Annotated in this window: 46 protein-coding genes; 14 read left to right on the top strand and 32 right to left on the bottom strand. The window is 73.4% G+C overall.

Annotated features, from left to right (window positions below; genetic code table 11):
* Positions 1–22 precede the first annotated feature (22 nt).
* Positions 23–532, top strand: a complete 510-nt coding sequence (locus ACIRQF_RS27420) for an HAD domain-containing protein (protein ID WP_404095842.1) — start codon at positions 23–25, stop codon at positions 530–532.
* Positions 533–541: 9 nt separating this feature from the next.
* Here ACIRQF_RS27420 and argH read toward each other — a convergent pair whose 3' ends face one another.
* Both argH and ACIRQF_RS27410 read right to left on the bottom strand, forming a co-directional pair.
* Complete coding sequence (argH, locus tag ACIRQF_RS27415) at positions 542–1,969, bottom strand: argininosuccinate lyase (protein WP_404095840.1); 1,428 nt, start codon at positions 1,967–1,969, stop codon at positions 542–544.
* Between the two features lie 98 nt (positions 1,970–2,067).
* Positions 2,068–3,261 carry an argininosuccinate synthase gene (locus ACIRQF_RS27410; RefSeq protein WP_389759185.1) on the bottom strand — a complete coding sequence of 398 codons (1,194 nt, stop codon included), beginning with the start codon at positions 3,259–3,261 and terminating at the stop codon, positions 2,068–2,070.
* Between the two features lie 140 nt (positions 3,262–3,401).
* Between ACIRQF_RS27410 and ACIRQF_RS27405 the strand changes: the two genes are divergently transcribed.
* Together ACIRQF_RS27405 and ACIRQF_RS27400 are read left to right on the top strand one after the other, a co-directional pair.
* Positions 3,402–4,769, top strand: coding sequence for a hypothetical protein (locus ACIRQF_RS27405; RefSeq protein ID WP_404095837.1), 1,368 nt, complete (start codon positions 3,402–3,404; stop codon positions 4,767–4,769).
* 83 nt (positions 4,770–4,852) lie between these two features.
* Positions 4,853–5,458 carry a pyridoxamine 5'-phosphate oxidase family protein gene (locus ACIRQF_RS27400; RefSeq protein WP_404095834.1) on the top strand — a complete coding sequence of 202 codons (606 nt, stop codon included), beginning with the start codon at positions 4,853–4,855 and terminating at the stop codon, positions 5,456–5,458.
* A 177-nt stretch (positions 5,459–5,635) separates the two neighbouring features.
* On the opposite strand, the gene ACIRQF_RS27395 is transcribed toward ACIRQF_RS27400, so the two are convergent.
* Genes ACIRQF_RS27395 through argC form a run of 5 tightly spaced genes read right to left on the bottom strand, consistent with a single transcriptional unit; the run spans position 5,636 to position 10,496 of the window.
* A complete protein-coding gene (locus tag ACIRQF_RS27395; protein WP_376637762.1) occupies positions 5,636–6,196 on the bottom strand; it encodes an arginine repressor in 561 nt (186 codons plus the stop codon).
* 7 nt (positions 6,197–6,203) lie between these two features.
* Positions 6,204–7,403: an acetylornithine transaminase gene (locus ACIRQF_RS27390; protein WP_376637761.1), complete on the bottom strand. Its 1,200-nt coding sequence runs from the start codon at positions 7,401–7,403 to the stop codon at positions 6,204–6,206.
* Positions 7,400–8,323, bottom strand: a complete 924-nt coding sequence (gene argB, locus ACIRQF_RS27385) for an acetylglutamate kinase (protein ID WP_376637760.1) — start codon at positions 8,321–8,323, stop codon at positions 7,400–7,402. The genes ACIRQF_RS27390 and argB overlap by 4 nt, the downstream gene beginning before the upstream one ends.
* Positions 8,320–9,471: a bifunctional glutamate N-acetyltransferase/amino-acid acetyltransferase ArgJ gene (gene argJ / locus ACIRQF_RS27380; protein ID WP_404095829.1), complete on the bottom strand. Its 1,152-nt coding sequence runs from the start codon at positions 9,469–9,471 to the stop codon at positions 8,320–8,322. The genes argB and argJ overlap by 4 nt, the downstream gene beginning before the upstream one ends.
* Complete coding sequence (gene argC / locus ACIRQF_RS27375) at positions 9,468–10,496, bottom strand: N-acetyl-gamma-glutamyl-phosphate reductase (protein ID WP_404095826.1); 1,029 nt, start codon at positions 10,494–10,496, stop codon at positions 9,468–9,470. The genes argJ and argC overlap by 4 nt, the downstream gene beginning before the upstream one ends.
* A gap of 273 nt (positions 10,497–10,769) precedes the next feature.
* Between argC and ACIRQF_RS27370 the strand changes: the two genes are divergently transcribed.
* Positions 10,770–12,398, top strand: a complete 1,629-nt coding sequence (locus tag ACIRQF_RS27370; RefSeq protein ID WP_404095823.1) for an ABC-F family ATP-binding cassette domain-containing protein — start codon at positions 10,770–10,772, stop codon at positions 12,396–12,398.
* Here ACIRQF_RS27370 and ACIRQF_RS27365 read toward each other — a convergent pair.
* The 4 genes from ACIRQF_RS27365 to ACIRQF_RS27350 form a co-directional block, all read right to left on the bottom strand.
* Positions 12,385–13,545: a methyltransferase gene (locus ACIRQF_RS27365; protein ID WP_404095820.1), complete on the bottom strand. Its 1,161-nt coding sequence runs from the start codon at positions 13,543–13,545 to the stop codon at positions 12,385–12,387. The two genes, ACIRQF_RS27370 and ACIRQF_RS27365, sit on opposite strands and share 14 nt — an antisense overlap.
* Before the next feature lie 421 nt (positions 13,546–13,966).
* Positions 13,967–14,542, bottom strand: coding sequence for a histidine phosphatase family protein (locus ACIRQF_RS27360; RefSeq protein ID WP_376637755.1), 576 nt, complete (start codon positions 14,540–14,542; stop codon positions 13,967–13,969).
* A gap of 69 nt (positions 14,543–14,611) precedes the next feature.
* Complete coding sequence (locus tag ACIRQF_RS27355) at positions 14,612–15,064, bottom strand: GNAT family N-acetyltransferase (protein WP_404095817.1); 453 nt, start codon at positions 15,062–15,064, stop codon at positions 14,612–14,614.
* 114 nt (positions 15,065–15,178) lie between these two features.
* Positions 15,179–16,615, bottom strand: coding sequence for a PLP-dependent aminotransferase family protein (locus ACIRQF_RS27350; protein ID WP_404095814.1), 1,437 nt, complete (start codon positions 16,613–16,615; stop codon positions 15,179–15,181).
* On the opposite strand from ACIRQF_RS27350, the gene ACIRQF_RS27345 reads away from it, so the two are divergent.
* Positions 16,614–17,612, top strand: coding sequence for a DMT family transporter (locus ACIRQF_RS27345; RefSeq protein WP_404095812.1), 999 nt, complete (start codon positions 16,614–16,616; stop codon positions 17,610–17,612). The genes ACIRQF_RS27350 and ACIRQF_RS27345 overlap by 2 nt on opposite strands.
* A 93-nt stretch (positions 17,613–17,705) precedes the next feature.
* The gene (locus tag ACIRQF_RS27340; protein WP_376637751.1) at positions 17,706–17,909 is read left to right on the top strand and encodes a DUF1918 domain-containing protein; all 204 of its coding nucleotides are present in this window, start codon (positions 17,706–17,708) and stop codon (positions 17,907–17,909) included.
* A gap of 81 nt (positions 17,910–17,990) precedes the next feature.
* Here ACIRQF_RS27340 and ACIRQF_RS27335 read toward each other — a convergent pair whose 3' ends face one another.
* Positions 17,991–19,289, bottom strand: coding sequence for a glycoside hydrolase family 10 protein (locus tag ACIRQF_RS27335; RefSeq protein ID WP_404095809.1), 1,299 nt, complete (start codon positions 19,287–19,289; stop codon positions 17,991–17,993).
* 170 nt (positions 19,290–19,459) lie between these two features.
* Between ACIRQF_RS27335 and ACIRQF_RS27330 the strand changes: the two genes are divergently transcribed.
* Complete coding sequence (locus tag ACIRQF_RS27330) at positions 19,460–20,320, top strand: 3-hydroxybutyryl-CoA dehydrogenase (RefSeq protein WP_404095807.1); 861 nt, start codon at positions 19,460–19,462, stop codon at positions 20,318–20,320.
* A 67-nt stretch (positions 20,321–20,387) separates the two neighbouring features.
* On the opposite strand, the gene ACIRQF_RS27325 is transcribed toward ACIRQF_RS27330, so the two are convergent.
* The 11 genes from ACIRQF_RS27325 to infC form a co-directional block, all read right to left on the bottom strand.
* Positions 20,388–20,918 carry an NUDIX hydrolase gene (locus ACIRQF_RS27325; RefSeq protein ID WP_376637748.1) on the bottom strand — a complete coding sequence of 177 codons (531 nt, stop codon included), beginning with the start codon at positions 20,916–20,918 and terminating at the stop codon, positions 20,388–20,390.
* A 113-nt stretch (positions 20,919–21,031) separates the two neighbouring features.
* Entirely contained in the window at positions 21,032–22,372 is a 1,341-nt protein-coding gene (locus ACIRQF_RS27320; protein WP_404095805.1) for a transcriptional regulator, read from the bottom strand.
* A 265-nt stretch (positions 22,373–22,637) separates the two neighbouring features.
* Complete coding sequence (locus tag ACIRQF_RS27315; RefSeq protein WP_404095803.1) at positions 22,638–22,805, bottom strand: hypothetical protein; 168 nt, start codon at positions 22,803–22,805, stop codon at positions 22,638–22,640.
* Between the two features lie 135 nt (positions 22,806–22,940).
* Complete coding sequence (locus ACIRQF_RS27310; RefSeq protein WP_404095800.1) at positions 22,941–31,415, bottom strand: hypothetical protein; 8,475 nt, start codon at positions 31,413–31,415, stop codon at positions 22,941–22,943.
* Between the two features lie 205 nt (positions 31,416–31,620).
* Positions 31,621–34,152 carry a phenylalanine--tRNA ligase subunit beta gene (gene pheT / locus ACIRQF_RS27305; RefSeq protein ID WP_404095798.1) on the bottom strand — a complete coding sequence of 844 codons (2,532 nt, stop codon included), beginning with the start codon at positions 34,150–34,152 and terminating at the stop codon, positions 31,621–31,623.
* Positions 34,152–35,279, bottom strand: coding sequence for a phenylalanine--tRNA ligase subunit alpha (pheS, locus tag ACIRQF_RS27300; RefSeq protein ID WP_376637744.1), 1,128 nt, complete (start codon positions 35,277–35,279; stop codon positions 34,152–34,154). Before pheS ends, pheT begins: the two co-directional genes overlap by 1 nt.
* Before the next feature lie 179 nt (positions 35,280–35,458).
* On the bottom strand, positions 35,459–36,757 hold the full coding sequence (locus tag ACIRQF_RS27295) for an ATP-binding protein (protein WP_404095796.1): 1,299 nt from the start codon (positions 36,755–36,757) through the stop codon (positions 35,459–35,461).
* A gap of 81 nt (positions 36,758–36,838) precedes the next feature.
* Complete coding sequence (locus ACIRQF_RS27290) at positions 36,839–37,678, bottom strand: TrmH family RNA methyltransferase (RefSeq protein ID WP_382482954.1); 840 nt, start codon at positions 37,676–37,678, stop codon at positions 36,839–36,841.
* A 116-nt stretch (positions 37,679–37,794) separates the two neighbouring features.
* Positions 37,795–38,181 carry a 50S ribosomal protein L20 gene (gene rplT / locus ACIRQF_RS27285; protein WP_225799578.1) on the bottom strand — a complete coding sequence of 129 codons (387 nt, stop codon included), beginning with the start codon at positions 38,179–38,181 and terminating at the stop codon, positions 37,795–37,797.
* A 106-nt stretch (positions 38,182–38,287) separates the two neighbouring features.
* Entirely contained in the window at positions 38,288–38,482 is a 195-nt protein-coding gene (gene rpmI, locus ACIRQF_RS27280; protein WP_041128339.1) for a 50S ribosomal protein L35, read from the bottom strand.
* Positions 38,483–38,606: 124 nt separating this feature from the next.
* Positions 38,607–39,323 (bottom strand): translation initiation factor IF-3, encoded by a 717-nt coding sequence (gene infC, locus ACIRQF_RS27275; protein ID WP_376637741.1) that lies wholly within the window; start codon positions 39,321–39,323, stop codon positions 38,607–38,609.
* Between the two features lie 307 nt (positions 39,324–39,630).
* On the opposite strand from infC, the gene ACIRQF_RS27270 reads away from it, so the two are divergent.
* Entirely contained in the window at positions 39,631–40,008 is a 378-nt protein-coding gene (locus tag ACIRQF_RS27270) for a DUF1844 domain-containing protein (RefSeq protein WP_376637740.1), read from the top strand.
* A gap of 99 nt (positions 40,009–40,107) precedes the next feature.
* On the opposite strand, the gene ACIRQF_RS27265 is transcribed toward ACIRQF_RS27270, so the two are convergent.
* From ACIRQF_RS27265 to ACIRQF_RS27255, 3 genes are read right to left on the bottom strand one after another with little or no spacing between them, the layout of a single operon-like run.
* Positions 40,108–40,842, bottom strand: coding sequence for an SseB family protein (locus ACIRQF_RS27265; RefSeq protein WP_376637739.1), 735 nt, complete (start codon positions 40,840–40,842; stop codon positions 40,108–40,110).
* Between the two features lie 24 nt (positions 40,843–40,866).
* Positions 40,867–42,030, bottom strand: a complete 1,164-nt coding sequence (gene mycP, locus ACIRQF_RS27260; RefSeq protein WP_404095791.1) for a type VII secretion-associated serine protease mycosin — start codon at positions 42,028–42,030, stop codon at positions 40,867–40,869.
* Positions 42,027–43,292: a hypothetical protein gene (locus tag ACIRQF_RS27255; RefSeq protein ID WP_404095788.1), complete on the bottom strand. Its 1,266-nt coding sequence runs from the start codon at positions 43,290–43,292 to the stop codon at positions 42,027–42,029. The genes mycP and ACIRQF_RS27255 overlap by 4 nt, the downstream gene beginning before the upstream one ends.
* 115 nt (positions 43,293–43,407) lie before the next feature.
* On the opposite strand from ACIRQF_RS27255, the gene ACIRQF_RS27250 reads away from it, so the two are divergent.
* Positions 43,408–44,610 carry an amino acid deaminase/aldolase gene (locus ACIRQF_RS27250; RefSeq protein ID WP_404095785.1) on the top strand — a complete coding sequence of 401 codons (1,203 nt, stop codon included), beginning with the start codon at positions 43,408–43,410 and terminating at the stop codon, positions 44,608–44,610.
* Positions 44,611–44,713: 103 nt separating this feature from the next.
* On the opposite strand, the gene ACIRQF_RS27245 is transcribed toward ACIRQF_RS27250, so the two are convergent.
* The 5 genes from ACIRQF_RS27245 to ACIRQF_RS27225 all read right to left on the bottom strand — a co-directional run bounded on the left by ACIRQF_RS27245 (position 44,714) and on the right by ACIRQF_RS27225 (position 49,797).
* Positions 44,714–44,857, bottom strand: coding sequence for a hypothetical protein (locus ACIRQF_RS27245; protein WP_389758882.1), 144 nt, complete (start codon positions 44,855–44,857; stop codon positions 44,714–44,716).
* Positions 44,858–44,871: 14 nt separating this feature from the next.
* Entirely contained in the window at positions 44,872–46,167 is a 1,296-nt protein-coding gene (locus ACIRQF_RS27240; RefSeq protein ID WP_389758884.1) for an HAD family hydrolase, read from the bottom strand.
* Between the two features lie 102 nt (positions 46,168–46,269).
* A complete protein-coding gene (locus tag ACIRQF_RS27235) occupies positions 46,270–47,055 on the bottom strand; it encodes a 3-oxoacyl-ACP reductase (RefSeq protein ID WP_389758887.1) in 786 nt (261 codons plus the stop codon).
* Positions 47,056–47,059: 4 nt separating this feature from the next.
* Positions 47,060–48,424 carry an aldehyde dehydrogenase family protein gene (locus ACIRQF_RS27230; RefSeq protein ID WP_376637732.1) on the bottom strand — a complete coding sequence of 455 codons (1,365 nt, stop codon included), beginning with the start codon at positions 48,422–48,424 and terminating at the stop codon, positions 47,060–47,062.
* Between the two features lie 8 nt (positions 48,425–48,432).
* Positions 48,433–49,797 (bottom strand): glutamine synthetase family protein, encoded by a 1,365-nt coding sequence (locus ACIRQF_RS27225; RefSeq protein WP_376637731.1) that lies wholly within the window; start codon positions 49,795–49,797, stop codon positions 48,433–48,435.
* 78 nt (positions 49,798–49,875) lie between these two features.
* Between ACIRQF_RS27225 and ACIRQF_RS27220 the strand changes: the two genes are divergently transcribed.
* The 3 genes from ACIRQF_RS27220 (at position 49,876) to ACIRQF_RS27210 (ending at position 52,894) form a co-directional block, all read left to right on the top strand.
* Positions 49,876–50,604 carry a FadR/GntR family transcriptional regulator gene (locus ACIRQF_RS27220; protein ID WP_376637730.1) on the top strand — a complete coding sequence of 243 codons (729 nt, stop codon included), beginning with the start codon at positions 49,876–49,878 and terminating at the stop codon, positions 50,602–50,604.
* A gap of 125 nt (positions 50,605–50,729) precedes the next feature.
* Positions 50,730–52,178 carry an ethanolamine permease gene (gene eat, locus ACIRQF_RS27215; RefSeq protein WP_376637729.1) on the top strand — a complete coding sequence of 483 codons (1,449 nt, stop codon included), beginning with the start codon at positions 50,730–50,732 and terminating at the stop codon, positions 52,176–52,178.
* Positions 52,179–52,210: 32 nt separating this feature from the next.
* Entirely contained in the window at positions 52,211–52,894 is a 684-nt protein-coding gene (locus ACIRQF_RS27210; RefSeq protein WP_404095780.1) for a gamma-glutamyl-gamma-aminobutyrate hydrolase family protein, read from the top strand.
* On the opposite strand, the gene ACIRQF_RS27205 is transcribed toward ACIRQF_RS27210, so the two are convergent.
* Complete coding sequence (locus ACIRQF_RS27205; RefSeq protein WP_404095778.1) at positions 52,891–54,306, bottom strand: purine-cytosine permease family protein; 1,416 nt, start codon at positions 54,304–54,306, stop codon at positions 52,891–52,893. The genes ACIRQF_RS27210 and ACIRQF_RS27205 overlap by 4 nt on opposite strands.
* 74 nt (positions 54,307–54,380) lie before the next feature.
* Between ACIRQF_RS27205 and ACIRQF_RS27200 the strand changes: the two genes are divergently transcribed.
* Complete coding sequence (locus ACIRQF_RS27200; RefSeq protein ID WP_404095776.1) at positions 54,381–55,124, top strand: TetR/AcrR family transcriptional regulator; 744 nt, start codon at positions 54,381–54,383, stop codon at positions 55,122–55,124.
* 39 nt (positions 55,125–55,163) lie between these two features.
* Positions 55,164–56,783, top strand: coding sequence for an amidohydrolase (locus tag ACIRQF_RS27195; RefSeq protein ID WP_404095773.1), 1,620 nt, complete (start codon positions 55,164–55,166; stop codon positions 56,781–56,783).
* Positions 56,784–57,076: the final 293 nt, after the last annotated feature.

Raw genomic sequence — 57,076 nt, 5'->3', positions numbered from 1 at the left:
GGCGTGGAGGAATGCTGTGGACATGACCAAGCCGCTGCTGCTGATCGACGTGGACGGACCGCTGAACCCCTATGCGGCGCAAGCTGAGCGCCGCCCCGAGGGCTACACGACCCACCGCATGCGCCCGAGCGGCTGGACGGACACGAAGCCACTGCGGGTGTGGCTGAACCCCGGACACGGGGACGAGCTGCGCGCGCTGGCCGGCGCGTACGAGCTGGTCTGGGCGACGACGTGGAAGGACGAGGCCAACGACTGGATCGGACCGCACCTCGGGCTGCCCGAGCTGCCGTTCATCGACTGGCCCCAGATGCACGGAAAGGCCCCTCGCGGGACCTTCTGGAAGACGCAGTACATCCTGGAGTACGCGCAGGGGCGGCCGTTCGCCTGGGTCGACGACGACATCACGTCGTACGACCACGAGTACGTGGAGCAGAACCACCGCGCCGCCGCCCTGCTGCTGCGCGTCGACGAACGGATCGGGCTGACCCGGCCGGACTTCGACGCGCTCGCGGACTGGGCGGCGGCGCGGTAGGAGCGGGATTCAGTTCTTGGCGGTGGCCCAGGCGTGCTGGATCACCAGGTCCGCCTTGACCTCGACCAGCTGGACGGCGACCGCCGAGGGGGCGGTGCCGCCGCGGCCGTCGCGGGAGGCGAGGGCCCCGGGCACGTTGAGGACCGTGCGGACCTCGGGGGTGAGGTGCTCGGAGATCTTCGCGAACTGCTCGTCCGTCAGGTCGTCGAGCTCCTTGCCCTCCGCCTCGGCGACCTTGACGCACTCGCCGGCGACCTCGTGCGCCACCCGGAACGGCACGCCCTGCTTGACCAGCCACTCGGCGATGTCGGTCGCGAGGGAGAAGCCGGCCGGAGCGAGCTCCTCCATCCGCTCCCGGTTGACCGTGAGGGTCGCCATCATGCCGGTGAAGGCGGGGAGCAGGACCTCCAGCTGGTCGCAGGAGTCGAAGACCGGCTCCTTGTCCTCCTGGAGGTCCCGGTTGTAGGCGAGCGGCAGTGCCTTCAGCGTCGCCATGAGACCGGACAGGTTGCCGATGAGGCGGCCGGACTTGCCCCGGGCCAGCTCGGCGATGTCCGGGTTCTTCTTCTGCGGCATGATCGACGAGCCGGTGGAGAAGGCGTCGTGCAGGGTCACGAAGGAGAACTCCTTCGTGTTCCAGATGATGATCTCCTCCGCGATCCGGGACAGGTTCACCCCGATCATCGCCGTGATGAACGCGAACTCGGCGACGAAGTCGCGCGAGGCCGTGCCGTCGATCGAGTTGCCGGCCGAACCCCGCTCGAAGCCCAGGTCCTTGGCCACCGCCTCCGGGTCGAGCCCGAGCGAGGAGCCCGCGAGGGCGCCGGAACCGTACGGGGAGACGGCGGTCCGGGTGTCCCACTGCCGCAGCCGCTCGGCGTCCCGGGAGAGGGCCTGCGCGTGGGCGAGCACATGGTGGGCGAAGAGCACCGGCTGGGCGTGCTGGAGGTGCGTGCGGCCGGGCATGGCGACGTCCGGGTGCGCCTCGGCCAGACCGACCAGGGCGTCCTGGAGGTCGGCGATCAGCCCGCCGATGATCCGGGCGTGGTCCCGCAGGTACATCCGGAAGAGCGTGGCGACCTGGTCGTTACGGGACCGGCCGGCCCGCAGCTTGCCGCCGAGCTCGGCGCCGAGCCGCTCCAGGAGACCCCGCTCCAGGGCGGTGTGGACGTCCTCGTCGGCGATGGTGCCGACGAAGGAGCCGTCGGCGACGTCCGACTCCAGCTGGTCGAGGCCGGCCAGCATGCGGGTCAGCTCGTCCTCGGTGAGGAGCCCGGCCTTGTGCAGCACGCGCGCGTGGGCACGGGAGCCGGCGATGTCGTACGGCGCCAGGCGCCAGTCGAAGTGGACCGACGCGGACAGCTTCGCCAGGGCCTCGGCGGGGCCGTCGGCGAACCGGCCGCCCCAGAGCCGGACGTCACCGTTGTTGCTGCTCACTGCTGTGCTCCTCAGGACAGTGTCTGGATGTGCGGCCGCCTCCCTGCGTACCTCGACGGTGCGCGGAACAGGGAGGCGGCTTGTTCAACGTGCGGGGGTCAGCCCAGGTCGCGCTTCGCGGCGATCTTCGCCGAAAGGGCGAAGATGTCGATGAAGCCCTGCGCCTTCGACTGGTCGAACGTGTCGCCGGTGTCGTAGGTGGCGAGGTTGAAGTCGTACAGCGCCTCGGCGGACTTCCGGCCGGTGACGACGGCGCGGCCGCCGTGCAGGGTCATCCGGATGTCGCCGGTGACGTGCTGGTTGGCCTCGTCGATGAAGCCGTCCAGGGCGCGCTTGAGCGGGGAGAACCACATGCCGTCGTAGACGAGCTCGCCCCAGCGCTGCTCGACCTGGCGCTTGTAGCGGGCCAGCTCGCGCTCGACGGTGACGTTCTCCAGCTCCTGGTGGGCGGTGATCAGGGCGATCGCGCCGGGAGCCTCGTACACCTCGCGGGACTTGATGCCGACCAGACGGTCCTCGACCATGTCGATCCGGCCGATGCCCTGGGCGCCGGCCCGCTCGTTGAGCTGCTGGATCGCCTGGAGGACGGTGACGGGCTTGCCGTCGATGGCGACCGGGACGCCCTCCTTGAAGGAGATGACGACCTCGTCGGCCTCGCGGGCGACCGCCGGGTTCTCGGTGTACTCGTAGATGTCCTCGATCGGGGCGTTCCAGATGTCCTCGAGGAAGCCGGTCTCGATGGCCCGGCCGAAGACGTTCTGGTCGATGGAGTACGGGGACTTCTTGGTGGTCGCGATCGGCAGGTTCGCCTTCTCGGCGAAGGCGATGGCCTTGTCGCGGGTCATCGCGTAGTCACGGACCGGGGCGATGCACTTCAGGTCCGGGCCGAGGGCCTGGATACCGGCCTCGAAACGCACCTGGTCGTTGCCCTTGCCGGTGCAGCCGTGGGCCACGATCGAGGCGCCGTGCTTCTTCGCGGCGGCCACGAGGTGCTTCACGATGGCCGGCCGGGAGAGGGCCGAGACCAGCGGGTAGCGGTCCATGTAGAGGGCGTTCGCCTTGATCGCCGGGAGGCAGTACTCGTCGGCGAACTCGTCCCTGGCGTCCGCGACCTCGGCCTCGACCGCACCGCAGGCGAGCGCGCGCTTGCGGATGACGTCCAGGTCCTCGCCGCCCTGGCCGACATCCACGGCGACGGCGATGACCTCGGCACCCGTCTCCTCGGCGATCCAGCCGATGGCGACGGAGGTGTCCAGGCCGCCCGAGTAGGCGAGTACGACGCGCTCGGTCACGGGGTTCTCCTTACCTTGCAACCACTGATGGGTATAACTATGCAGTACTCCGTATGTTTTGTCAACGCGGCTCCGGACGGGCTCCTCCGCAGAGGGAAAACCGCAGGCGGGAGCCGGTGCACGGGCCCTAGGCTCCGTGCATGACGAGCGTGGAGACGCCGCTGGACGCGGCGATACGGGGACTCGCGCGCGGGCGCGCGCTCGCGCGGGTGCTGGACGTCTGGCGGCCGGAGGCGTGGCTGGAGCTGGACGCCCGCATCCGCTCCGGCCCTGTCCCGCGGGGCACGGCGCACCGGGCGCACCAGTGGCTCACGAGGGACGTGCGCCCGGCCGCCCCGCGGATCCTTGGGGGCACCCCGAGGCCGGGCGAGGCCGAGCTCGCCCTCGCCCTGTGCGACGCCGACGGCCGGATCCGCGCGGCCGCCCTCCCCCACGCCGCCGGACGTGCCGCCGTCCTCCCCCTGGTCGCGATCCGCACCGCCGACTGGGCGGCCCCGGTCCGCGAGGCGGCCCACGCCGTCCTCGCCGGCGCCCTGCCCCGCGCCGACACCGTCACCCTCGCCGTCACCGCTCCGGTCGCCCTCCGGCTGGAGGCCCGGCTGCGCGGTGGCACGGCCGCCGCACTCCTGCGGGACGCGCTGCGCGCCGCACCGCCGGCCACCCTCACCACCCTGCTCCTCAACCGGGACCGGCCCACCCGGCGCCTCGCCCTCGACCTCGCGATCGAGCGGGGGCTGCTGAGGCCGGCGGAGCTGGCCCACCTCGCCGCGTACGACGGCGACGTCGGCGTACGGGACAAGGCAGCCACCGCGGCCCTCGCCGCGGGCGTCCCCGACGAGACGCTGCCCCTGCTGCTCGCCGCCCGCTGCGGCAGCGTGCGTTCTGCCGGGGTCACCGCCCTGCGCAAGGCCGGCCGGGCCGCCCAGGCCGAGCCGTTCCTCCACGACCGCTCGGGCCTCGTCCGGGCCTGCGCCCGCTGGGCGCTGCGGCAGGACGGCCGGGATCCGGTGGCCGTCTACCGGGCGGCCTGCGCCGATCCGGCGAGCGTGCCGGACCGCGCTCCGCTCGGGCTGGCGGAGTGCGGCGAGCCGACGGCGGACCTGCCGGTCCTGTGGGAGCTGGCCGGGCACGATCGCCCGCTGGTGCGCTCGTCGGCCGTCGCGGGTCTGCGCGTCCTCGGCGCCGTGGACCTCGGCCGGCTGCTCGCACTGCTCGACGACCCGGCCCCCGGCGTCGTACGGGAGGCGGCCCGCGCCCTGCTGCCGTGGGCCGAGCGCCTGCCAGACCGGGAGCTGGTGCGCCGCACGTCCGCCGATCGTCCGGCGCACGTACGGATCCGGGCCCTGCGGCTGCTGCGCGAGCGCGGCGGAGAACCGTACACCGAGAGCGCCCGGCGGCTCCTGGAGGACCCCGATCCGGTACTGCGTGCCCAGGTCCGCCGGGCCCTGGGCACGGGGGATCCCCGGCCCCGCCCGCCGGGCGCACCGGCACGCTTCCTGATCCGGTGACCGGGGCGTCCCGGGAGCCGGACCCCGGTCCGGAATCCGGAACGCCCCGTCAGCCGCCGTGGCCCGCACACAGAATGGGCGGCATGGGAAAAACGTATGAACGCATCGACGGACGACTCCGCGCCTTCATCGAGGCCCAGCCGCTCTTCTTCACCGCCACCGCCCCGCTCGACGGCGACGGGCATGTGAACCTCTCCCCCAAAGGACGCCGCGGCACGCTGCTCGTCCTCGACGAACTCACCCTCGCGTACGTGGACTTCGGCGGCAGCGGCGCCGAGACCCTGGCGCATCTGCGCGAGCCCGGCAACGGGCGGATCACGCTGATGTGGACGGCGTTCTCCGGGCCGCCGACCGTGGTGCGGGTGCACGGCCGCGGCGAGGTGGTGCTGCGCGACGATCCCCGGTTCCCCGACCTCTTCGCCCGCTTCCCGGCGGAGGCGGTCGACGGCCAGGGCGGAGTGCGGGCGATCGTCCTCGTGCACGCCCGGCGGGTCAGCGACGCCTGCGGCTACGCCGTGCCCCTGATGGGCTACCAGGAGGAACGGCAGCTGCACGCGGACTACTTCAACCGCAAGTCGGAGGAGGAGTTCGACGCGTACTGCGCGCGCAAGGAGCACATCGCCACCAGCCTCGACGGTCTGCCCGCGCTGCCGCTCCCGCTGCCGCCGCTCCCCCGGACGGGCCGTTAGCCCGGCGCGCCCCGCGTGCGGCGCCCAGGCCGGGTGAATGGGCGCGGGACGACGGCCGGCTGTGTGTCCGTGCCGGAGGCGTGCGCCGGCTGCCGGCCTGGGCGGATCCGGCCCGCCGGCCGCGCCTCGCCGTCGGCACGCGGGGCGGGCCGACGGCGATCACGCGCTACTGACGCCTCAGCGTTCCTTCTGCGCGAGCCGCAGCAGGTGGTCGGCGAGGGCCTGGCCCCCGGCCGGGTCGCGGGAGATGAGCAGCAGGGTGTCGTCGCCCGCGATCGTGCCGAGGATCGCGTGGAGTTCGGCCTGGTCGATGGCCGACGCGAGGAACTGGGCGGCACCCGGCGGGGTGCGGAGCACCACCAGGTTGGCCGAGGCCTCGGCGGAGATCAGCAGTTCGCCGGAGAGGCGCCGCATGCGCTCCTCCTTGGCGGACTCGCCGAGCGGGGCCTGCGGGGTGCGGAAGCCGCCCTCGCTGGGCACGGCGTAGATCAGCTCGCCGCCGGTGTTGCGGATCTTCACCGCGCCGAGCTCGTCGAGGTCCCGGGAGAGCGTCGCCTGGGTGACGCTCAGCCCGTCGTCGGCGAGCAGCTTGGCCAGCTGGCTCTGCGAGCGGACCGGCTGCCGGTTGAGGATGTCGACGATCCTGCGGTGGCGTGCGGTGCGGGTCTGCGGAACGGACGGTCCCCCGGACTCCGGCTGGGCGGCTCCCCAGCTCTCGGTTCCCTGCGCGTCGGTCATCGTCGCTTCATTCTCCGCTTCGTCCTTCCCCGTTCGCCACCTCGAGGACGCCGGGCAGGGCCCGGAGGAAGGCGTCCACCTCCGCGTCTCCGATGATCAGCGGCGGCATGAGCCGTACGACATCGGGGGCGGGCGCGTTCACCAGGAGTCCGGCGTCCTGAGCCGCCTGCTGCACCTGCGGCGCGAGGGACTCGGTGAGCACGATACCCAGCAGGAGGCCCGAGCCACGGACATGGGAGACCAACGGGTGGCCCAGACCCTCGATTCCGTCGCGCAGCTTCTCGCCGAGCCGCTTGACCTCGTCGAGGACGGCGTCGGCGCCGAGGGTGTCGAGGACGGCGAGTCCGGCGGCGCAGGCGACCGGGTTCCCGCCGAAGGTGGTGCCGTGGTGGCCCGGCGTGAAGAGCTCCGCGGCCGGGCCGAAGGCGACGGTCGCGCCGAGCGGGAGGCCGCCGCCGAGGCCCTTGGCGAGCGTCACGATGTCGGGGTCGACGCCGTCGTGGGCCTGGTGCTCGAACCAGGTGCCGCACCGGCCGATGCCGGTCTGCACCTCGTCGAGGACCAGGAGGGTGCCGGTGGCACGGGTGATCTCCCGGGCGGCCTGGAGGTAGCCGGCGGGCGGGACGACGACGCCGTTCTCACCCTGCAGGGGCTCGATGATGACGAAGGCCGTCTCCTCGGTGACGGCGGCGCGCAGGGCCTCGACGTCGCCGTACGGCACGTGGGTGACATCGCCGGGCAGCGGCAGGAACGGCGTCTGCTTGCCCGGCTGGCCGGTCAGCGCGAGGGAGCCCATCGTCCGCCCGTGGAAGCCGCCCTCGGTGGCGACCATGTGGCGGCGGCCGGTGAGCCGGCCGAGTTTGAAGGCGCCCTCGTTGGCCTCGGCGCCGGAGTTGCAGAAGAAGACCTTGCCGGGCCGGCCGAAGAGCTGCAGCAGCCGCTCGGCGAGGGCGACGGGCGGTTCGGCGACGAAGAGGTTGGAGACGTGGCCGAGGGACGCGATCTGCGTCGCCACGGCCTCGACGATCGCCGGGTGGGCGTGGCCGAGGGCGTTGACCGCGATGCCGCCGACGAAGTCCAGGTACTCCGTGCCGTCGGCGTCCCAGACCCTGGCGCCCTCGCCGCGGACGAGCGGCAGCCGGGGGGTGCCGTAGTTGTCCATGAGCGAGCCCTGCCACCGCTGGGTCAGGTCCTGGTTGGCGGTCACTTCTCCCCCTGCGCGTTGCTGTCGTCGGGCACGACCATGGTGCCGATGCCCTCGTCGGTGAAGATCTCCAGCAGGATCGAGTGCTGGACCCGGCCGTCGATCACACGGGCCGTGGTGACCCCGTTGCGGACGGCGTGCAGGCAGCCCTCCATCTTGGGGACCATGCCGCTGGAGAGCTCGGGCAGCAGCTTCTCCAGCTGGCTCGCGGTGAGCCGGCTGATGACCTCGTCGCTGTGCGGCCAGTCCTCGTAGAGCCCCTCGACGTCGGTCAGGACCATCAGGGTCTCGGCGCCCAGCGCAGCAGCGAGTGCCGCAGCCGCCGTATCAGCATTGACGTTGTAGACATGCGCGTCGTCCTGGGAGCGGGCGATGGAGGAGACGACGGGGATCCGACCGTCGTCGAGGAGTGCCTGGATGGCGCCGGTCTCGATGGCGGTGATCTCGCCGACGCGGCCGATGTCGATCTGCTCGCCGGCGATGACCGGCTGGTGCTTGGTCGCGGTGATGGTGTGGGCGTCCTCGCCGGTGAGGCCGACGGCGAGCGGGCCGTGCTGGTTGAGCAGCCCGACGAGCTCGCGCTGGACCTGTCCGGCGAGGACCATCCGTACGACGTCCATGGCCTCGGGGGTGGTGACCCGCAGGCCCGCCTTGAACTCGCTGACCAGGCCGGCCTGGTCCAGGGCGGCACTGATCTGCGGGCCGCCGCCGTGCACGACGACCGGCTTGAGGCCGGCGTGGCGCAGGAAGACGACGTCCTGGGCGAAGGCGGCCTTGAGGTCGTCGTCGATCATGGCGTTGCCGCCGAACTTGATGACGACGGTCTTGCCGTGGTGGCGGGTGAGCCAGGGCAGCGCCTCGATGAGGGTCTGCGCCTTGGGCAGCGCGGTGTGCTTCCGGGTGGGGCTCGTCGAGTCGCTCATGAGGAGTACGCGCTGTTCTCGTGGACGTAGTCGGCGGTGAGGTCGTTGGCCCAGATGACGGCGGACTCGGAGCCGGCGGCGAGGTCGGCGGTGACGACGACCTCCCGGTAGCGCATGTCGACGAGTTCGCGGTCCTCGCCGACGGAGCCGTTCTTGCAGACCCATACGCCGTTGATGGCGACGTTGAGCCGGTCGGGCTCGAAGGCGGCCTGCGTGGTGCCGATGGCGGAGAGCACCCTGCCCCAGTTGGGGTCCTCGCCGTGGATGGCGCACTTGAGGAGGTTGTTGCGGGCGATGGACCGGCCGACCTCGACGGCGTCGTCCTCGGTCGCCGCGTTGATCACCTCGATCCGGATGTCCTTGCTGGCGCCCTCGGCGTCGCCGATGAGCTGGCGGGCGAGGTCGGCGCACACGTTCTGGACGGCCTGGGTGAACTCGTCCTGGGCCGGGGTGACGCCGGAGGCGCCGGAGGCGAGCAGCAGCACGGTGTCGTTGGTGGACATGCAGCCGTCGGAGTCGACCCGGTCGAAGGTGACCCGGGTGCTCTGCCGGAGGGCGGCGTCGAGGCCCTTGGCGTCGACGTCGGCGTCGGTGGTGAGGACGACGAGCATGGTGGCGAGGCCGGGGGCGAGCATGCCCGCGCCCTTGGCCATGCCGCCGACCGTCCAGCCCTCTCCGCCGGCGACGGCGGTCTTGTGCACGGTGTCGGTGGTCTTGATGGCGATGGCGGCCTTCTCGCCGCCGTGCTCGGAGAGCTCGCCCGCGGCCTTGTCGACGCCGGGCAGCAGTTTGTCCATGGGCAGCAGGACGCCGATGAGGCCGGTGGAGGCGACGGCGACCTCGCCGGCGCCGATGCCCAGGACCTCGGCGACCTTCTCGGCGGTGGCGTGGGTGTCCTGGAAGCCCTGGGGGCCGGTGCAGGCGTTGGCGCCGCCCGAGTTGAGGACGACGGCGGTCAGTTCGCCGTCCGCGAGGACCTGCTGGGACCACAGGACGGGGGCGGCCTTGACGCGGTTGGAGGTGAAGACTCCCGCGGCGGCGCGGCGCGGCCCGGTGTTGACCACGAGGGCCAGGTCCGGGTTGCCGTTCTCCTTGATCCCGGCCGCGATGCCCGCGGCCGTGAATCCCTTCGCTGCGGTGACGCTCATGGAGCGACTCCAATCGTGGAAAGTCCGGTCTCCTCGGGGAGCCCGAGGGCGATGTTCATGCTCTGCACCGCTGCGCCGGCGGTGCCCTTGGTGAGGTTGTCGATGGCGCTGATCGCGATGATCCGGTTCGCGACGGGGTCGTGGGCGACCTGGATCGCGACGGCGTTGGAACCGTGGACGGCGGCAGTGGCCGGCCACTGGCTCTCGGGGAGCAGATGGACGAAGGGTTCGTCCGCGAAGGCCTTCTCGTACGCGGCGCGCAGGGTCTCGCCGGTCACGCCCGGCCGGGCGGTGGCCGAGCAGGTGGCGAGGATGCCGCGGGGCATCGGCGCGAGGGTGGGCGTGAAGGAGACGGTGACCCGCTCGCCCGCCGCCGCGCTGAGGTTCTGGATCATCTCGGGGGTGTGCCGGTGCCCGCCGCCGACGCCGTACGGGGACATGTTGCCCATGACCTCGCTGCCGAGCAGATGCGGCTTGGCGGCCTTGCCGGCGCCGGAGGTGCCGGAGGCGGCGACGATGACGGCCTCGGCCTCGGCGAGCCCGTTCGCGTACGCGGGGAACAGCGCGAGCGAGACGGCGGTGGGGTAGCAACCGGGCACCGCGATGCGCTTGGACCCCTCCAGCGCGGCGCGGGCACCCGGCAGTTCGGGGAGTCCGTACGGCCAGGTGCCGGCGTGCGGGGAGCCGTAGAAGGCCTCCCAGTCGGCCGCGTCCTGGAGCCGGAAGTCGGCGCCCATGTCGACGACGAGGATGTCCGGGCCGAGCTGCTCGGCGACGGCGGCGGACTGCCCGTGCGGAAGGGCGAGGAAGACGACGTCGTGGCCCGCGAGGGCCTCGGCGGTGGTCTCCACCAGGACGCGGTCGGCCAGCGGCAGCAGGTGCGGCTGGAGGCCACCGAGTCGCTGCCCGGCGTTGGAGTGGCCGGTCAGGGCGCCGATCTCGACGTCGGGATGGGTCAGGAGGAGGCGCAGGAGCTCTCCGCCCGCGTATCCGCTCGCGCCCGCGACTGCTGCTCGTACCGTCATGGAAACCCTCCTCATGGATGGCATGACTATACGTGCGTCCGCAGGTTTATGCAAAGCCCTTGTCGCGACGAGCCCGTGGCGGCCCCTTGTCACATCCGCCCCGGCCGGGCGTCCACGCGGCGACGGGGGACGCCGGCGAGGCGGCGGAAATCCGGATGCGCCACCCCCGCGGCCTCCGTACCCTCGGGGGCATGTCCACGCCCCGAATTTCCTAGCTGAGGACCCGCTTCCACGCCACCCGTGTGTCCTTCAGCCTGTTCGGAGCGTCATCCCATGATCACCACCCGTGGTGTCGACGTGCGCGTCGGCGCCCGTCTCCTGTTGTCCGAGGTCTCCTTCCACATCGCGCCCGGCGACCGCGTCGGCCTGGTCGGCCGCAACGGCGCCGGGAAGACCACCCTTCTCCACACCCTGGCCGGACTGCGCGCCCCGGCCGCCGGCAGCGTCCGGCGCACCGGTCCGGTCGCGCACCTGGCGCAGGACTCGCGCGCCGCCGACCCGTCGGTGTCCGTCACCGACCGGATCCTGTCCGCGCGCGGCATGGACGTGGCCGTGCGCCGGCTGCGCGAGGCCGCCGACCGTCTCGCCGAGCGGGCCGACACCAGGGCCCTGGACGCGTACGCGCGCGCCGAGGCCGCCTTCGAGGCGTGCGGCGGGTACGCGGCCGAGGCCGAGGCGGCCCGGGTCGCGGCCGGTCTCGGGCTGCCCGCCGAGGTGACGCGACGGCCCGTCGGCACCCTGTCCGGCGGGCAGAAGCGGCGCGTCGAGCTGGCCCGCATCCTCTTCGCCGGCCACGGCCGCGAGGGCACCCTGCTGCTCGACGAGCCGACCAACCACCTCGACGCGGACTCGGTCGGCTGGCTGCGCGGTCACCTCGCCGGGCACCAGGGCGGCCTGGTCCTCGTCAGCCACGACCTCGACCTGGTCGCCGCGATCGTCAACCGGGTCTTCCACCTCGATCCGCAGCGCGCGACGATCGACGTCCACAACACCGGCTGGGCCACGTACCTCACCCGGCGGGAGGCCGACGAGCGCCGCCGCACCCGCGAGCGCGCCGTCGCCGAGCGCAAGGCGGCGGCGCTGCACGCCCAGGCGGACAGGATGAAGGCCCGCTCGGCCACCTCGGTCACGGCCCGCAGCATGGCGCGCCGCGCCGACCGCCTCCTGGAGGGCCTGGAGGCCGTCCGCACCACGGAGCAGGTGGCCCGGATCCGGCTCCCGGAGCCCGCCCCGTGCGGCCGTACGCCGCTGGGCGCGATCTCCCTGACCAAGTCGTACGGCAGCGGGCGGGCGGCCACCTCGGGCGAAGTCCGCCGGAGGGTCCTGGACGGGGTCGACCTCGCGGTGGACCGGGGCAGCCGGCTGGTCGTGCTCGGGCTGAACGGCACGGGCAAGACGACCCTGCTGCGCCTCCTCGCCGGCCAGGAGACCCCGGACTCCGGCCGGGTCGTGCACGGGCACGGGCTGCGCCTGGGCTACTTCGCCCAGGAGCACGAGACGCTCGATCCCGCCCGCACGGTCCGGGAGAACCTGGCCGCCGCCGCCCCCCACCTGACGGACGGCGAGGTGCGGCGGGTCCTGGGCGCGTTCCTGTTCCGGGGCGACGACGCCGACAAGCCGGCCGGGGTCCTCTCCGGCGGCGAGAAGACCCGGCTCGCGCTGGCGGGCCTGGTCCACTCGGGCGCGAACGTGCTGCTGCTCGACGAGCCCACGAACAACCTGGACCCGGCCTCGCGCGACGAGGTGCTCGCCGCCGTGGGCACGTACCCGGGCGCGATCGTCATGGTCACGCACGACGTGGGCGCGATCGACGCGCTGCGCCCGGAGCGGGTGCTGATCCTGCCGGAGGCCGAGGAGGACCTGTGGAACGAGGGCTACCGGGAGCTGGTCACCCTCGCTTGACGGCCCTCAGGACCACGAACTTCGGGTCGCTCGCGACGAGTTCGCAGCCGCCGAAGATCCGGCGCAGGGTGGCGTGGTAGCCGAGGTGCCGGTTGCCGACGACCCGAAGTTCCCCGCCGGGCCGCAGGGCCCGGCGGGCGTCGGCGAACATCCGGCGGGCGGTGCGGTCGGTCGTGGCCTGGTGACTGTGGAACGGCGGGTTGCTGAGCACGAGATCCACCGAGCCGGGCGCGAGGTCCGCGAGCCCGTCACCGACGAGGAAGTCGGCCTTGCGCCCGCCGTTCCCGGCGTGCGCGGCGAAGTTCTCCTCGGCGGAGGCGACGGCCTGGTAGGACTCGTCGGTGAACAGCAGCTCCGCCTCCGGCTCGGCGAGCGCGACGGCCAGTCCCACGACGCCGTTCCCACAGCCCAGGTCCACCACGCGGGACCGGCCGAGCCCGCGCGGCAGGTTCCGCAGGAAGAAGCGCGTGCCGATGTCCAGCCGGTCGGCGCAGAACACCCCGGCCTGGTTGACGACCGTCCGCCCGGCGAGCCCGGCGGGGGCGTCGGCGGGCAGGTCGTAGCGGTACGGCCAGGGGTTGGGACCCGCTTCGCGCACCTCGGGGGTGGTGTGGACGAGCCGGGCCTTCTTCACCGCCAGCGAGGTCCGCGTGGTGCCGAGGATCCGCTCGAACAGCGCGAGCGTCGAGGTGTGGATCTCCTTCACCATGCCGGCGCCGACGACCACGGTGTTCTCGTGGACCGCGGGCGCGAGGCGGTGGAGCTGGTCCTCCAGCAGCGCCAGGCTCTTGGGCACCCGGACGAGCAGCACGTCGACGCGCTCGGGCGGCGGGTCCTGCGTGGTCAGCAGCCGCACCTCGGCGGTGTCGGCCCCCGAGCGCGCCAGGTTCTCGGCGGTGGCGGACCTGCCGAGATACGAGTCGGAGATCTGGACGAGCTCGCCGGGCCCCGCGGCCGCGAGTGCGGTGACGAGGGCGCCCCAGCGGTCGCCGACGACGGCGACGGTGCCGGACAGGTCGGTGCCGGTCTCGGCCAGGTGGTTCAGCAGGTACTCGTCGGCCGCGTCCCAGGCGCGCAGCTGGTCGCGCGGGTCCTCGGGGAAGCGGGTGAGCGGAAAGGTGCCCCATGACGTGGTCAAACGGTTCATCGTGCCCCCAGGCTAGCCGGTCGCGGGGCCCGGCCTCCGCCGCCCGGCCACGACGGCGGGGAGTCGGCCGGGAGTCGGCGGGGATGGAAGCGGGCGGGCGGTGTACGGCCGCCGGGCCGGACGCGGGCGGGCGGCCACGACGGCGGGGACTCGGCGGGGACGGAAGCGGGCGGGCGGTGTACGGCCGCCGGGCCGGACGCGGGCGGGCGGCATACGGCCGCCGGTCCGGGGCCGGACGCGGCGGCCGGCGGGCGGCAGGCAGCGGGCGGAGGCGGCAGACGGCAGACGGCAGACGGATCCGGCAGACGCCGGCGGCCTGCGGCTCCGACAGAGGCCGGCGGCAGCCGGCAGGCGGATCCGGCAGACGCCGGCGGCAAGGCGGATCCGCAGAGGCAGCCGGCCGGCGGGCGCGGCCGCCGCGTCAGCTCACCGCTGCTGCCAGCTGGAGGTGCCACAGCCCGGGCCGTCCCGCGAGGGTGACCGTCGACAGAGGCCGGACGTCGACGTTCCAGTACGTGGCGGGCGGCACCTTCAGGGCGTACACGAGCGCGGCGCGTACGACCGCGGGTTCGGCGACGGCCACGATCTCGCCGTCCTCGGCCGGCCGCGTGTCCAGCCAGCCCCCGACCCGGGTGATGAACGAAAGAAGCGTTTCTCCACCGTGCGGAGCGCTCCACGGGTCGGAGAGCCACGCGTCGACGGCGGCCGGCTCGAGCGCGGCGACCTCGGCGAGCGTGAGCCCGCGCCAGCGCCCCATGTCGCAGTCGCGCAGGGCCGGCTGGGCGAGCGGGGCGTAGCCGAGCGCGGTGCCCGTGGCCCGGCTGCGGGGCGTCGGGGAGCAGTAGCGGAGCTCCGCCGCGCCGAGGGCGATCAGCCGGGGCGCGGCGAGCTGCACCTCGTACCAGCCGGCCTCGTCGAGCGGCCGGTCGTCGTCGAAGCGTTCGGCGAGCAGGGAGGAGCTGCGTGCCGCCGCGACCAGCGTGACCCGAAGACCCATGGCCGCGATCGTGAGGCCGACAGCCCCGCTGGTCAAGAGGTCATTGCCCAGGTCAGGGGGCGGACTTCGTCACTGCTGTCCGAGAGCCATCCACTTGTCCGGATTCTGCAGTGGCGTGAATCCGACCTTTTCGTACACGCCGTGCGCGTCGGCGGTGGCGAGCATGACGCGACGCAGCCCGTACGGCTCCAGATGATCGCGGACGGCGGCGACGAGTGCGGTGCCGAGGCCGGTGCCACGGGCCGGGCGGTCGACGTAGACGTCGCACAGCCAGGCGAAGGTGGCGTAGTCGGTGACGATCCGCGCGTAGGCGGCCATCTCGCCGCTCTCGGCCTCGAAGGCGCCGAAGTTGAGCGAGCCGGCGATGGCCCGGTCCTGCTTCGCCCGAGGTCGGCCCATGGCCCAGTACGCGTCCGTGGAGAGCCAGTGGTGGACGCGGGCGGCGTCGATCCGCGCGGGATCGGCTGAGATCTCGTACGCCCCGTGCATGACGGTGCCGTCCGTGGTGCTGGTGTCGGTCATGTCCGCAGGGTGCCAGGGCCGCCGTCCCATGTCAGGCGAATGTGCCCGGGGCGCGGACCGGGCGGAGCGCCGGGCGGGTCCTGCCGGTCACCCGGTCCCCGGCGCCCCGCGGGCTCAGCGGGTGATCTCGTCGACGGCGGAACGCAGCCTCCGCACCCCTTCGGCGATCTCCGCCGCTCCCGCGACACCCGCGAAACTCAGCCGGATGTGCCCGGCGGGCGGCTCGGCGCAGAAGTAGGGCCGGCCGGGGGCGGCGGCGACGCCGGCCCGCAGGGCGGCGGGGAGCAGATCGGCCTCGGAGAGGGTGTCGGGGAGCCGGAGCCAGAGGTGGTAGCCGCCCGACGGGACGTGCGGGACGGCGAACTCGGGCAGCCGCAGCGCGACGGCGCCGGCCATGGCGTCCCGCCGGTTCTTCAACTCCTGGGAGACAGCGCGCAGATGACGCTTCCAGGCCGGCGCGCCGACGAGTTCGAGCGCGGTCTCCTGCAGCGGCCGGGGGACGAAGAAGCTGTCGACGACCTGGATGGCGCGGAGCCGTTCGAGGACGGGTCCGCGCGCGGCGAGGGCGCCGACCCGGAGGCTCGCCGAGGTGACCTTGGTGAGCGAGCAGACATGGACGACGACGCCGTCGGGGTCGTCGGCCGCGAGGGTGGGGGGCAGCGGGCCGGCGTCCTCGTGGACGAGCCGGCGGGCGAAGTCGTCCTCGACGACGAAGGCGCCCGCGACGCGGGCGATCCGCACGACGGCCGCGCGCCGCTCGACGGAGAGGACGGCGCCGGAGGGGTTCTGGAAGAGCGGCTGGCAGACCACGACCCGTGCCCCGGTGGCACGGAAGGCGGCTTCGAGGAGGTCCGGGCGGATGCCGTCGGCGTCGGTGGGGACGGGCACGGGACGCAGTCCGGCCGCGCGCGCCACGGCGAGCATGCCGGGATAGGTGGGCGACTCGACGAGGACGGGGGTGCCGGGGGCGGCGAGCGCGCGCAGCGCGGTGGTGATGGCGGACTGGCCACCGGCGGTGATGAGGACCTCGGCGGCGGTCACGGTGCCGCCGATCTCGCGGGCGAACCACTCGCGCAGTTCGGGGAGTCCGTCGGCGGGCGGCCGCCCCCAGGCGCCGGGGCGGCGGCCGGCCCGGGCGAGGGCGGCGGCGAGGGCGCGTTCGGGCTGGAGTGCCGGGTGGAGGTAGCCGCCGTTGAACTCGACGACGCCGGGCGGGGGCGCGGAGAGGGTGACGAGGACGCCGGAGGCGTCGACCGCCCGGGGCACGAGCTCGCCGGCGGCGTCGGCGCTGAGCGTGAGTTCCTGCCAGGAGGTGTCGCCGGCGGCGGGAGCGGCGGGCCGGGGTTCGGCCCGGTAGGCACCGGCGCCGGGGCGGGTGACGACGAGGCCCTCGGCGGCGAGCTGGGCGAGGGCGCGGCTGACGGTGACCGGGGAGACCCGGTGGCGGTCGACGAGGGCCCGACTCGACGGCAGCTTCTCACCGGGTGAGTAGCGGTTGAGCTCCGCCTTCAGGGATTTCACCAATTCGGCCACACTGCTACGCTCGTGCATGAGAGCACAGAATAGCGCTACTACTCCGAGCACGATAGCGGTCAGCACCACCCCGGCCGCCGGAACCGCGGGAGCGGACCGGGTGGAGACCGCCGGAGCGGGTGCCGCCGGCGGCGCCACGGTCACCGCCTCCCGGCGCACGCCGAGCAGCGGCACCCTGCTCGCCGCGCTCGGAGTGGTCTCCTTCTCGCTCACGTTCCCCTCCACCGTGTGGGGCCTGGAGAGCTTCGGCCCCTGGTCCCTGGTCGCCGTCCGCTCGGTCCTCGCCGCGCTCGTCGCGGGCGCCTTCCTGCTGGCGGGCCGGGTGGCGCTGCCGGGCCGGCGCCACTGGGCGGGGCTCGCGGTCGTCGCGGGTGGCGTGGTGGTCGGCTTCCCGCTCCTGACCACCCTGGCCCTGCAGACCTCCACGACCTCGCACGCCGCCGTGGTGGTGGGCCTGCTGCCGCTGACCACGGCGACGTTCGCCGCGATCCGCACCGGCCGGCGCCCGTCCCGTGCCTTCTGGGCCGCGGCCGTCGCCGGAGCCGTCGTCGTGCTCGCCTTCACGCTCCAGCAGAGCGGCGGGGCCCTGTCGACCGGCGACCTCTACCTCTTCGGCGCCCTGTTGGTCTGCGCCGCGGGCTACACCGAGGGCGGCCGGCTCGCGCGGCTGATGCCGGGCTGGCAGGTGATCGGCTGGGCGCTGGTGCTGTGCCTGCCGCTGATGGGCGTGGGCGCGGCCGTGGCCCTCGCGTACGAGCCGGTGCACGTCACCGCCCACGGGATCGTCGGCCTGGTCTGGGTGGCCGCCGGGTCCACGTTCTTCGGCCTCTACGTCTGGTACCGGGGCATGGCGGCCATCGGCATCCCGCGCGCGAGCCAGCTGCAGCTCGCCCAGCCGCTGCTGACGCTCCTCTGGTCGGTGACGGTGCTCGGCGAGGAACTCGCGCCGGCCGCGCCGCTGGCGGCCGGGGCGGTGCTCGTCTGCATCGCGGTGACGCAGCGCGCGAAGAGCTGACGCGGGCCTTCGGCGCGACGCCCGGGACGACCCACGTCACAATGGCAGACGTAGACCCCGAGTAGGGCAAGCCCAGCCGCGAGGAGGTCACCGATGCGTGCGTCCGAGGGCGACCAGCTGGTCGTGCACGGTCGGACGGTCGGCCACCACGACCGTACGGCCAAGGTCCTGAAGGTGCTGGGGGACGACGGCAACCCCCCGTTCCGCGTGAAGTTCGACGACGACGGTCATGAGGCCGTCGTGTCGCCGGGCCCCGACACCGTCGTCCGCCATCACATGGAGACCGGGGGCGCGTGAGCCCCCGGACGCCGGGGGTCCGCCCCCGGCGGCTCCTCCTGCCCCGGCGACGATCCGCGGGCCTGCCCGGCGGAACAGGCCCTATCCCTCCGCGAGGGCCGCCGTGAGGGCGCCGAGCGGATCCTTCGCGACCTCTCTGGCCGCGAAGTAGCAGTGCCCGCCCACGGCGGGATACGTCCGGGCCAGCGCGACGTGGCGGGCCAGCTCCCGCGGGTCCTGCCACGCCCCGGGCTGGGCGGGGTCGCCGACCTTGTAGAGCGCCTCACCGAGGTACAGCCCTACGCCGGTGTCGCGGACGGTCTCCGCCCACCAGGGCACGAGCCTGGCGTAGTCGGCGGCGCGGAAGCCGATGTTCCAGTAGAGCTGCGGGACCACGTAGTCGATCCACCGCTCCCGGACCCAGCGGCGGGTGTCGGCGTACAGGTGGTCGTACGTGCCCAGGCCCCCGTGCGTGTCCGAGCCGGCGGGGTCGGCGGCGGCGTCCCGCCAGACGCCGAAGGGACTGATCCCGAAGGCGACCCCCGGCTTGACCTCCCTGATCCGCGCCGCCGTCTCGGACACGAGCAGGTCGGTGTTGTGGCGGCGCCAGGCGGCCCGGTCCGCGAACCCGCCGCCGTACGTCCGGAACGCCGCGTCGTCGTCGAGCACCTGCCCGGCGACCGGGTAGGGGTAGAAGTAGTCGTCCCAGTGCAGGGCGTCGATGTCGTAGCGGCGTACGGCGTCGAGCATCGCGTCCTGGACGTGGCGCCGGACCTCGGGCAGGCCGGGGTTGTAGAGCAGCGTGCCTCCGTAGGTGAGGGCCCACTCGGGGTGCCGCCGCACGGGATGGCCGGGCGCGAGGCGGCCGGGGTCGGCGTGGGAGGCGACGCGGTACGGGTTGCACCAGGCGTGCAGTTCCAGGCCGCGGGCGTGCGCCTCGCTCACGGCGGTGCCGAGCGGGTCCCAGCCGGGATCCCGGCCCTGGACGCCGGTGAGGCACGCGGCCCAGGGCTCGTACGGCGAGGGCCACAGGGCGTCGGCGGAGGGCCGGATCTGCAGGACGACGGCGGTCATCCGGCGCCGGACCGCGAGATCGAGCAGCGCCACGAGCTCGGCGCGCTGCTCGGCGGCTGCGAGGCCGGACCGGGACGGGAAGTCGCGGTTGCTCACGGTGGCGATCCACATGCCGCGGAAGGCGGGGGCGTCCCGCCCGCCCGGCGGGTGCGCGGGCGCTCCGGGTGCCGGCCGTGCCGTTCCCGTCGCCCCGCTCCTCGGTCCCGTCCTCCTCGTCCCCGCCCCTCCCGGCTCCGTCCCGCGCGCCTCCGCCTCGGCTCGTCCTCCGACGCCGAGCGTCGCAAGAGTCACCCCCGCCACGAACCCTCTTCTACCGATCGGCGGCATTTGTCACCCCTCGCTATCGGATACGTCACAGCTCCTGGCAGAGCATGCCCCGCTCAGAACGATCGATCATCCGCCCCGTCGGGAGTAACGTCGTGGGGTCGAGGCGGACGCACCGGAATCACACGGGCCCGCCGCCAGGAAACAGCGAAAGGCACGAGGTGACGGACTCCATGGCCGACATTGAGCGCATCGGAGTGGTGGGCTGCGGCCAGATGGGCGCGGGCATCGCGGAGGTGTGTGCCCGCAGCGGTCTCGAGGTGAAGGTCGCCGAGACCACCGGCGAGGCGCTGGAGATCGGCCGCACGCGGCTCTTCAACTCGCTCTCCAAGGCCGCCGAACGCGGCAAGATCAGCGAGGAGGAGCGGGACTCGACGCTGGCGCGGCTCAGCTTCACCACCGACCTGGGCGAGTTCGCCGACCGCGACCTCGTGATCGAGGCGGTCGTGGAGAACGAGCAGGTCAAGACCGAGATCTTCCAGGTACTCGACCAGGTGATGACGCGCCCGGACGCCATCCTGGCCTCCAACACCTCCTCCATCCCGCTGGTGAAGCTGGCCGTGGCGACCTCCCGCCCCGACAACGTCATCGGCATCCACTTCTTCAACCCGGCGCCGGTGCAGAAGCTCGTCGAGCTGATCCCCGCCCTCACCACCTCCGAGGGCACGATCAGCCGGGCGCAGCTCTTCGCGGAGAAGACCCTCGGCAAGCACGCGATCCGTGCGCAGGACCGTTCGGGCTTCGTGGTGAACGCGCTGCTGGTGCCGTACCTGCTCTCCGCGATCCGGATGTTCGAGTCGGGCATCGCCAGCCGCGAGGACATCGACAACGGCATGGAGTTCGGCTGCGCCCACCCGATGGGGCCGCTGAAGCTGTCGGACCTGATCGGCCTGGACACGATCGCCTCGATCGCCGACTCGATGTACGCCGAGTACAAGGAGCCGCTGTACGCCGCTCCCCCGCTGCTGCAGCGGATGGTGGACGCGGGCCGGCTGGGCCGCAAGACGGGCTCGGGCTTCTACCCGTACTCCTGAAGCCCTTTCTCCCCTGCCGCCGGACGGCCCTTACACCGCACAGGTACGGGCCGTCCGGCCTTTTCCGTCACCCGAGCCGCAGGTGGCGCAGCATCAACAGCCCCGCGGCCATGTTGGCGGCGGGGACCTCGCCCCGGGCGATCATGTCGGGGACGAGCTTGAGCGGCACCCATTCCACACGTGAGGACTCGAAGGCGTCCTGGGGCGGTCCGGTCCACGTGGCCTGTTCGCTCCAGTAGAGGTGGTGACGGGCGTCGGTCAGGCCGTTGGACGGCTCGACGGTGAGGAGCGGGCGCAGCGGGCCCGGGCGCCAGCCGGTCTCCTCCTCCATCTCGCGCGCGGCCGCGGCCTCGATGTCCTCGCCGTCCTCCACGACGCCGGCGGCCAGCTCCCAGCCCCAGCTGTCGGTGATGAAGCGATGGCGCCAGAGCAGCAGGACCTCGTCGGCGTCGTTGACGGCGGTCGCGGCGGCGACGGGGCGGAGGCGGATCAGGTAGTGGTCGAGATGACGGCCGTCGGGGAGCTCGACGTCCGCCAGGTTGACCCGGAACCAGCGGTTCTCATAGACGGGGTGTTCACTTAATTTCGTCCACTGCACGTTTTTGCCACCTTCCGACTGGTCGGTGATTACTTGGTGGCAATATCGCAGCTGCCCCACGGTCGCAAGGAAAAGCTCACGGGGGCACGCACAGCGCACTGTCGGGGGAGACCTCACAACGGCACGCGCAGCGCGCCGCCGATGAGCTCCGCGGCCGCCCGGGCCTCCCCTCCCCCGCTCGCCAGCAACTGCTCCCGGACCAGCCGCAGTCGGTCCCGCAGCCGGCGAGACTCCATCCCGCGCGCCCGCTCCGTCATCTCCACGGCCGTCAGGGCGGCCCGGTCCGGCTCGCCCTGGCGCAGCTCGATCTGGCACAGCATCGCGAGCCGGTGCACCCGTCCCCGGTCGTGGGCCGGCGTCCCGACCGCCGCCGCCGCGTGCTCGTGGGCGGCCGCGAGTTCACCCAGACTGAGCAGGGCCTCGGCGACCTGCACGTTGACGAGACCCGGCTGGACGTAGCCGGTCTCGGCCGGCTCGCTGCCGGGACTGATCCGCTCCGCCTCCGTCTCGGCCCGGCGGATGCACGCCAACGCCGAGGCGCCATCGCCCAGATGGGCGTACGCCTTCGCCTGCATGGCCGTCAGGTCGGCGGCGAGCGCAGGGGTGATCTCGCGCCCCGCCGAGCGCAGCGCCGCCTCGGCGAAGGCCACCGCCTGCCGGTACTCCCCCATGAAGAGCGACTGGTTGACCAGCAGGGCGACCACATAGGCGCCCAGTCCGCGGTCGCCGCTGGCCTTGGCGAGCCGGAGCGCCTGGTGGAAGTAGCGCTGGGCGAGCCCCTGGGCGTCGGAGTCGTACGCGCAGATGCCGGCCACCGCCACCAGGCCGCCGACCGCCCGGTGCAGTCGCCGGCCGAGCGCGTCCCCGTAGGCGCCGCGCAGCAACGGCGCGGACTCGGCGTTGAGGAAGCCGACGATCCGGGCCCGCGTGGCCAGACCGCCGGCCCTGCGGTACATCTGCTCGTAGTGCGCGCGGGCCGCGCTCAGCATCACGACGTCGGCGGCCGAGACACGGGTGCGGCCTTCGCGGGAGACGTCGACGTCCTCCGGCGGGTTCTCCCACTCCCATACCGGCATCACCGCGGGGGTCCCCGTCACCGCCTGGGCGCCGCGGATGTGGGGGCGCTGCTGCTCGTCGGAGCGCCAGAGGGCGGTGGCCCGCTCGACGAAGCCGGAGAGCGGGGTGCCGGGGGCGGGCAGGCCGGCGCCGGGCACGCCGAGGCCGATGTCGTCCAGCGTGACGGCGCGGCGCAGGCGCCCGGTGAGCACCTCGCAGATCAGGTCGGGGACCTGGCCGCGGGGTCGCTGCCCCTTCAGCCAGCGGGCGACGGCGGTGTGTTCGTAGCGCAGGGCGAGGCCCCGGGCCCGGCCCGCCTGGTTCACCCGTGAGGCGAGACCGGCGTGCGAGATGCCCGCTTCGTCGAGCAGGGCGTCGAGCAGGGTGTTGGGCTGCATGGGACCGCTCCGGTACTGAGGGGGGACTCAGACTACTGATGGGAGGGTTTCGCACGGGGTGTGAACGAAGTACTTGTTGTTCCCTTCCGCGCACGGTGTCGAAGTCGCCCCGGTACGGGTTGACTTGGCTCCCTCGCCGAAGGGCGAGGACCGGGCCGCCGGCTCCCCCTCGTACAGTGCGGTCGCCCGGTCGGCGCGCCGCCCGCGCTGTTGATCTGCCCGACACTCCGTGGCAGCGCGGGCGGCGCCGGCCAGTCCCTGTCCACTAGTGAGGGGAGGGCGCGGGCCGGGTACGGCGCAGCCCGGGTTCGGCGGGCTGCGCCGGTACCCGTAGCCGGTCGTTGCGGACGACGAGCAGGGCCACGTCGTCGGTCAGCCGCCCGCCGGTGCGACGGAGCAGGGCGCTCGGAGGCAGCGGCTCGCCGGCCGGCACGGGCTCGACCCGCCGCCCACCGATCCGGTACGGGCCGGGGTCCCGCAGTCTCGCGCGCAGCCCGGCCCGGGAGGACCCGCCGCCCGAAGTCTCACCCGAAGGAGTGAGACCCGGGCCCGGGTGTCGGGTAGGCCGTCAGGACCCGAACTGCCCGCTGATGGCTTCGGTGACGGCGATGGCCGACGCCGCCCCGCCGATGCCCCGGAGGATGCCCCCGACCCATCCGGCGAGCCGGCCGACGCGCCGGGGGTCCGGCTGCTCGCTCTCGGCCTCGGTCGCAAGGGAGGAGACGTGCACGTCCAGATCCTGGGCGTCACCCGCACCCAACTGCGAGCGAAGGCCGTCCAGTTCCGCCTGGAGTCGGGTCACGAGGTCGGCGAGGCTCGCCTCGGGACCGGCCGGGGCTCCCTGAGCGTTGGTGTTGCCGGTGTTCGTGATGTTGTTGCCGACCGCCGAGTTGGTGAACGTGCCGCTGACTTCGAACTTGTCGCCCATGTCTACCTTCGCCTCCGAGTTGCTGGTCGTCTGTGTGGATGAAGCGCTGTTGGCGGAAAGATTGAGGACGATACCTTGCGGTTCCCGCCTGTCCGAGGGCTCGTGCGGCAGGACGGCGTTGATCGCGGCGGCAAGCTGGGCGGGCGAACGGAAGCGCCGCGCCGGATCCCCGAAGGCAACGATGAGGATCAGCCTCAACGCCTCGGGCATATGGTCGAATCGCAGGTGGTCGTGTCTCTGCCCGTCGTCGGACGCGGGCCCCTCCCACGGCAGTTCCTCCTTGCCGCTGAGCATGCTGTACAGAACGCCGGCCAGCGCGTAGGTGTCGTCCTCCGGTGTGGGAACACGTCCCTCCCGGGCAGCCCAGGGGTAGTAGCCGGAAGAGGCGCTCGGCAGCAGCTGCTCCAACGCCTTGCCTCCCCCGGGCCCGCCGCCGTGCCCCCATCCGACCACGTACAACGGCGGCCCGTCCGTGTGCTCGGGGACGATGAGGTTGCCCGGGCGGATGTCGCCGTGTGTCGTCTTCCGCTCCTCCCAGACCTGGCCCACCGCGTAGCACGCGTACATGACCATGCGAGCCGCCTCGAAGGGCTTCATGGCTCGGCCGTGGCGAAGGGATGCGGCCAGGGACCGCCCCGGCACCTTCCGGTAAAGAAGCCAACTGCCGTTGCGCTTCCAGCCGTCGGGCAAGCCCTCCACCGTCATCCCCGACGGGCCGTCGAAGAGCTCCTCGATCCGCTGCAGCGTCGTCTGCGGAGCCTCCGGATACCGCTTGGCGATGTACGTGACGTCTCGCCCCGGGAGAGGCTGCACCTCGCAGGTGTTCGTCCGCGAGTCCTCGTAGCGATACGTGACCACGTAGTGCGGACGCAGGTCCTTCTCGTGCTCGAAGGAGGCGGTCGTGCCGTCGTCCCAGGAAGGTGTCTGGCCGCGCAGCCACGTCTCGACGACGCTGTTGATCCAGGTCAGCTCGTTGCCGTTGCGGAGGAGCAGACCGTATTCGAGGTAGTCGTCCAGCTTGCTGCGATGGGTCTCCTCGGCCAGAGCGGCGCGCACCGCCTCCTCGTCGGGGTCCGTGAGGAGCTCTTGGGCGACCCGGAGGAGCACGTCCAGCGTGTCCTCCGCGGGATCGTACGCGTCAAGGAGCCCGAGTACGGCCTCGTCCTGCCCCGCCACCTCGGCGAAGGCCGCGTCCACCAGGTCGTCGTCGACGACGGTGCGCCTCTTGGCCTCAAGGAGCTCACACAGGGCTCTCCCCATCATGTGGACGTGCTGGGGGTGCCCCGAGGTGTACCGGAAGACCAGCTCGGCAGCGGTGGGCCGCACGTCCACGCCGGTGCCGGAGAAGCCCTGGTGGAGCACTTGGAGGGTGGCCTGCCGGTCGAGCGGGCCGAGCGAGAGTGGCCGCAGGAAGTCCTGGCGGGAGAGGGTGCCTGCCAGCCGCCCGCCGAGTTGGGCGGCCGTGCCGGAGCTGGTGACCAGCAGCGCGAGGGTGCCGTCCTGGCGCAGCCGCCGGAGGTCACCGAGTGCACGGGACAGGTCCTCCGCGTCCTCGTATCGGCGCAGAAGATCCTGCGACTCGTCGACCGCGAGGAGCAGTCCCACCTTCCGGTCCGGCCAGACCGCCCGCCGCACGCCCCGCCACCAGCGCCGGAAGTCGACCGCGTGCGGTGCTTCGGGGAGGGTGAGGACGGCGGGGTCGGGGTCGTAGTGCTCCTCGAGCTGGTCGCGCACTTCCTTGGCGATCCAGGTGAGGAGCGGGGCCGAGCGCGGATCCACCGCCTGGCCGTCGAGCAGGACGGGGAACACGTGGGGGATGCGCCAGCGCTCGGGCGGAAGGAGGGATTCCGGTGTACCGCCCCAGAGCCGGGTCAGCTGACGCACCAGGGACGTCTTGCCGGCCCTGCGCGATCCGGTCATGCACACCGGCGGAACGGATTCGCTCGGGGCGTCGACGAAGGCGGCCCGCAGCCGCTCCATTTCCGCTGCCCGGCCCGCGAACATCGTGGTGTTCACGGGATCACCGGGGCGGAAGCGGGCGGAGAGTCCGTCGCGGCGGATGAGCGGTTCGATCGTCGCCCCGAACTTCTTGGCCTGGCCCACACTGTCGTCCGGCAGGATGCCGTCGGCGTCGATGACCAGTTGGCTGCCGGTCCAGGGGATGACGAGGAAGACGGAGGACACGGCTTCCGGCTCCATCCGGCCGAGCTCGTGGACGATGTCCGTCCCCCGCACCCGGACGGTCACCTGGCCGAGCGGTTCGGAACCGGCCCTGAGCTTGAGCCGGAGTTCCACCGGTCCGCCTTCGAGCCGTGTGGCCTTGTTCTCCCGCCAGCTGAGGGGGGCCTGGGTGCCCGCTTCGGCTCGCAGCCTCTCGTGGCCGGAGGTCTCCCAGACCTGCTTGAGCACGCCATGGACCTGGAGGGCGGCGTCCCGCAGGGAGGCGGAAGAGAGGGCGTGCGCCCGTGCCGTGGCCTCCCTGAACGTCACGTCCACGTCGGGGCGCTCGGCGTTGATCGGCGGCAGCGGTGTCTCGCCGCGCGCGTTGACGTCCGCGATCATCTCGACCAGACGCCGCCACCGCTCCCCCAGGCGCCGGCACAGCACGGCGTCCGGGCCGACCGCGCCTTCGGCGAAGGCGCGAGCGACCTGTTCCACCTGTGCGACCAGCTCCGGTCCGGGGCGCCCGGGCCGCTCCGCCAGCCGGGCCACCAGGGCGGCGGCTCCCGGCGGGACCTCCGTATCGGCCCAGATGTCGGTCACCGCGCCGCCCGCGAGCAGCGCGAGCGCCGCCTCGGACGGATCCGCCGCGCCCCACTCCGCACACCGCTCCGTCAGCTCACGCCGGATCGCTTCCCTGTCATCGCCCAGCTCCAGCGCCTTCCGGTACGCCTCAAGCGCCCGTTCGACCATGCCGTCCTCGGCGTAGATCCCCCCGAGGATGCGGTTGCTGACCTGCTGTTCCTCACCGTAGACGCGGCTGGTCCGGCGGTTCGTGGGGGACAGGAAGCGCACGGCGCGTTCCCGGTCCGGCCCCAGGTAGGCGACGATCGCGCGCAGCTGGTCGCCACCGAGGGGGCGGCCGATCCCGTGCAGCGCCTCGGGCACATGCGCGGCGAGCGCGCTGTCCACCAGAGCCTGCGTGGTAGGCAGCTCGTCGCGTCGGAGGAGTTCGATCGCCTCGTCGACGAGCTCGTTGCGGCCGGCTCGGTGCGCCAGGAGCGCCGCGAGCCCTGCCAGGTTCTCGCTGCGGGGCTTCAGCCGGGCGTGCACCAGGAGGAGACGCGCCGCCTCGGCCGGGCTGTCGCCCATATCGGGCTGGGCGAGTACGCCCACGTGCGCGAGAAGTTGCATCCGGTCGTTGTGCCATACCTCGACGCCGGACATCAGCCTCCCGGCCTCGGCGTGATCCCCCTGCGCGCAGGCGAGCCGGACGAGGATGTCCCGGCTGTCGGCCTCCGAGGCCGGCAGCCCCGCCACCGTACGGACCTCGTCGTGACGCGCCGCCTCGATCAGACAGTAGGCGGTGGCCTTGATCAGACCGATCGCCCGGGGGGCCTCGTCGAGCAGCCTTCGCGCGCGGTTCGAGGCAAGTTCCCAGTCGTCCTCCGCGGCGGCGAGAAGGTCCGCGGCCGGTTCCCGCAGCGGCCCGGTGAGCAGCTTCTTCAGGGTGTTCCGGCTGATCTCCGGGCGGAAGTACGACAGTGCCTGCACGCGGAGCGCGGCGAGTGCGTCACCGTACTCGCCTTCCAGCATCTCCACGGCTTGCCGGCGCGGTGCCTCGGCGAGCCGCTGGCGCAGTCCGACCGCCTGCTGGTGGTCGTGGCGCGGCAGCCTGCCGCCTCCGTACCGCTGCAGAAGATTGGCCGCCTCCGCGCAGTTCGGGTTGAGCCGCAGCGCCTGCTCGGCGTGGTGGACGACGTCGTCCTTGCGGTGCAGGGTCTGAGCCAGTTTGGCCAGGCTGAGGTGCAGCTCGAAGCCGCTGTCGGGGGTGACGTGAGGCTGCAGGAACTCGTAGAGCTGCTCCACCCGACCGAGTATCGGTGCGACGCGGACGGCGGAGGCGAGCAGCTCGGCCACCTTGCCCCTGGTCCGTTCGATCCATTCGGTCAGCAGGTCCCAGGCGTTCTCGTACCGCTCCGCCGTCTCCAGCACCATGGCCATGGCGGCGACCGTGTCCGGCTGCGGGTCCGGCTGGTAGGTGAAGAGCTCCCGCATTGTCGCGACATAGCGACCGGCCGTGGCCGTGCCACCGGCGCGCATGGCCCGGCGGGCGGCGTCGGCCGCCAGACGGAAGTGGTGGGAGGTGGGCTCGCTACGGCACTTGGCGATCAGCTCCGCGGCGTTCGACTCCGCCTCTTCCAAGGCGTACGAGGACCGAGCGGGCGCGGCGGCCGACGCCGGCGTCCGCGGGTACGCGGTCCGGGAGGTCTGCCAGGAGGCCGAGGACTGCGCGGGACCGCGTCCTTCCACCACGACAGCAGAGGCGGTGGGCGTGAAGGTCGGTTCCGGGCCGCTCCTGGCCGGTGCGGGCACAGGTCTGCCGACGACGGCGAAGAGCCTGCCGAGCCAGTCGAGCTGTTGCACGTCGTATCGGCGTGTCGACACCCTCGCGTGGTACTCGAAGGTGGCCGCCGAGGCCTCCAGCCGGCCGGTGGCGGCGTACGCGCAGCCGAGGTTCCACGCGGTCCCGGAACCGAGCCAGCGGGTGTCGGCCAGCTCGTTGTGCAGCCGCAGGGCTTCCTCGGCCCGCCCCGCCTCGACGAGTGCGGCCAGCGCATTGCCGGTCGCCACAGGATGCGCTCGAGCGGCCCGTGCCCACGCGTCGGCCACCTCGTCGCGCGATGCGCCGGGAAGCGGCTGCTGGGCCGCGCGGATGACGGGCTGGGTGGCCGGCGGTCCGACGATCGGCGTGCGGTGGACACCGATGTGGTGTGCCCGCTCAGGTGCCGCCGGTCCCGCCTCGGCCAGGCGCGGGGCGCTCGGTGGACGCAGCGCGGATGCCGGGAGACCGGCCGCGGCGGCCGCTCGGTCCCGGACGAGCAGGGCGCGCGGAATCCGCTGGGGCGCCGTCCAGACCAGGCTGCGTTCCAGGAGCCGGACGGCTTCCTGGGGGCGTCCCGTGTCCATCAGCCAGAAGGCGAAATCGCGGACGAGGTAGTCGTCGTGGCAGACGGCGACGGCGTCGTGCAGGTCGCTCAGCGTTTCCTCGGAGGGGGCCGGCAAGGTTCCCGAGCGCAGGCCGGCCACGACGGCGGCCGTTCCCATGCCGCTGTACGCGCCCCCGCGGGGGGCCGGCACCGCCGACCGGTCCGCCGTCCACGGCATCGGGCCGGTCTGCCCCGCCCCCGGGAGGCTGTCGCGCTGGACGGCACCGGGCACGTGCGCGGCTGTGGTCACCTCCCTCAGGCGCTGTTCGAGCGGCGCGATCCACGTCTCGCTGGCCTTGAGTTCCCGCGCCCGCTCGAGCTCGTGGCGGGCCACCTCGTAGTCCGCGATGCGGCTGTCGAGGGCGGTGCGGGCCAGTTCGATGTGGTGGCGCCAGCTCAGTGCACCGCGCGCCTCGGAAATGCGCTCGACGACGGCTTGGGCGCGCGGGAGGTCGCCCGTCTCCCTGCAGATACGCAGCATGAGGAACGCCCCCGGTGACGAGGGGTTGGCGCGGAGCAGGTCCTCGAGCTCGCGGGCGGCTCTCTCGACGTCCCCGCTCTCGTACATCTGCTTCGCCAGGGATTCGCGGGTCTGTTCCTCGACGACCTGGACCGGCGGCTCGGGCCGGGTCTCGGTCTCCGCGAACGGGGAGGGGAAGCCCAGGCGCCCGCAGTAGGCGTCGGCCGCGTCCTTCTGCTCCCGGTTCGGGCGTCCGGGGAGCACACTGGCCATCACGCGAAGGGAGTCCACGGCGAGCCGGTCGGCCCCCACAGCGGCGTAGGCGCAGGCGACGTTCCAGTCGACGGCCGCGGTGAGGTACTGCCGCGCGGCGAGATCGCGGTAGAGGGCGAGCGCCGCAGCCGGGTTGCCGGCCGCGACGAGCCAGCCCACTGCCGGCCCCAACGCGATCTTGGCTCCGCCGCGTGCGGCGGCGGTGAAGGCCTCGGCGGCCGCGGCCGACTCGTTCAGGGCGGCCAGACGCACCGCCTCGGCGACGGCCGGGTCGCCGAGTGCTGCGCCGACGGGCGAGGTCAACCAGGGAGCGAGCGGCGGCAGCGGGGCGACGGGACCGGCGGAGAGCAGCTCGGCCGGCGGCAGCGGCGGGTGCCCCTTGTGGAACACCTCGTCCGCCGACGTGTGTCGCCCGGCGGCGCGCAGGGCCTGCTCCTGCAACTGCCACATGAGGGGGTGGGTCTGCCGTGGGAAGCGGGGGACGGCGGCCTCCAAGAGGTCCGCGGCGGCTTCCGGGGCGCCGAACGTCAGCTGACGCGCGACCTGGCTCACCTCGTGGAACGAGCCTTCCGTGCCCAGCTGGTGCAACAGCGTCCGCGCCGCCGCCCGGGTGCCCGGGGAGGCGTCGGGACTCCAGCCCTCCTGGATGGTGGCGACGGCGCTGCCCCGCTGTGCCGGAAAGCTCAGGCCGTCGGCCAGCGGAGACAGGGTCATCGGGACGCGGTCCGCCTCCGGTGAGGCCGGGGGCGCGGCGCCGATCCCGGGCGGCTCCGGGTCGGCGGCGTGCGGGTGCCCGGTCGGGTCAGCCACCCGGTCGGCGACGCCGACCCGGTCGGCGTCGATGCCCTGGTCGGCTTCGACGCCCTGGTCGGCCTCGGCCCGCATGACGCCGAACCGCTCCTCCGCGCGCCGAAGGTATTCGGCTGCGGCGTCCACGTCGCCGTTCACGACGTAGGTTTCCGCGGTGCGCACGTCGAGGGCCACGGCGGCGTCGGGGACGGCGAGGGCTGCGAGTCCTTCACGCATCCGCTCCAGTCCGTGGCGGACGTCGAACTCGGCGCGCGCCTCGGCGAGCAGTTCGACCCCCTGCCCGGCCTCGTCCAGGTCGCCCCGAGCAAGCGCGTCGGTGACCATCTCCCCCAGCGGGCCGAGGATCTGGGCGCCCTTGTCGCCCACGTCGCGGAGCAACTCCTCGCCACGTTCGCGCAGGCGCTCCAGCGGCGCGAGGGCGGGTTCCAGGAGCTTCGGGTCGATGTCGGTGAGCCGGGCCACGACGGCGACCTGGTGACGGTGGTGGGGGTCCGCCGAGGCGAGGGCCTCGGCGGCGAACCAGGCCAGCTGCGTCCGGCCGTCGGGAGTGCGGGGCGACTCCGGGGCCGGGTCGCTCTCCAGCGCGGCAAGGAGAACCGGGACGAGGTCGGGATCGAGATCCGCGTACTCGGGCTGGTGCGGGTCCGGCACATCGACCGGCCGCCACCGGAACTCCGCGGCCAACTCGAGGACGCGCCGGACCTGCCCCGTGACCTCGTCGACAGCCGCTGTCAGCCGCCGCAGCTTCGCGGCGCCCGCCGGGCCGTCGTAGTGCGCGGCCGCCCCGCCGATAGCGGCCAGCGCCTGGTGCACCAGTGCGTCGGGGCCGTCGTCCAGGAATTCCGGGGCGATGGGGGCACCGGCGGGGAGTCCGTCGAGGAGGGCGCCGACGGGCCGGGTGAAGAGCTCGGGACCGAGCTGGCGATCCATCTTGGCGTGCTCGTCCGCACAGGCCCGCAGCTCTTCGGCCAGGTCGTGGAGCAGCCGCGTACCCGCGGCCTGGAGCATCACCGGGGACGGCGCCGCACGTAACAGCTCCGACAGCTGGTGCGTCAGGTGTGCGGGCAGGGCGCGTTCCGCGTCGAAGACGTCGTACCGGCGGGCCGACCAGGCCTGCCGCGCCCAGTTCACCAGTTGGGCGAGCGCGATGTCCTCGGCCTCGACGGCCGCCGCGGTGAGCTCCGCCATGAGCTCCCCCGCCAGGGGGCTCTCGGCCGTACGCCGTTCGAGCGGCACGACGGTGGAGGCGAGGATCGCGGAGCGGCGATGGAGGAGGACGATGAAGGGCGCCGCGGCGCGCAGCGTCTCCCGGCCGATGCCGGTGCCGCGGTTCAGACAGTGCCGGATGAACCGGGCCGATGCCTCACCCGCAGCGGAGGGTGCCGACCACTGCGCGTCCCCCACATGTTCGATCGCCGTCACCGTGCACGCTCCCCGCTGGACTCCGGACACCTTCGCTCCGCTGCATCGATGACGAACAACCGGCTGCGAAAAGCGCAGTTGAGGGCTGGCGGCACTCGGCGGCAGGGTGCGATTCTAGCGAGCTGACGATGCGTCATGATCCGGAACGCGGAAAGGGGCTGTGCCCGGTCGGGATGACCGGGCACAGCCCCTTTCCCTGCTGCCGTCAGGCGCCGCGGAGTACCGCGCCCGTGTGCTCCGCCGCCGCGGCGACCGCGGCGTCGCGGGCGGCCGTGGCTTCCTCGACCGTCAGGGTGCGGTCGGGGGCGCGGAAGCGGAGGGCGTAGGCCAGGGACTTCTTGCCCTCCCCGATCTGGTCTCCGGTGTAGACGTCGAACAGGCGGATGGACTCCAGGAGTTCACCCGCCCCGTCGGCAAGGTAGGACTCGACCGTGGCGGACGGGACGTCCTTGTCGACGACCAGGGCGACGTCCTGGGTGGCCACCGGGAACGCGGAGATGCGCGGGGCCTTGAGGGGGCCCGTGCTCGCGCGCTCCAGGATGTCCAGGTCCAGCTCCATCGCGCAGGTGCGGGCCGGCAGGCCCAGGGCCTTGACCACGCGGGGGTGGAGTTCGCCGGCGTGACCCGCGAGGGTCTTCACGCCGTCGATCACCACGTGGAGCGAGGCGCAGCGGCCCGGGTGCCACGGGGCGTGCTGGTCGGCCTCGATCAGCAGCTCCACGCCGGACTCGGCGGCGACCAGGCGGGCGGCCTGGACGGCGTCGGCCCAGTCGGCCGGACGGCCCTTGCCCCACCAGCCGGCCTGCTCGCGCGCGCCGGAGAGGACGACGGCCGCGCGGCGCGGCTGCGCGGGCAGCGCGGCGTTGACGCGGGCGATCTCCTCGTCGGACGGACGGCCGTCGACGCCCAGGCGGACGGCCACGCCCGGCTGGCCCTCGGTGGGCCGGAAGACCAGGCCCGTCTCGAAGAGCGCCAGGTCGTGGCTGCCCCGGCCGTCGTTGCGGCGCAGCGCGCCGAGCAGGCCCGGCAGCAGCGTCGTACGGAGCGCGGGCTCCTCGTCGGAGAGCGGGTTGACCAGCTTCACGACCCGGCGGCGGGCGTCGTCCGCGTCCAGGCCGAGCTGGTCGAAGACCTGCTCGCCGATGAAGGGGTAGTTCAGCGCCTCGACGTAGCCGGCGCCGGCGAGCGCGCGACCCACCCGGCGGTGGACACGCTGGCGCTCGGTGAGACCGCGGCCGGCCGGGGGCTTGGGCAGCGTGGAGGGCAGGTTCTCGTAGCCCTCCAGCCGGATGACCTCCTCGGCCAGGTCGTTCGGCTCGTTGAGGTCGGGGCGCCACGAGGGCACGGTGACCACGAGCTCGTCCTGGCCGTAGACGTCGCAGCCGATCTCCTGGAGACGGCGGACGACGGTCTCGCGGCCGTAGGCGACGCCCGCGACCTGGTCCGGGTGGTTCGCCGGCAGGGTGATCGTGCGCGGCGCGGACGGCGCGACGATCTCGGTGACGCCGGCCTCGGCGGTGCCGCCCGCGAGGAGCACGAGCAGGTCGACCGTGCGCTGCGCGGCCGCGGCCGCGGCCTGCGGGTCGACGCCGCGCTCGAAACGCTTGGACGCCTCGGAGGACAGCTTGTGACGACGCGCCGTGCGCGCGATCGCGATCGCGTCGAAGTGCGCCGCCTCGATGACGACCTCGGTGGTGCCGGCGACGACGCCGGTCTCCGGGTCGGCGACCGGGTCGGCGATCTCCGTGTTGGCACCGCCCATGACGCCGGCGAGGCCGATCGGACCGCTGTTGTCCGTGATGAGCAGGTCGGCCGCGTCCAGGACGCGCACCGTGCCGTCGAGCGTGGTGATCTTCTCACCGGGCTCGGCGCGGCGGACGCCGATGGGGCCGTCGATGCGGCTGCGGTCGTAGGCGTGCAGCGGCTGGCCGAGCTCGAGCATCACGTAGTTGGTGATGTCGACGGCGAGCGAGATCGGGCGCATGCCGGCCTTCTGGAGGCGGCGCTTGAGCCAGATCGGGCTGTGGGCCTCGGGGTCGAGACCGACGACCGTGCGGGCCGTGAAGCGGTCACAGCCCATCGGGTCGGTGATCTGGACCGGGTAGCCGTACGCGTTCGGGGCGGGCACGTCGAGCAGCGCCGGGTCGCGCAGCGGCAGGCCGTACGCGATGGCGGTCTCGCGGGCGACACCGCGCATCGAGAGGCAGTAGCCGCGGTCCGGGGTGACGGCGATGTCGAGGACCTCGTCGTACAGCTCCAGGAGGACGGTGGCGTCGATGCCGACCTCGTGCTCCGGCGGCAGCACGATGATGCCGTGCGTGCCGTCGTCGCCCATGCCGAGCTCGTCGCCCGAGCAGATCATGCCCCGGGAGACACGGCCGTAGGTCTTGCGCTCGGCGATACGGAAGTCACCGGGCAGCACGGCGCCGGGCAGGGCCACGACGACCTTGTCGCCCTCGGCGAAGTTCCGGGCGCCACAGATGATCTCCTGGGGCTCGCCGGTGCCGTTGGCCTGGCCGACGTCGACGGTGCAGAAGCGGATCGGCTTCTTGAACTCCGTCAGCTCCTCGATCGTGAGGACCTTGCCGACCACCAGCGGGCCGGTGAGGCCCGCGCCGAGCTGCTCGACGGTCTCGACCTCGAGTCCTGCCGCAATGAGCTTGGCCTGCACGTCACGACCGGTCTCCGTCGCCGGCAGGTCGACGTACTCCCGCAGCCAGGAAAGCGGGACCCGCATCAGATCTCCATCCCGAACGGCCGGGTGAACCGGACGTCACCCTCGACCATGTCTCGCATGTCTTCGACGTTGTGGCGGAACATCAGCATCCGCTCGATGCCGAACCCGAAGGCGAATCCGCTGTACTTCTCGGGGTCCACACCGCAGGCGACGAGCACCTTCGGGTTGACCATGCCGCAGCCGCCGAGCTCGATCCAGCCCTCGCTGCCGCAGGTGCGGCACGGGCGGTCGGGGTTGCCGACGGACTCGCCGCGGCAGACGTAGCAGAGCATGTCCATCTCGGCGGACGGCTCGGTGAAGGGGAAGAAGTTCGGGCGGAGCCGGGTCTTCATGTCGGGTCCGAAGAGCGCCTGGACCATGTGGTCCAGGGTGCCCTTGAGGTCGGCCATCGTCAGGCCCTCGTCGACGGCCAGCAGCTCGATCTGGTGGAAGACCGGGGTGTGGGTCGCGTCGAGCTCGTCGGTGCGGTAGACGCGGCCGGGGCACACCACGTAGACCGGGGGCTCCCGGTCGATGAGCGTGCGGGCCTGCACCGGCGAGGTGTGCGTCCGCAGCACGACACCGGACTCGTCGCCCGTGGTGCCCTCGGGGCCCTGGACGAAGAAGGTGTCCTGCATCTGGCGCGCCGGGTGGTCCGGCACGAAGTTCAGGGCGTCGAAGTTGAACCACTCGGCCTCGACCTCGGGGCCCTCGGCGACCTCGTAGCCCATCGACACGAAGACGTCGGCGACGCGCTCCATGAGGGTGGTCAGCGGGTGGCGGGCACCGGCCGGGATCCGGTCGTACGGCAGGGTGACGTCGACGGCCTCCTCGACGAGGACGCGCGCGTCGCGCTCGGCCTCCAGCTCGACCTGGCGGGCGGCCAGTGCCTTGGAGACGGCGCCGCGGGCCTGGCCCACGAGCTTGCCGGCGGCGGCCTTGGCCTGCGGGGGCAGGGCGCCGATCTCGCGGTTGGCGAGCGCCAGCGGCGAGGTGCCGCCGGTGTGCGCGGTCTTCGCGTGGGCGAGCGCGTCGAGGTCGCCTGCGGCGGCGAAGGCGGCGAGCGCCTCGTCCCGCATGCGCTCGATCTCTTCCGGTTTCAAGGCCTCGACCTCGACCGGGTCGTACGACTTATTGGGTGCCGACATCTCTTCCCGTGCTTCCGTTGGCTGGCTGGGCGGCCCCGCTCGACGTCAAGGGCGCAAACGTGCCAAAGGACGAGTCTAACGGGGTGGTGGGACGCGTTTGAGCCCGTGGGCGGCCCGAGCGGCTCCTGACCTCGTGCGGTCTCGTCAGTTGAGACGGGGAGGCGACGTCGCGGGTGACGTCAGAGGAGGTGTGCCGGGGTGCCGACGGGCAGGATAAATCGGAACTCGGCCCCGCCGCGGGGACCGCGTCCGACGGTGATCGTGCCGCCGTGGGCCTCGACGACGCCCTTGACGATGTACAGGCCGAGACCGGTGCCGCCGCGCTTGCTGCCCCGCCAGAAGCGGGTGAAGACACGGCCCATCGACTCCTCGGGGATACCGGGGCCTTCGTCGCTCACGGTGACCTCCGTCCCCTTCTCTCCGTCGGTGGTGGCCGTGGTGGGTGCCACCTCGATGGTGACGGTTCCCTCGCCGTGGCGCACCGCATTTTCGAGGAGGTTGCCGAGGATCTGGTCGATCTTGTCGGGGTCGGCCCACAGCTCGGGCAGGTCGGGCCTCACCCGGACGAAGAAGCGGTCCGGGGACTGGCCGCCCGTGGTGTGCGCGTGGACGTGCCGGCCGACGGCGGCGGCGATGTCGACGGGCTGGCGGCGCACCTCCAGACGGCCGGAATCGATCCGTGAGATGTCGAGGAGCTCGGCGATGAGGCGCTTGATGCGGCCGGCGTCGGCGTCGACGGTCTCCAGCATCAGACGCTTCTGGTCGTCCGTGAACCGCTCCCACTTGTCGAGGAGGGTGGCGGTGAAGCCCTTCACGGAGGTGAGCGGCGAGCGCAGCTCGTGCGCGACGGTCGCGATGAGCTCGGCGTGGCTGCGTTCGGTACGGCGCCGGGCCTCGGTGCCGCGCAGCGAGACGACGACGCGCCGCACCGGTCCGGTGGGGTGGGCGCGCACGTAACGGGCGGAGACGAGCACCTCGCGTCCGCCGGGCAGCAGCAGATTCCGCTCGGGCTGGCCCCGGCGGGTGGCGAGCCCGCCGTACGGGTCGGTGAGCGGCCACCAGCGGCTGCCCTTGAGGTCCTCCAGGGGCAGCGCCTCGTCGAGGAGCCGGCCGAGCGCGGCGGCGGGCGGGACGGCGGTGATCCGCGCGGCGGCGGCGTTGAAGCAGATGATCCGGCCGGCCTCGTCGGCGACGACGAGGCCGTCGGGCAGCTCGTCGGGGTCGATGCCGGGACCGCCGCCCGGAGCGGGATCGACGGCGGGGCCGGTCGCGGCGGCGAGCGCGTGGGCTCGGGAGGCCTCGGTCCCGGGCGTGGCGGGCACGTGCGCTCCGGAGGCCTCGGTCCCGGGCGGCGTGGGCGCCTGCTCCGGTACGCGGGACGGTTCGGGCGTGGCACCGTGCCCCGCCGCGGGCGGCGGTTCCGGCGCATGGGTCCCGGTGCTCCGTGACTGTGCGGGACTGCCCGTGCCGACCGTCATCCCCGTAATCCCACCCCTCCGTGTACCGCAGTGGGCCCCGAGTGCGTCACCCTACTAGGCGCGGGGGTCCCGGTGGAGTCCTCAGGCGGTGGTTCGGGGGCGTTGGGCGCGCGCGGAGGCGTACAGGCACACGGCGGCGGCCGTCGCGAGGTTGAGGCTCTCGGCCTTGCCGTGGATCGGGACGCGGACGACGGCGTCGGCGAGCGCCCGGGTCTCCTCGGGCAGCCCCCAGGCCTCGTTGCCGAAGACCCAGGCGGTGGGGCCGCCCATGGTGCCGGCGTCCAGCTCCGCGTCGAGGTCGTCGTCACCGGCGCCGTCGGCGGCGAGGATGCGCACGCCGGCGTCCTTGAGGCCCGCGACGGCCTGCTCGACCGGGACGCCGACGGCGACCGGGAGGTGGAAGAGAGAGCCGACGGACGCGCGGACGGACTTGGGGTTGTACAGGTCGACGGACGCGTCGGTGAGGATGACGGCGTCGGCTCCGGCCGCGTCGGCACAGCGCAGCACGGTGCCCGCGTTCCCGGGGTCGCGGACGTGGGCCAGGACGGCGACCAGCTTGGGCCGGGCGGCGATGATCTCCTCGAACGGCGAGTCGAGGAAGCGGCAGACGCCCACGAGGCCCTGCGGGGTGACGGTCTGGGAGACCTCGGCGAGGACGGCGTCGGAGGCGTGGTGGACGCGGGCGCCGGCCGCGCGGGCGGCGTCGACGATCGTGTCGTAGCGCTCGGCGGCCTCGACGGTCGTGAAGAGCTCGACGAGGGTGGGCTCGCCGGTGCTGCCGCGGTGGTGCACGGCCTCACGGACGGCCTGCGGGCCCTCGGCGATGAAGAGGCGGTCCTTGCCCCGGAAATTGCGCTTGGCCAGCCGCCGGGCGGCGACGACGCGCGGCGAACGCGGGGAGATCAGCTCGGGGGTGGACATGTGCCTGCGGCTCTCTGACTCGTGGACGGCAGCGGTGGGGCGATCGGGCGCTCAACGCGCCGGACCCGCAGGCGCGAGGCCTGCGGGTCCGGGCAGAAGTACTGCGGCCTGGAAGATCAGGCGGCGGCCTTCGGGGCGTTGACGTCGGCCGGGAGGGCCTTCTGCGCGACCTCGACCAGCGCGGCGAACGCGTTGGAGTCGTTGACGGCCAGCTCGGCGAGGATCTTGCGGTCCACCTCGATGTTGGCGGCCTTCAGACCCTGGATGAGGCGGTTGTACGTCATGCCGTTCAGACGGGCGGCAGCGTTGATGCGCTGGATCCACAGCTGACGGAAGTCGCCCTTGCGCTTCTTGCGGTCGTTGTAGTTGTAGACCAGCGAGTGGGTGACCTGCTCCTTGGCCTTGCGGTAGAGGCGCGAACGCTGACCGCGGTAGCCGGAAGCCTGCTCGAGGATCGCCCGGCGCTTCTTGTGGGCGTTGACTGCCCGCTTGACGCGTGCCACTTCTTAACTCCTTGTAGCGGGGTCGTGGTGGTCCTCACACGACCCGGAAAACGGATGGGTCCCGGACGGTGCCGGATGCCCTCGTCGCCGAGGGCGGGAGATCAGATCAGATGCCCAGCATCTTCTTGATCTTGGCGGAGTCACCCGGGGCCATCTCGGCGTTGCCGGTGAGGCGACGCGTCAGCTTGGACGACTTGTGCTCGAGCAGGTGGCGCTTGCCGGCGCGCTCGCGCAGGATCTTGCCGGAGCCGGTGACCTTGAAGCGCTTCTTGGCACCGGAGTGCGTCTTGTTCTTCGGCATAGCGCCGTTATCTCCTCGTCAGTGGCGCTCCCCCGGTGCGGGCACCGGACAACCGGGAGCGTCAGTTCTTCGTTTGGTGGTTCCGGGCGGAACCCTGGGGCTGTCCGGAGACAGCCCCGCGGGATCACGCCTCGGCGTTCTCGGCCGACGTGTCGGCCGAAGCCTGCTCGGCCGGGGCCTCCTCGGCGGCAGGCTCGTCGGCCTGGGCCACCTCGGACGAACCGCCCTGGCGCTCGGCCTTGCGCGCGGCCTGGGCCTCGCGAGCCTCGGCCATGGCCTCGGTCTTCTTCTTGTGAGGACCGAGAACCATGATCATGTTCCGGCCGTCCTGCTTCGGGTTCGACTCGATGAAGCCAAGCTCCTGCACGTCCTCGGCGAGGCGCTGCAGCAGTCGGTAACCGAGCTCCGGCCGGGACTGCTCACGACCACGGAACATGATCGTGATCTTGACCTTGTCACCCTGCTTGAGGAACCGGACGACGTGACCCTTCTTGGTGTCATAGTCGTGCGGGTCGATCTTCGGCCGGAGCTTCATCTCCTTGATGACCGTGTGCGCCTGGTTCTTGCGCGCCTCACGGGCCTTCATGGCCGACTCGTACTTGAACTTCCCGTAGTCCATGAGCTTGCACACGGGCGGACGGGCGTTCGCCGCGACCTCAACCAGATCGAGGTCGTACTCCTGCGCGAGCTCCAGGGCCTTGGCAAGGGGGACGATGCCCACCTGCTCGCCGCTGGGGCCGACAAGACGCACCTCGGGAACGCGAATCCGCTCGTTGATGCGGGGCTCGGCGCTGATGGATCCTCCTCGGTTGCACCACGCGACCGCCTGGCGGACGGACACGTCACGGTAAGACTTGAGACCAACCGAGCGGGAACAAGAAAAATGCCCCGACGGGACACAGGCGGGGCTCCATGGAAAACCGGAACACCGCCGCGGTCAACCGCGGGGCGCGCATCGGGCGGCTCCATCGTCCGTACGGAACGATGGGCGCCACCTGACCGGTGACCCGCCGCCCGTGAGGGCAGCCAGGTGGGAAGTCGGAGCCTCCACTTGTGGGCCGGGCACGCAGGTGTCCGGCCGGTCGTTACACAAGGTTAGCAGGACCCGCCGGTGAGCGCGAACCGTCGGTCCGCTTATCGTGTGAGGCATGAGCGAGACGCCCCAGCACGAGTCCACCGACACCCCCGACAACCCCGACTTCGAGGCCATGACCCGCGACATCGCCGAGGTCCCCGCGGTCGAGGTGATCGTGACGGTCGCCGTCAACCTGATGAGCGCCGCGGCGGTGAAGCTCGGGCTCACCGAGGAGGGCGACGAGCACAAGGACCTCGACGAGGCGCGCAAGCTGATCCACGCCCTCGCGGGCCTGCTCGACGCCGGCGCGACGGAGATCTCCTCCTTCCACGCGGCCCCGCTGCGCGACGGCCTGAAGTCCCTCCAGCTCGCCTTCCGCGAGGCCTCGTTCGTCCCGGACGAGCCGGGCCAGGGCCCGGGCGAGAAGTACACGGGGCCGGTCTACGGCTAGGGGCGACGCCCGCACCGGCCCGACAGCGCCTCCGGCCTGCCCGGGCCTGCGGTCGGCGGGGCGCGACCCCGTCAGAGCTTCCGACGGGACCGGAGCCCGTCAGTTCTTTACGTAGAAGGGCTCGCCGGGAGGCGTGGCCGAGGCCGGCAGGAGTGCCAGGTCGAGGCCGCGCACCAGGCGGGCCCTCAGTGTTTCGTCGGCGGCCAGGGCGCGGGCCACACGCTGGGCGGCCTCCGCCGGAGCGGCGTCGTCGGCGAGGACCAGGGCCAGGGTGCCGTCGGCGGTGCCCGGGCCCAGGTGGGCGCGCAGGACGGCCGGCTCGGCGGCCACGGCGGCGCGGACCGCGTCCCGTACCGCCGGGTCGTCCAGCGGGTCCAGGCTCGTGCGGCCCTCGGCGAGGGCGAGCAGCGCGGAGCCGGTCACCTGGTACGGCACCGGGCCCGCCAGGTCGAGCACCAGGGTGTCGGCCTTCTCGTGGGCGAGGGCCGCGAGCGCCTGGTGCAGCGGTACGGCGACGGGCCGGGCGGCCGGGTCCCACAGGGCGAGCGAGGCGATCGAGGTGAACGCGGGCAGCGCCCGCCGGTCCCCGGCGGTCAGCGTGGGCACCGCCATGTCGCTCGTCTTCTCCTGCTTGAGCCCGGTCACGGGGTCCACCTCGACCTCGCCGAGGACGGCGACGACCGGCACCAGCAGCCGGGCGTCGCGCAGGGCCGCGAGGACGGGACCGTGGGCGGTCCTGTCCTCCGCCCAGGCCGCCAGGGCCGCGGCGAGCCGCGGGTCGGCGGTGCCGTCGTCGTCGGAGAAACCGGGGTCGGGGATGTTCTTGAGCGCCACGCCCCGAGCCTAACCGCCGGGGGTTCAGCGGCTTCGGCTGCCCCGCCAGAGGGCGACCGCGGCGGCCAGGAAGAGGACGCCGACCCCGCCGGCGAGGGGGGCGAGCAGCCCGATGGGGTGGCTCTCCTCGGGCGCGGCCTGCGGGCCCGGGCCGAAGTAGCGCCCCCGGTAGCCGGCCACGGCGGCCTTCGGGTCGGCGGCCTTCCGCGCGCGGCCGGCCTCGATCGCGGCGGCCGGGTCGACCGTGCCGTAGCCCTTCTCGTCGCTGCGCCCGCCCTTGGGGCGGCTGCGCGCGGTCTCGACGAGGAGGCGCTTGATCTGGCCGGGGGTCAGGTCGGGGTGGGCGGAGCGGACCAGGGCGACGGCGCCGGAGACGAACGCGGCGGCGGCGCTGGTGCCCCAGCCCTCGTAGTAGCGCCGGTCCGGGTCGGCGATGACGATGTCGACGCCGGGCGCGCTGACCGTGGCGTACCAGCGGCTGGTGGAGAAGGAGGCGTGGGTGCCCCAGCGGTCGACGGCGGCGACGGCTATGACGCCGGGGTAGGCGGCGGGGAAGGAGATGTGGTCGCCCTTCTCGCCGCCGTTGCCGGCGGAGGCGACGACGGCGACGCCCTTGGAGAGGGCGTACTGGACGGCGGCGTCCTCACCGGCGTCGGGGTGGGCCGACTCGGAGTCGTCGCCGAGGGAGAGGTTGATGACGTCGGCGCCGTGGTCGGTGGCCCAGCGGATGCCCTCGGCGAGGGCGGTGCCGCGGGTCTTGCGGGCCTTGTCGCGCTGCTTGTCGGTGCCTTCGAGGATGACGCGCACCGGGAGGATGCGGACCTCGGGGGCGACGCCGAGGACGCCGTCCTGGGCGTCGGGCCCGTGGCCGTGACCGGCGATGATCCCGGCCATCGCGGTGCCGTGGCGGGCCCAGGCGCGGTCGCCGCGGGAAGCGCCGAAACCGACCAGGTCGGTACCCGGCAGGACGGATCCGGCGAGGTCGGGGTGGGTGGCGTCGACGCCGGTGTCGAGGACGGCGACGGTGACGCCCTCGCCGCGGGTGGTCTGCCACGCCTTGCCGGTGTGCAGGGCGTCGAGGCCCCACTGGCGGGCGCGGATGGTGTCGGCGTACGCGGGCGAGGTGGTCGCGGGCAGGACGGCGAAGGCGGCGGCGAGCAGGGCGGCGGCGGTACGGCGCGGGGTCACCGCTGGTCCTCCTCGGCGGTCACGGCGGCGGTACGGCGCAGGGTGCGCTCGACGGCGTCCGCCACGCCCTTCGCCTCGTGGCCGAGACCGGCCTGGGCGACGGCGGTGGTCCGCTTGGGCGTCATGGCGCGCTCCGCCGGCTCGGGCTCGGCGACGGCGCGGCCGTCGGCGAAGCCGGACACGGCGGTCACGACGACGGGCAGGTCGGTCAGGACGTGCCGCCACCAGCTGGCCCGCTGCGGGGCGCCGAAGCCGGCCGCGACCGTGCCCGGTGCCGCCAGGGCGGGAGGCGCCTCGTCGGCGGCGCGGGAGCCGAGGGTGCGCATGGTGGCCGGGTCGGCCTGGGTGAAGACGAGGGCGACGGTGACGACGTGCGAGGACGTCGCGTCGGTGTAGGTGGCGCGCAGCACGCGGTCGCAGCCGATGGTGCCGAGTGTCGTGTTCAGTGCCTTGGGGAGAGTGGTGACGGTGCAGGGCGCGTCGGGCGCGACGACGATCCGCGTCCAGGTGCGGGCGGAGCCGCCGGGGCCGGCGGACGCGCCGGTGAGGGTGCGCGGGAAGAGGGTGTCGACGGGCGCGTTGTGCCAGAGCGCGCGGGCCGGGGTGTAGCCGGCCGGCTCGGCGGGCTCCCCGGCACCGCTGCCGGCGAGCACCGCCCCGGTGAGCGCCCCGCCGACCAGCCCGAGCGCGAGCACGGCGCAGGCCACGGCGCCCGCGAGGCGCGCGGTGCTGCGCTCCCGGACGGGCCGCAGCCGGGTGGTGGTCTCGAAGGGCGTCTCGGCGGCGAGGGCCCAGGCGTCGTAGGCGTGACCGGGGGCGGCGTGCGCACCGGCGTGGGCCCCGGCATGCGCGCCGTGGGGCATGGCGTGCGCGGCGGTGCGGGGGCCCGGAGCGGGCCGGTGGGCGGGTGCGGGCCCGGCGGCCGGGGCGGGACGGCCGGCCCGTACCGGCCCGGCTGCGGGGGCCGGGCGGTCGTCGCGTACGGGGCGGAGCCGGGTGGTGGTCTCGACGGGCGCTTCTGTGCGGGGCGGGGGCTGCTCGGGCGGCAGCGGCTGCGCGCCGGAGCGCACGGGCGCGGTCGTGGCGGGACGCTCCGGGGGCAGCAGGGCCTCGGTGATGCGGGAGGCGGGCCGTTCGGGGGCCCGGGGCGCCGGCGCCGTGGGCGGGGCCGCGGCCACCGGTGTCGCGGGGGGTGCGGGGCGCTCCTTCGGGAGGAGGGCCTCCGTGATGCGGGACGTGGGGCGCTGCGGCTCGGTGGTCATCCCCGTCCCCCTGGTCGATCCGCGAAAGCAATGGCCGCCACTCTACGGGCTGTTCCCCCTGGTGCGGGAACCCAGGGGCTACCCACGCGTAAACCCGTCTGGCAAGCTCGGGCGCATGACTCCCCGTGCCGCCGACCGTGCCCGGTACGACCGGGCCACCGCCCATCTCGACGCCCCGGTCGCCGTCGTCGACCTGGAGGCCTTCGACGCGAACGCCGACGACCTGGTCCGGAGGGCCGGCGGCAAGCCGGTCCGGGTCGCGAGCAAGTCGGTGCGCTGCCGGGCGCTGCTGGAGCGGGTGCTCGCGCGGGACGGATTCGCGGGAGTGATGTCCTTCACGCTCGCGGAGTCGCTGTGGCTGGCCCGCGCCGGGTTCGAGGACGTCCTGCTCGCCTACCCGTCCGCCGACCGGGCCGGGTACGGCAAGCTCGCGGGCGACGCGAAGCTGGCCGGCGCCGTGACGGTGATGGTCGACGACGTGGCGCAGCTCGATCTGATCGAGGCCTCGCGGGCGGGCGGCACGGAGGAGGTGCGGGTCTGCCTGGAGCTGGACACCTCGCTGCACCTGCTCGGCGGCAGGGTAAGGATCGGGGCCCTGCGCTCGCCGCTGCGCGAGCCCGCCGAGCTGGCCGAGCTGGCCCGCTCGGTGGCGCGCCGCCCCGGCTTCCGGCTGGTGGGGATCATGGCGTACGAGGGGCACGTGGCCGGTGTCGGCGACGCGGTCGCGGGGCGGCCGCTGCGTTCGCGGGCGATCCGGCTGATGCAGTCCGCGGCCCGCAAGGAGCTGGCGGCGCGCCGGGCGGCGGTCGTCCGGGCGGTGCGTGCGGTGGCGCCGGACCTGGAGTTCGTGAACGGCGGCGGCACGGGCAGCGTGCAGCACACGGCGGCCGAGGACGCGGTGACGGAGATCGCGGCGGGCTCGGGGCTCTTCGTACCGCGGCTCTTCGACAACTACACGTCCTTCTCCGGGCGTCCGGCGGCACTGTTCGCCCAGCCGGTGGTGCGCCGCCCGGGTGTGGGCGTGGTGACGGTGCTCGGCGGCGGCTACCCGGCCTCGGGCGCCGCGGGGCCGGACCGGCTGCCCGTCCCCTACCTGCCGGAGGGGCTGCGGTACGACCCGCAGGAGGGGCCGGGCGAGGTGCAGACCCCGCTGCTCGGCTCCCCCGCCGACGACCTGCGCATCGGTGACAAGGTCTGGTTCCGCCACGCGAAGGCGGGCGAGCTGTGCGAGCGCTTCGACACGCTGCACCTGGTGGAGGGCGACCGCGTGACGGCCGCGGTCCCGACGTACCGGGGCGAGGGACGGACCTTCCTCTAGACGCCTGAACGCCCCTGCGCGCCCCCGGGGCCGGCCGTCCCGGAGGCGGGTGGCCCGGAGGCGGGTGGCCCGGCCGCTTCCCGGGCCCGGGGCGAAGGCGTACTCAGCGCGCGAAGGTCTCGCTCGCGCCGTGCACGACGACGCCGAGCAGGACGGCCGCGGCCGTGACGTCGACGACGAGGGCGGCGCCCGTCAGGCGGGGACGGACCGGCCGTCCGTCACCCGGGGACGGACGGGTCGCCGTCACCGGGGACGGACGGGTCAGAAGACGGTGTCCTGCTGGTCCGGCACCACGCTGCCGTCGGCGCGGCGGACCGGTTGCGCCGTGCCGTCGGCGGCGGTGTAGCCCGTGGTGGCGCAGGGGTACGGGACGGTGCGGGGCTTCTTCGGGTCGAGGAACATGGGGTTGACGATCCAGCGGCCGTCGGCGTTGTCGTAGGCGCGGCACATGAGTTCGTTCTTGTTGCGGTTGAGGACGAGGCGCAGGCCGGTGGCGTCGCGGAGGAAGGTGACGTCCGTGTCGGAGTCGCCGGCGGCGAGGAGCTGGCGGCGGGCGGCGGGCTGGACGCGTTCGGCGGCCGGGCCGTGGACGCCGAGGATCTCCTGGTTGATCCAGCAGCGCTTGCCGTCGATGTAGGTGATCATCCGGTCCTCGCCGTCGCGGACGCCGCCGCAGCCCTTGAGGTGCCCGGTGAGGCGCCCGTGCTCGGTGGTGTTGCGGATGCCGATGGTGTGGGAGGGGTCGATGCCGACGCCCCGCGCCCAGACGTCCACGACGGGCTCCGGGGACGCGGAGACGACCCAGACGTCGAAGCCGGCGCGCTGGAGGGTGCGGATCAGGTCGCGCTGCTGGTCGTAGTGGCGGACCCAGCCGGTGACCTGCCGGCTGCCGACCTGCTGGGTGGCTCCCTGGGGCGCGGCCAGGTTCTCGGCGCGGGCCGCGGCGGCGAAGGAGCGGACCTCGCTCGCGGTCCAGCCGCGCAGGAGCTGGGCGAGCCAGGCGTACTGGGGTTCCATGCGGCGGTGGTCGTAGCCGGCGAACGCGGTCCTGCCGCCGGTCGTGGCGCCCGTGCCGTACACGGCGAGCAGCTCGTCGGCGCAGCGGGTGGCGGTGGCGGTGGGGGCCGCGGTGGGCAGGGTGCGGGCGCCGGTGGGGCAGGCGGCGCCGAGCGCGTCCGCGGCCTCGGGCGTGAGGTAGCGGCTGGTGGTGCGCCACTCGCCGTGGTGCGGGGGCCGGATGCGGTCGTGGCGGAGCAGCCAGAAGAAGGTGGCGTCGCCGACGTCGTTCTTGATGACGGTGTTGTCCCAGTCGAAGACGGCCAGTGGCTTCACGCCCTTGTGGCCGTGGCGGGCGTCGTGGGCCCGCGTCGCGCACTGGCCGGCGATCAGCGCGTCGAGGCGCGCCTTGTTGTCGCCGTACCAGCCCTCCGAGACGGTGAGGGTCGGGCAGTCCGGGGGTCCCGCGGGCCGCGCGGCGGCGCTCGCGGTGGGGAGCAGGCCGGTCGCGGCGAGGGCCAGCGAGGCCGCGACGGCGGCGGTGCGGAGCGGGCTGTTCATGAGCGCTCTCCTGTCCGTACGCGCGACAGCCGGGCGCCTTGCGACGCCCGGCTGCGCGGGTGGGGGTGTGGGGGTGGGGAGGTGTGGCGGCGGTGGCGAGGTCTAGAGGGGGGTCACGTACGCGCCGGAGATGCCGCCGTCGACGAGGAAGTCGGTGGCGTTGACGAACGAGGAGTCGTCGCTGGCGAGGAAGGCCACCGCGGCGGCGATCTCCTCGGCCTCGGCGAACCGGCCGACGGGGATGTGCACCAGACGGCGCGCGGCGCGCTCGGGGTCCTTGGCGAACAGCTCCTGGAGGAGCGGGGTGTTGACCGGACCGGGGCAGATCGCGTTGACGCGGATGCCCTCGCGGGCGAACTGCACGCCGAGCTCGCGGGACATGGCGAGGACGCCGCCCTTGGACGCGGTGTACGAGATCTGGCTGGTGGCCGCGCCCATGATGGCGACGAAGGAGGCCGTGTTGATGATCGAGCCCCGGCCCTGGCGCCGCATGTACGGCAGGGCGGCCTTGCAGCACAGGTAGACGGAGGTCAGGTTGACGTCCTGGACGCGCTTCCAGGCCTCCAGGCCGGTCTCCAGGATGGAGTCGTCGTCCGGGGGCGAGATGCCGGCGTTGTTGAAGGCGATGTCGACGGAGCCGTAGGTGTCGAAGGCGACCTTGAAGAGGTTCTCGACCTCCTCCGGGTCCGTGACGTCGACCTTCACGAAGGTGCCGCCGACCTCCTCGGCGGCCGCCTTGCCGGCCCGCTCGTCGATGTCGCCGCACACCACGTGGGCGCCCTCGGAGGCGAGGCGGCGGGCGGTGGCGAGGCCGATGCCGCTGCCGGCGCCGGTGATGACGGCGGTACGGCCGACGAGCCGGCGGCAGATGGTCTCTTGGGTGCTCATGCGGTCAGGCCTCCGTGCTGATGAAGACGTTCTTGGTTTCGGTGAAGGCGGTCAGGGCGTCGGGGCCCAGCTCCCGGCCGAGGCCGGACTGGCCGTAGCCGCCGAACGGGGTCCAGTAGCGGACGCTGGAGTGGGAGTTGACGGAGAGGTTGCCGGCCCGGACGGCACGGGAGGCGCGCAGCGCGCGGCCGACGTCACGGGTCCACAGGGAGCCGGACAGGCCGTACGGGGTGGCGTTGGCGAGTCGGATCGCGTCGGCCTCGTCGTCGAAGGGCAGGACGACGGCGACGGGGCCGAAGATCTCCTCGACGGCGCAGGGAGCGTCCTCGGGGACACCGGTGAGGAGGGTCGGGGGGTACCAGAAGCCGGGGCCCTCGGGGGCCTTGCCGCGGACGGCGGTGAGGTCCTCGGTGACGTAGGAGCGGACGCGGTCGAGCTGGGCGCGGGAGATGAGGGGACCCATCTGGGTGCGCTCGTCGAGGGGGTCGCCGACGACGATCTCCTCGATCGCCGGGGTGAGGAGCTCCAGGAAGCGGTCGTACACGTCGCGCTGCACCAGGATGCGGGTGCGGGCGCAGCAGTCCTGGCCGCTGTTGTCGAGGAAGGACATCGGCGCCGCGGCGGCCGCGGCCTCGAGGTCCGCGTCGGCGAAGACGATGTTGGGGCTCTTGCCGCCGAGTTCGAGGGTCACCCGCTTCACCTGGTCGGCTGCCTTGGCCATGATCTGCTTGCCGACGCGGGTGGAGCCGGTGAAGACGACCTTGGCGACGCCGGGGTGTTCGACGAGCGCGTTGCCGGCGACCGGCCCCTCGCCGGGGAGGACCTGGAACAGGCCCTCGGGGAGACCTGCCTCCAGGGCGAGCTCGGCGAGCCGCAGGGCGGTGAGCGGGGTGGTCTCGGCGGGCTTGAGGACGACGGCGTTGCCGGCGGCGAGCGCCGGGGCGGTGGCCCATGCGGCGATCGGCATGGGGAAGTTCCAGGGCGCGATGACGCCGACCACGCCGAGGGGTTCCAGGATGGTGATGTCGAGGCCGCCGGCGACGGGGATCTGGCGCCCGTTGAGGCGCTCGGCACCGCCGGCCGCGTAGTCGAGCAGGTCGCGGACGTTCCCGGCCTCCCAGCGGGCGTTGCCGATGGTGTGGCCGGCCTCGCGGACCTCCAGGAGGGCCAGTTCCTCGACGTGGGCGTCGACGACGGCGGCGAAGCGGCGCAGGACCCGGGCCCGGTCGGCGGGCGCGGCCGCGGCCCAGGCGCGCTGGGCGGCGCCGGCCCGGACGACCGCGGCGTCGACGTCGGCCGCGGTGGCGGCGGGGACGGTGGCGACGACCTCCTCGGTCGCCGGGTTCAGGACGTGCAGTTCGTGCGGCAAGTCGTTCCTCACATGCGTTCGAAGGAGCGGCGCAGTTCCCAGTCGGTGACGGCGGCGTCGTAGGCGTCGAGCTCGACGCGGGCCATGTTGCGGTAGTGGGCGACGACCTCGGGGCCGAAGGCGGCCTTGGCGATCTCGCTGTTCTCCCAGAGCTCGGCGGCCTCGCGCAGGGTGGTGGGGACGTGCTCGTACTCGGCGGTGTAGGCGTTCCCGGTGCAGGCGGGCGGGAGCTCGAGGCCCTGCTCGATGCCGTGGAGGCCGGCGGCGACGAGTCCGGCGACGGCGAGGTACGGGTTCACGTCGCCGCCGGGCAGCCGGTTCTCGAAGCGGGTGGAGCGCCCGTGGCCGACGACCCGCAGCGCGCAGGTCCGGTTGTCGTGGCCCCAGGCGACGGCCGTGGGGGCGAAGGAACCGGGCTGGAAACGCTTGTAGGAGTTGATGTTGGGGGCGTAGAGAAGGGAGAAGTCCCTCATCGCGGCGAGCTGTCCGGCGAGGAAGTGCCGCATGACGTCCGACATGCCGTCGGCCCCGTCACCGGCCATCACGTTGCGGCCGTCGGCGTCCTGGAGCGAGAGGTGGATGTGACAGGAGTTCCCCTCGCGCTCGTTGTACTTCGCCATGAAGGTGAGGGAGCAGCCCTCCTGGGAGGCGATCTCCTTGGCGCCCGTCTTGTAGACGGCGTGCTGGTCGCAGGTGACGAGGGCCTCGTCGTACTTGAAGGCGATCTCGTGCTGGCCGGGGTTGCACTCGCCCTTGGCGGACTCGACGGTGAGGCCGGCGCCGGCCATCTCGTTGCGGATGCGGCGGAGCAGCGGCTCGATCCGGCCGGTGCCGAGCACCGAGTAGTCGATGTTGTACTGGTTGGCCGGGGTCAGCCCCCGGTAGTTGGCGTCCCATGCCTGCTCGTAGGTGTCCTTGAAGACGATGAACTCCAGCTCCGTGCCGACGTGGGCGGTGAAGCCGTGGGCGGCGAGCCGGTCGAGCTGGCGGCGCAGGATCTGGCGGGGGGCGGCCACGACGGGGGTGCGGTCGCTCCAGGCGAGGTCGGCCATCACCATGGCCGTGGCCTCGTTCCAGGGGAGGCGGCGCAGGGTGGAGAGGTCGGGATGCATGGCGAAGTCGCCGTAGCCACGGTCCCAGGACGACATCTCGTAGCCGTCGACGGTGTTCATCTCGGTGTCGACGGCCAGAAGATAGTTGCAGCCCTCGGTGCCGTGGTCGAGCACGTCGTCCAGGAAGAACGGGGCGGCGAACCGCTTGCCCTGGAGCCGGCCCTGCATGTCGGGGAAGGCCAGGACGACGGTGTCGATCTCGCCGCTCGCGACGAGCGCACGGAGCTCGTCGACGGTGAGCGGGGGTTTGCGGTCTGCCACGGGATTACTCCTCCTTCGGCCTGCCGGGAGCCATAAGGTATTGCTCAGGACCATTGCTTGGGAAGGGGAAACGTCGAGGTGTCCAGTACGAGTGAATCGCCGGACCGGCTGACGCCCGTGCTGCGGCCGGTGCGCGCGGGCAACGGTTTCGAGGAGGCCCTGGAGCAGATCCTGCAGGTCGTACGGCTGGGGCTCGTGCCCGGCGGGGAGCGCCTGCCGGCCGAGCGGGAGCTGGCCGACCGGATGGGGATCAGCCGGGTCACGCTGCGCGAGGTCCTGAAGGTGCTGCAGGAGCAGGGCCTGGTGGAGAGCCGGCGCGGGCGGTACGGCGGAACGTTCGTCCTGCAGCGCCCGCAGACCGCCGACGAGGCGGAGCTGCGGCGCCGGATCGCCGCCGTCGACGTGGAGGACACTCTGCGGTTCCGCGAGGTCCTGGAGGTCGGCGCGGCCGGGCTGTGCGCGGCGCACGGCCTGGACGAGGACGGCGCGGAGCGGCTGCGGGCGGCACTCGCGGCGACGCACGACGCGCCGCTGGGCGACTACCGGCGTCAGGACACGCTGCTGCACCTCACGCTGGCCGAGCTGTCCGGTTCGCCGACGCTGACCGCGCAGTACGCGGCGGTCCGGGCCACCGTCAACGACCTGCTGGACTGCATCCCGCTGCTGGTGCGCAACCTGGAGCACTCGCAGCACCAGCACACCGCCCTGGTGGAGGCGGTGCTGGACGGGGACGCGGACGCGGCGCGCGAGGTGATGCGGGAGCACTGCGCGGGGACGGCGGCGCTGCTGCGCGGCTTCCTGACCTGACGCCACCCGCCGGCGGGCCCCGGGCGTAACCCGAAAGTAACGCAGGGGACTTGCGCTCCCCGCTTGCCCGACGCAAAGGTATGGCACCAATCCATTGGGCCCGTTGCGGGGAGCTGAGCGCAGTCATGACGCTGGAAGACACCTCAGGCACCACAGGAAACACGGTCGCCGCCGACGACTATCTGGAACGGCGCACCCTGCGCCGGGGCAGCGCCGGCTGGCTGCTGCTGACCGGGCTCGGCGTCGCGTACGTCGTCTCCGGCGACTTCTCCGGCTGGAACATCGGCCTGTCCAAGGGCGGCTTCGGCGGCCTGGCCATCGCGACGGTCCTCATGGGCGCGATGTACGCGTGCCTGGTCTTCTCGCTGGCCGAGCTGTCCGCGATCCTGCCCACGGCGGGCGGCGGCTACGGCTTCGCCCGGCGCGCGCTCGGCACCTGGGGCGGCTTCCTGACCGGCACCGCGATCCTGATCGAGTACGTCCTGGCGCCCGCCGCCATCTCCATCTTCATCGGCGACTACGTCGAGTCGCTCGGGCTCTTCGGCCTGGAGTCGGGCTGGCCGGTCTACCTGGTCTGCTTCGCGCTCTTCATCGGCATCCACCTGTGGGGCGTGGGCGAGGCGCTGCGCTTCAGCCTGATCGTCACCGCGGTCGCGGTGGCGGCCCTGCTGGTCTTCGCGCTCGGCGCCGTCAGCGACTTCCACGTGAACGGCCTGGACGACATCCCGGTCGACACGAACGCGCTCGGCTCCAACTCGTGGCTGCCGTTCGGCCTGCTCGGCATCTGGGCGGCGTTCCCCTTCGGCATGTGGTTCTTCCTGGGCGTCGAGGGCGTGCCGCTCGCGGCCGAGGAGGCGAAGGACCCGGTGCGCTCGATGCCGCGGGCGCTCGCGCTGTCCATGGGCATCCTGGTGCTGCTCGCGGTGGTGACCTTCTTCGCGGCGACCGGCGCGCGCGGCTCGGCGGCCATCCAGGAGGCCGGCAACCCCCTGGTGGTCGCGCTGCAGGGCGACGGGGAGCCGACCGCGCTCAGCCGCTTCGTGAACTACGCGGGCCTCGCGGGTCTGGTGGCCTCCTTCTTCTCGCTGATCTACGCGGGCTCGCGGCAGCTCTTCGCGCTGTCCCGGGCCGGCTACCTGCCGCGCTTCCTCTCCCTCACCAGCCGCCGCAAGTCGCCGTACCTGGGCCTGCTGATCCCCGGCGCGCTCGGCTTCGCGCTCGCCGCCGGGACCGGCAACGGCGCCCGGATGCTGAACATCGCGGTGTTCGGCGCCACGATCTCGTACGCGCTGATGGCGCTCTCCCACATCGTCCTGCGCCGCCGCGAGCCGGGCCTCGCCCGGCCGTACCGCACCCCCGGCGGTGTGGTGACCTCCTCGATCGCCTTCGTCCTCGCCCTCTCGGCCCTCGTGGCGACCTTCCTGGTGGACAAGGACGCGGCGTTGATCGCACTCGGGGTGTACGTGATCGCCCTGGCCTACTTCGCGTTCTACAGTCGCCACCACCTGGTGGCGAAGGCGCCCGAGGAGGAGTTCGCGGCGCTGGCCGCGGCCGAGGCGGAACTCGAACGCTGACCGACCCCCCGATCCCGACCCCGGAGGACCCCGTGCCCAAGCCGCTCATCGGCGTGACGACCTATCTGGACCAGGCCCGCTGGGGGGTGTGGGACCTGCCCGCGGCGCTGCTCCCGGCCGCGTACCCGCGCCTGGTCCGGGAGAGCGGCGGGCTGGCGGTCATGCTGCCGCCGGACGACCCGTCCGCGGCGGCGGAGACCGTCGCCCGGCTGGACGGCCTGGTGGTCGCGGGGGGCGCGGACGTCGAGCCGGTACGGTACGGGGCCGAGCCCGACCCCCGTACCGGCCCGCCGGCCCGGGCCCGGGACAGCTGGGAACTGGCCCTGGTCGAGGCCGCCCTCGACACCGGTACCCCGCTCCTCGGCATCTGCCGCGGCATGCAACTGCTGAACGTGGCCCTCGGCGGCACCCTCGTCCAGCACCTCGACGGCCATACGGAAGCGGTCGGCGTCATGGGCCGCCACCCGGTCACCCCGATCCCCGGCACCCGCTACGCCGCCCTCGCCCCGGAACGCACCGAGGTCCCCACCTACCACCACCAGTGCGTCGAGGTCCTCGGCAAGAACCTCATCGCCTCGGCCCACGCGGACGACGGCACCGTCGAGGCGATCGAACTCCCCTCCCCCACCTGGGCCCTCGGCGTCCAGTGGCACCCGGAGATGGGCGAGGACCTGAGGGTGATGCGGGGACTGGTCGAGGCGTCGGGAGCGCGCTAGCGGGGGATCCGGCCGCGCGTCAGGAGGGCGTACGCGAGGCCCGAGACGCCCATGCCGAGGGGGAGGGCGAGGTCCAGCCCGCCCAGGGCGTGGGCGACGGGGCCGGTGTAGGCGGTGTCGACGCACAGGGCGGCCAGGCCGGCGCCGCCGAGGACGGCGGCGGCACCGGCCGGGTTGACGCCCGCGGTGTACCAGAAGGGACCGGTCCGGGTCTCGTCCATGAGGGCGCGGCCGTCGTAGGCGTTGCGGCGCAGCAGGATGTCGACGGCGTACACGGTCATGGCCGGGCCGAGCAGGACGACGGTGAGCTGGAGGACGTTGCTCACGGTGTCCAGGAAGTTGGAGACCAGAAGCGCGTACAGGGTCAGCGCGACCGCGACCGTGCCGTCGACGAGGACGCTGCGCGAGCGGCGGATCCGGACGCCCACGGCCTGGAGGGCGAGGCCCGCGCTGTACGCGGTCATCGCGTTGATCGCGATCGTCCCGAGGACGAGGGCGAGCAGGAAGACGGGCGTGAACCAGCCCGGCAGCAGCGACTCCAGGGCGGCCTGCGGATCGGTCATGTCGACGACCGTGGCCGCGAGCGCGCCGAGCGAGCACACCACGACGCTCGGCAGGAAGCCGCCCAGGGCGGTCCACCCGGCGACCGCCTTCGGTGAGGCCGTCGCGGGAAGGTAGCGCGAGAAGTCGGCGCTGGTCGTGTACGAGAGGGGGCCGGCCGCGATGAGAGTGACACCCCCGATCAGGGTCGCCCACAGCTCGGTGCCGGTGAGCGGTCCGTCCGGGGCGTAACCGAAGTCCGCGTGCAGCAGGACCGCGTACCCGACCACCCCGAAGACCGCGGTGAGCGCGATGGTGATCGGCAGGTAGAGCCGGACGATCAGGGCGTGTCCGTACACGCCGATGGTGAGCGTGACCCCGGCGATGAGGAGGACGACGACGATCTTCACTCCGGTGGAGGCGGTCGGCCCGGCCTTCTCCACCAGGGCGAAGGCGGCGCCGGCCGCCGCCGCCAGATTGAGCGCGAAGTAGCAGACCGAGATCGCCCACCCGGTCACCGCGTTGTTCACCCGGTTCCCGCGCACGCCGTACATCGCCCGCGTGATCACCTCGCTCGGCGCCCCCGCCGCGGGCCCGGAGACCGCGAGCACGCCCGTGAGCAGCCAGAACAGGTTCCCGACGACGATCACCGCGATCGCCTGGGCGAGCCCGAGGCCCATCAGCACCAGCGCGCCGCCGACGACGAGGCTGAGGTAGTTGACGTTGGCGGCGGCCCAGATCGAGAAGAGCTCGCGCGGGTGGCCGTGGCGCTCCTCGTCGGGGATGTGGTCGATGCCGTGCGACTCGATCCGTGTGGGCCGATCGGTGGCGGGGTGCCCGGACGTGCTCGGGGCAGGGGTGCTGGAAGCCATACGGCGACCCTCCGGAAGAGCGTGACGTGCCTCACTGGTTGCTTATTGGTCGCACACTCAATAGCATCACCCGTATGTCGTCAAGCGTCCAGCGCAAACGTGTTCGCAAGTCCCCCGAGGCCCGGCGCGCGGAGATCGTCGACGCGGCCGCGGCGGTCGCCCTGACCGAGGGCCTCGAGTGCGTGACCCTCCGGCGGATCGCCGAGGAGCTCGACGTACGCCCGGGGCTGATCAGCCACTACTTCCCCTCCGCGGAGACCCTGGTCGCCGAGGCCTTCGGCACGGCCGCCACCGGTGAGCTCGACGCCCTGCTCCCCGCCGACCGCCCCGACGGGACAACCCCCACCCAGTACCTCGCGCGCTATTTCGCGCTCTCCTCCGGCGACGCGTACGACGACATCAGCCGCCTCTGGATCAACGCCCGCCACCTCAGCCGCTACCGCCCCGTCCTGCGCGACCGGGTCGAGGAGCAGGAGCTCGCCAACGACGCTCGGCTCGAAGGCGTCATCCGCGACGGCATCGCCCGCGGGGAGTTCCGGACCGCGGACCCTCACGTCACGGCGATCCAGATCCTCGTCGTCCTCGACGGCCTCGGTGCCCACGCCAACGCCGACCGCAGCAACCGCCCCGAGCCGGTGCTGCGGATGGCCGTGACCCTCGCGGAACGCGAACTCGGTCTGCCGCCGGGCACGCTCGAACGCGAGGCGAAGGCGCTGCCCGAGGTACTCCCCGCCGCACCGTCCGGGAGCCCGGCGCCCCGGGCGGCCGACTCCCCCGCCCGCTCCGCGGACTCCCCGTCGGAGCCCACCGGGCCCTGAGCCTCTTCCTCCCTCCCCGTAATCCTTCCTGGAGCTCGTGTGCGTACCCGTCTCGTCCTCTCCTCCGCCCGGCTGCTCGACCCCGGCACCGGCTCCTTCCTGCGGGAGACCGCGCTCGCCGTGTCCGAGAGCGGGCGGATCGCCGCGCTCGGCGACGACCGGGAGATCCGCGCGCTCGCGGGCGCCGGGACCGAGGTGATCGACCTCGAGGGCGCCGTGGTGACCCCGGGACTCGTCGACGGGCACCTCCACCCCGTCACCGGCGCCGAACTGACCCACGGCCTCGACCTCTCCCGCTGCGCCGACCTCGCGGACGTCCGCGCGGCGCTCGCCGGTGCCGTCCGCGAACTCGGGCGCGGCGACTGGCTGTTCGGCTGGGGCCTCGACCCCAACGTGTTCGGCGACGAGCCGGTGGACATCGCCCCCTTCGACGCGGTCCTCACCGGCGTCCCGGCCTTCCTGCTGCTCTTCGACGCCCACTCGGCACTGGCCAGCCGCCGGGCCCTCGAACTCGCCGGCGTGGACGGCCCGCGTACCTTTGCCCAGGCCTCGGCGGAGGTCGTCTGCGACGCGCACGGGCGTCCCACCGGCCTGCTCCAGGAGGACGCCGCCTGCGAACTCGTCGAGCGCGTCGCCCCCCGGCCCACCCGCGCCGAGAGCCGTGACCGCCTCGCCTCCGCGCTGCGCTCCATGGCCGCGGCCGGCCTCACCGGCGGCCACGTCATGGACGCCAACGGCGAGAGCCTGGGCCTGCTCGCCGAACTCGACGCCGCCGGCGAACTCCCCCTCCGGCTGCGGGTCGCGCCCTGGTGCCAGCCGGGCGCGGACGCCGACGTCGTGCACGAGCTGATCGCCCAGCAGGGCCGGGGCGGCGCCCTGTGGCGCGTCGACGGCGTGAAACTCTTCATGGACGGGACCATCGACAACGGCACGGCCTGGCTGGAACGGCCCGACTGCCACGGCGAGTCCACCCACGCCTTCTGGCCCGACCCGGCCGCCTACACCCACGTCGTCGGCGAGCTGCACCGGGCCGGGGTGCCCACCGCCACGCACGCGATCGGCGACGCGGCCGTACGGCACGCCCTGGACGCGATCGAGAAGGCGGGCCGCGGGGTCCGCCACCGGATCGAGCACATCGAGACGGTCCCGGACGACACCCTGCACCGCTTCGCGGAGCTCGGCGTCATCGCCTCCATGCAGCCCACGCACTGCTGCGACTTCACCCGCGCCGACCACACCGACAACTGGTCCCGCCGCCTCGGCGAGGAGCGCGCCTCGCGGGCCTGGCGCTGCCGCGACCTCTGGGACTCCGGCGCCACCGTCGTCCTGGGCTCCGACTGGCCGATCGCCCCGTTCCCGCCCCTCGGCGTCATGGCGGGCGCCCGCCACCGCCGCCCCACCCGCGACCTGACCCAGCCGCCGCACGGCCCCGAGCAGGCCCTGACGCCGCTGGAGGCGCTGCGCGGCATGACGGTCAACGCGGCCTACGCGGCGGCCGAGGAACACGAGGCGGGCCGCCTCGCGCTCGGGCACCGCGCGGACCTCACGGTCCTGGCGGACGACCCGCTGACGACCTCCGCGACGGACCTCCCGTACCTGCCGGTGGTCCTGACGACGGTCGACGGCCGGGTGACGTTCCGCGGTACGGAAACGGGCTGACGGCAGGCCCCGCCCCCGGGACGACCGACGACGGCGGGGAGATGCGGGTCCGGACGGCCGAAGGGCTGCCGGGCCCGGACGGCCGACGACGGCGGACGACGGCGGGGAAGGGCCCGGGGCGGGACAGCCGACGACGGCGGGGAAGGGGCCCGGGGCGGGACAGCCCACGACGGCGGGGAAGGGGCTCGGGGCGGGACAGCCGACAACGGTGGGGAGGGGTGCGGGGCCGGAGCGGGGGTGGGGGGGGGCCGGCGGGGGGGGGGCCGGACCCCGCCCACCCCCCGGGAGCCCCC

Origin of the sequence: Streptomyces sp. NPDC101191, assembly GCF_044767915.1 — a bacterium.
Lineage (GTDB): Bacteria > Actinomycetota > Actinomycetes > Streptomycetales > Streptomycetaceae > Streptomyces.
Note: the sequence above shows the minus strand (reverse complement) of the source record. Positions and strands in the feature narration are given on the sequence as shown.

What these genes read in the sequence shown, in the direction of transcription:
- ACIRQF_RS27420 (WP_404095842.1), top strand. Translation starts at nt 23, where the DNA reads ATGACCAAGCCGCTGCTGCTGATCGACGTGGACGGACCGCTGAACCCC.
- ACIRQF_RS27405 (WP_404095837.1), top strand. Translation starts at nt 3,402, where the DNA reads ATGACGAGCGTGGAGACGCCGCTGGACGCGGCGATACGGGGACTCGCG.
- ACIRQF_RS27400 (WP_404095834.1), top strand. Translation starts at nt 4,853, where the DNA reads ATGGGAAAAACGTATGAACGCATCGACGGACGACTCCGCGCCTTCATC.
- ACIRQF_RS27395 (WP_376637762.1), bottom strand. Translation starts at nt 6,196, where the DNA reads ATGACCGACGCGCAGGGAACCGAGAGCTGGGGAGCCGCCCAGCCGGAG.
- argB (WP_376637760.1), bottom strand. Translation starts at nt 8,323, where the DNA reads ATGAGCGACTCGACGAGCCCCACCCGGAAGCACACCGCGCTGCCCAAG.
- argJ (WP_404095829.1), bottom strand. Translation starts at nt 9,471, where the DNA reads ATGAGCGTCACCGCAGCGAAGGGATTCACGGCCGCGGGCATCGCGGCC.
- argC (WP_404095826.1), bottom strand. Translation starts at nt 10,496, where the DNA reads ATGACGGTACGAGCAGCAGTCGCGGGCGCGAGCGGATACGCGGGCGGA.
- ACIRQF_RS27370 (WP_404095823.1), top strand. Translation starts at nt 10,770, where the DNA reads ATGATCACCACCCGTGGTGTCGACGTGCGCGTCGGCGCCCGTCTCCTG.
- ACIRQF_RS27365 (WP_404095820.1), bottom strand. Translation starts at nt 13,545, where the DNA reads ATGAACCGTTTGACCACGTCATGGGGCACCTTTCCGCTCACCCGCTTC.
- ACIRQF_RS27360 (WP_376637755.1), bottom strand. Translation starts at nt 14,542, where the DNA reads ATGGGTCTTCGGGTCACGCTGGTCGCGGCGGCACGCAGCTCCTCCCTG.
- ACIRQF_RS27355 (WP_404095817.1), bottom strand. Translation starts at nt 15,064, where the DNA reads ATGACCGACACCAGCACCACGGACGGCACCGTCATGCACGGGGCGTAC.
- ACIRQF_RS27345 (WP_404095812.1), top strand. Translation starts at nt 16,614, where the DNA reads ATGAGAGCACAGAATAGCGCTACTACTCCGAGCACGATAGCGGTCAGC.
- ACIRQF_RS27350 (WP_404095814.1), bottom strand. Translation starts at nt 16,615, where the DNA reads ATGCACGAGCGTAGCAGTGTGGCCGAATTGGTGAAATCCCTGAAGGCG.
- ACIRQF_RS27340 (WP_376637751.1), top strand. Translation starts at nt 17,706, where the DNA reads ATGCGTGCGTCCGAGGGCGACCAGCTGGTCGTGCACGGTCGGACGGTC.
- ACIRQF_RS27335 (WP_404095809.1), bottom strand. Translation starts at nt 19,289, where the DNA reads ATGCCGCCGATCGGTAGAAGAGGGTTCGTGGCGGGGGTGACTCTTGCG.
- ACIRQF_RS27330 (WP_404095807.1), top strand. Translation starts at nt 19,460, where the DNA reads ATGGCCGACATTGAGCGCATCGGAGTGGTGGGCTGCGGCCAGATGGGC.
- ACIRQF_RS27320 (WP_404095805.1), bottom strand. Translation starts at nt 22,372, where the DNA reads ATGCAGCCCAACACCCTGCTCGACGCCCTGCTCGACGAAGCGGGCATC.
- pheT (WP_404095798.1), bottom strand. Translation starts at nt 34,152, where the DNA reads ATGCGGGTCCCGCTTTCCTGGCTGCGGGAGTACGTCGACCTGCCGGCG.
- pheS (WP_376637744.1), bottom strand. Translation starts at nt 35,279, where the DNA reads ATGTCGGCACCCAATAAGTCGTACGACCCGGTCGAGGTCGAGGCCTTG.
- ACIRQF_RS27295 (WP_404095796.1), bottom strand. Translation starts at nt 36,757, where the DNA reads ATGACGGTCGGCACGGGCAGTCCCGCACAGTCACGGAGCACCGGGACC.
- ACIRQF_RS27290 (WP_382482954.1), bottom strand. Translation starts at nt 37,678, where the DNA reads ATGTCCACCCCCGAGCTGATCTCCCCGCGTTCGCCGCGCGTCGTCGCC.
- rpmI (WP_041128339.1), bottom strand. Translation starts at nt 38,482, where the DNA reads ATGCCGAAGAACAAGACGCACTCCGGTGCCAAGAAGCGCTTCAAGGTC.
- ACIRQF_RS27270 (WP_376637740.1), top strand. Translation starts at nt 39,631, where the DNA reads ATGAGCGAGACGCCCCAGCACGAGTCCACCGACACCCCCGACAACCCC.
- ACIRQF_RS27255 (WP_404095788.1), bottom strand. Translation starts at nt 43,292, where the DNA reads ATGACCACCGAGCCGCAGCGCCCCACGTCCCGCATCACGGAGGCCCTC.
- ACIRQF_RS27250 (WP_404095785.1), top strand. Translation starts at nt 43,408, where the DNA reads ATGACTCCCCGTGCCGCCGACCGTGCCCGGTACGACCGGGCCACCGCC.
- ACIRQF_RS27240 (WP_389758884.1), bottom strand. Translation starts at nt 46,167, where the DNA reads ATGAACAGCCCGCTCCGCACCGCCGCCGTCGCGGCCTCGCTGGCCCTC.
- ACIRQF_RS27235 (WP_389758887.1), bottom strand. Translation starts at nt 47,055, where the DNA reads ATGAGCACCCAAGAGACCATCTGCCGCCGGCTCGTCGGCCGTACCGCC.
- eat (WP_376637729.1), top strand. Translation starts at nt 50,730, where the DNA reads ATGACGCTGGAAGACACCTCAGGCACCACAGGAAACACGGTCGCCGCC.
- ACIRQF_RS27205 (WP_404095778.1), bottom strand. Translation starts at nt 54,306, where the DNA reads ATGGCTTCCAGCACCCCTGCCCCGAGCACGTCCGGGCACCCCGCCACC.
- ACIRQF_RS27200 (WP_404095776.1), top strand. Translation starts at nt 54,381, where the DNA reads ATGTCGTCAAGCGTCCAGCGCAAACGTGTTCGCAAGTCCCCCGAGGCC.